The organism is Microbacterium sp. NPDC055599, assembly GCF_053618975.1.
Genome location: NZ_JBSHIM010000009.1, coordinates 110,295 through 167,052 on the forward strand (window position 1 = coordinate 110,295; position 56,758 = coordinate 167,052).

49 protein-coding genes (2 of these 49 only partly in view) are annotated in these 56,758 nt (G+C 71.1%); 29 read left to right on the forward strand and 20 right to left on the reverse strand.

Features of this window, described 5'->3' with window-relative positions:
- The 3 genes from ACWGQ1_RS10685 to ACWGQ1_RS10695 all read left to right on the forward strand — a co-directional run.
- Positions 1 to 1,088, forward strand: partial view of a benzoate/H(+) symporter BenE family transporter gene (locus tag ACWGQ1_RS10685; RefSeq protein ID WP_452312936.1) — the 3' portion only. 85 nt of this gene lie to the left of the window's left edge; 1,088 of the gene's 1,173 nt are visible here — the last part of the coding sequence; the start codon falls outside the window, past its left edge; the stop codon is at positions 1,086 to 1,088.
- A 91-nt stretch (positions 1,089 to 1,179) separates the two neighbouring features.
- The gene (locus tag ACWGQ1_RS10690) at positions 1,180 to 2,064 is read left to right on the forward strand and encodes an ABC transporter ATP-binding protein (RefSeq protein WP_136028486.1); all 885 of its coding nucleotides are present in this window, start codon (positions 1,180 to 1,182) and stop codon (positions 2,062 to 2,064) included.
- A complete protein-coding gene (locus tag ACWGQ1_RS10695; protein WP_247982337.1) occupies positions 2,061 to 3,164 on the forward strand; it encodes an ABC transporter permease in 1,104 nt (367 codons plus the stop codon). The genes ACWGQ1_RS10690 and ACWGQ1_RS10695 overlap by 4 nt, the downstream gene beginning before the upstream one ends.
- A gap of 66 nt (positions 3,165 to 3,230) precedes the next feature.
- Here the strand turns inward: ACWGQ1_RS10695 and ACWGQ1_RS10700 are convergent, their stop codons facing one another.
- Complete coding sequence (locus ACWGQ1_RS10700) at positions 3,231 to 6,692, reverse strand: proline dehydrogenase family protein (RefSeq protein ID WP_452312937.1); 3,462 nt, start codon at positions 6,690 to 6,692, stop codon at positions 3,231 to 3,233.
- A 137-nt stretch (positions 6,693 to 6,829) separates the two neighbouring features.
- Here ACWGQ1_RS10700 and ACWGQ1_RS10705 point away from each other — a divergent pair, with 137 nt between their 5' ends.
- The 5 genes from ACWGQ1_RS10705 (at position 6,830) to ACWGQ1_RS10725 (ending at position 11,616) form a co-directional block, all read left to right on the forward strand.
- Positions 6,830 to 7,738, forward strand: coding sequence for a LysR family transcriptional regulator (locus ACWGQ1_RS10705; RefSeq protein ID WP_136035157.1), 909 nt, complete (start codon positions 6,830 to 6,832; stop codon positions 7,736 to 7,738).
- A gap of 60 nt (positions 7,739 to 7,798) precedes the next feature.
- Positions 7,799 to 8,395 (forward strand): hypothetical protein, encoded by a 597-nt coding sequence (locus ACWGQ1_RS10710; protein WP_452312938.1) that lies wholly within the window; start codon positions 7,799 to 7,801, stop codon positions 8,393 to 8,395.
- 15 nt (positions 8,396 to 8,410) lie between these two features.
- Entirely contained in the window at positions 8,411 to 9,286 is an 876-nt protein-coding gene (locus ACWGQ1_RS10715; RefSeq protein ID WP_452312939.1) for a glycosyltransferase, read from the forward strand.
- Between the two features lie 106 nt (positions 9,287 to 9,392).
- Complete coding sequence (locus ACWGQ1_RS10720) at positions 9,393 to 9,980, forward strand: nitroreductase family protein (protein ID WP_247982340.1); 588 nt, start codon at positions 9,393 to 9,395, stop codon at positions 9,978 to 9,980.
- A 124-nt stretch (positions 9,981 to 10,104) separates the two neighbouring features.
- Entirely contained in the window at positions 10,105 to 11,616 is a 1,512-nt protein-coding gene (locus tag ACWGQ1_RS10725) for an APC family permease (protein ID WP_136035154.1), read from the forward strand.
- A 57-nt stretch (positions 11,617 to 11,673) separates the two neighbouring features.
- Here the strand turns inward: ACWGQ1_RS10725 and ACWGQ1_RS10730 are convergent, their stop codons facing one another.
- The gene (locus tag ACWGQ1_RS10730) at positions 11,674 to 13,890 is read right to left on the reverse strand and encodes an ATP-dependent Clp protease ATP-binding subunit (RefSeq protein ID WP_136035153.1); all 2,217 of its coding nucleotides are present in this window, start codon (positions 13,888 to 13,890) and stop codon (positions 11,674 to 11,676) included.
- A gap of 121 nt (positions 13,891 to 14,011) precedes the next feature.
- Entirely contained in the window at positions 14,012 to 15,211 is a 1,200-nt protein-coding gene (gene coaBC, locus ACWGQ1_RS10735; RefSeq protein WP_247982341.1) for a bifunctional phosphopantothenoylcysteine decarboxylase/phosphopantothenate--cysteine ligase CoaBC, read from the reverse strand.
- Positions 15,212 to 15,347: 136 nt separating this feature from the next.
- Here coaBC and ACWGQ1_RS10740 point away from each other — a divergent pair, with 136 nt between their 5' ends.
- On the forward strand, positions 15,348 to 16,046 hold the full coding sequence (locus ACWGQ1_RS10740; protein ID WP_247982342.1) for an NRDE family protein: 699 nt from the start codon (positions 15,348 to 15,350) through the stop codon (positions 16,044 to 16,046).
- Positions 16,047 to 16,165: 119 nt separating this feature from the next.
- Here ACWGQ1_RS10740 and ACWGQ1_RS10745 read toward each other — a convergent pair whose 3' ends face one another.
- Positions 16,166 to 17,137, reverse strand: coding sequence for a GlxA family transcriptional regulator (locus tag ACWGQ1_RS10745; RefSeq protein ID WP_136035150.1), 972 nt, complete (start codon positions 17,135 to 17,137; stop codon positions 16,166 to 16,168).
- 85 nt (positions 17,138 to 17,222) lie between these two features.
- Between ACWGQ1_RS10745 and ACWGQ1_RS10750 the strand changes: the two genes are divergently transcribed.
- Both ACWGQ1_RS10750 and ACWGQ1_RS10755 read left to right on the forward strand, forming a co-directional pair.
- Positions 17,223 to 17,384: a hypothetical protein gene (locus ACWGQ1_RS10750; protein WP_168387248.1), complete on the forward strand. Its 162-nt coding sequence runs from the start codon at positions 17,223 to 17,225 to the stop codon at positions 17,382 to 17,384.
- 51 nt (positions 17,385 to 17,435) lie between these two features.
- Positions 17,436 to 18,077 carry a hypothetical protein gene (locus tag ACWGQ1_RS10755; protein ID WP_452312940.1) on the forward strand — a complete coding sequence of 214 codons (642 nt, stop codon included), beginning with the start codon at positions 17,436 to 17,438 and terminating at the stop codon, positions 18,075 to 18,077.
- A gap of 19 nt (positions 18,078 to 18,096) precedes the next feature.
- Here the strand turns inward: ACWGQ1_RS10755 and ACWGQ1_RS10760 are convergent, their stop codons facing one another.
- Positions 18,097 to 19,329 (reverse strand): glycosyltransferase, encoded by a 1,233-nt coding sequence (locus ACWGQ1_RS10760; protein WP_452312941.1) that lies wholly within the window; start codon positions 19,327 to 19,329, stop codon positions 18,097 to 18,099.
- Between the two features lie 4 nt (positions 19,330 to 19,333).
- Positions 19,334 to 20,560, reverse strand: a complete 1,227-nt coding sequence (locus ACWGQ1_RS10765) for a glycosyltransferase (protein WP_136045519.1) — start codon at positions 20,558 to 20,560, stop codon at positions 19,334 to 19,336.
- 125 nt (positions 20,561 to 20,685) lie between these two features.
- Between ACWGQ1_RS10765 and ACWGQ1_RS10770 the strand changes: the two genes are divergently transcribed.
- Positions 20,686 to 21,273 (forward strand): hypothetical protein, encoded by a 588-nt coding sequence (locus ACWGQ1_RS10770; RefSeq protein WP_452312942.1) that lies wholly within the window; start codon positions 20,686 to 20,688, stop codon positions 21,271 to 21,273.
- Between the two features lie 35 nt (positions 21,274 to 21,308).
- Here ACWGQ1_RS10770 and ACWGQ1_RS10775 read toward each other — a convergent pair whose 3' ends face one another.
- Both ACWGQ1_RS10775 and ACWGQ1_RS10780 read right to left on the reverse strand, forming a co-directional pair.
- Entirely contained in the window at positions 21,309 to 21,719 is a 411-nt protein-coding gene (locus ACWGQ1_RS10775) for an MmcQ/YjbR family DNA-binding protein (RefSeq protein WP_136035145.1), read from the reverse strand.
- A gap of 55 nt (positions 21,720 to 21,774) precedes the next feature.
- Complete coding sequence (locus ACWGQ1_RS10780) at positions 21,775 to 24,768, reverse strand: glycoside hydrolase family 38 N-terminal domain-containing protein (protein WP_452312943.1); 2,994 nt, start codon at positions 24,766 to 24,768, stop codon at positions 21,775 to 21,777.
- A gap of 133 nt (positions 24,769 to 24,901) precedes the next feature.
- On the opposite strand from ACWGQ1_RS10780, the gene ACWGQ1_RS10785 reads away from it, so the two are divergent.
- Entirely contained in the window at positions 24,902 to 25,927 is a 1,026-nt protein-coding gene (locus ACWGQ1_RS10785) for a substrate-binding domain-containing protein (protein ID WP_452312944.1), read from the forward strand.
- Positions 25,928 to 25,946: 19 nt separating this feature from the next.
- Here ACWGQ1_RS10785 and ACWGQ1_RS10790 read toward each other — a convergent pair whose 3' ends face one another.
- Positions 25,947 to 27,257, reverse strand: a complete 1,311-nt coding sequence (locus ACWGQ1_RS10790; protein WP_452312945.1) for a glycoside hydrolase 5 family protein — start codon at positions 27,255 to 27,257, stop codon at positions 25,947 to 25,949.
- 233 nt (positions 27,258 to 27,490) lie between these two features.
- On the opposite strand from ACWGQ1_RS10790, the gene ACWGQ1_RS10795 reads away from it, so the two are divergent.
- The 4 genes from ACWGQ1_RS10795 to ACWGQ1_RS10810 are packed head-to-tail and all read left to right on the forward strand — an operon-like array spanning position 27,491 to position 33,859.
- Positions 27,491 to 28,774, forward strand: a complete 1,284-nt coding sequence (locus ACWGQ1_RS10795; protein ID WP_168442904.1) for an ABC transporter substrate-binding protein — start codon at positions 27,491 to 27,493, stop codon at positions 28,772 to 28,774.
- 41 nt (positions 28,775 to 28,815) lie between these two features.
- The gene (locus tag ACWGQ1_RS10800) at positions 28,816 to 29,703 is read left to right on the forward strand and encodes a carbohydrate ABC transporter permease (protein ID WP_136035139.1); all 888 of its coding nucleotides are present in this window, start codon (positions 28,816 to 28,818) and stop codon (positions 29,701 to 29,703) included.
- Positions 29,700 to 30,629 carry a carbohydrate ABC transporter permease gene (locus tag ACWGQ1_RS10805; RefSeq protein ID WP_136036573.1) on the forward strand — a complete coding sequence of 310 codons (930 nt, stop codon included), beginning with the start codon at positions 29,700 to 29,702 and terminating at the stop codon, positions 30,627 to 30,629. Before ACWGQ1_RS10800 ends, ACWGQ1_RS10805 begins: the two co-directional genes overlap by 4 nt.
- Positions 30,626 to 33,859, forward strand: a complete 3,234-nt coding sequence (locus tag ACWGQ1_RS10810; protein WP_452312946.1) for a GH92 family glycosyl hydrolase — start codon at positions 30,626 to 30,628, stop codon at positions 33,857 to 33,859. Before ACWGQ1_RS10805 ends, ACWGQ1_RS10810 begins: the two co-directional genes overlap by 4 nt.
- On the opposite strand, the gene ACWGQ1_RS10815 is transcribed toward ACWGQ1_RS10810, so the two are convergent.
- Positions 33,843 to 35,048: an endo-beta-N-acetylglucosaminidase H gene (locus tag ACWGQ1_RS10815; RefSeq protein ID WP_452312947.1), complete on the reverse strand. Its 1,206-nt coding sequence runs from the start codon at positions 35,046 to 35,048 to the stop codon at positions 33,843 to 33,845. The two genes, ACWGQ1_RS10810 and ACWGQ1_RS10815, sit on opposite strands and share 17 nt — an antisense overlap.
- A 144-nt stretch (positions 35,049 to 35,192) precedes the next feature.
- Here ACWGQ1_RS10815 and ACWGQ1_RS10820 point away from each other — a divergent pair, with 144 nt between their 5' ends.
- Complete coding sequence (locus tag ACWGQ1_RS10820; protein ID WP_452312948.1) at positions 35,193 to 37,112, forward strand: heavy metal translocating P-type ATPase; 1,920 nt, start codon at positions 35,193 to 35,195, stop codon at positions 37,110 to 37,112.
- A gap of 123 nt (positions 37,113 to 37,235) precedes the next feature.
- On the forward strand, positions 37,236 to 37,514 hold the full coding sequence (locus ACWGQ1_RS10825) for a hypothetical protein (RefSeq protein ID WP_452312949.1): 279 nt from the start codon (positions 37,236 to 37,238) through the stop codon (positions 37,512 to 37,514).
- Between the two features lie 15 nt (positions 37,515 to 37,529).
- Here ACWGQ1_RS10825 and ACWGQ1_RS10830 read toward each other — a convergent pair whose 3' ends face one another.
- The 3 genes from ACWGQ1_RS10830 to ACWGQ1_RS10840 all read right to left on the reverse strand — a co-directional run bounded on the left by ACWGQ1_RS10830 (position 37,530) and on the right by ACWGQ1_RS10840 (position 41,787).
- On the reverse strand, positions 37,530 to 39,164 hold the full coding sequence (locus ACWGQ1_RS10830; protein ID WP_136036302.1) for a fucose isomerase: 1,635 nt from the start codon (positions 39,162 to 39,164) through the stop codon (positions 37,530 to 37,532).
- Complete coding sequence (locus ACWGQ1_RS10835; protein WP_136036301.1) at positions 39,161 to 40,678, reverse strand: FGGY-family carbohydrate kinase; 1,518 nt, start codon at positions 40,676 to 40,678, stop codon at positions 39,161 to 39,163. Before ACWGQ1_RS10835 ends, ACWGQ1_RS10830 begins: the two co-directional genes overlap by 4 nt.
- Positions 40,679 to 40,800: 122 nt before the next feature.
- Positions 40,801 to 41,787: a LacI family DNA-binding transcriptional regulator gene (locus ACWGQ1_RS10840; RefSeq protein ID WP_136036300.1), complete on the reverse strand. Its 987-nt coding sequence runs from the start codon at positions 41,785 to 41,787 to the stop codon at positions 40,801 to 40,803.
- Positions 41,788 to 41,889: 102 nt separating this feature from the next.
- On the opposite strand from ACWGQ1_RS10840, the gene ACWGQ1_RS10845 reads away from it, so the two are divergent.
- Positions 41,890 to 43,023, forward strand: a complete 1,134-nt coding sequence (locus ACWGQ1_RS10845) for a glycoside hydrolase family 172 protein (RefSeq protein ID WP_136036299.1) — start codon at positions 41,890 to 41,892, stop codon at positions 43,021 to 43,023.
- Between the two features lie 51 nt (positions 43,024 to 43,074).
- On the opposite strand, the gene ACWGQ1_RS10850 is transcribed toward ACWGQ1_RS10845, so the two are convergent.
- The 6 genes from ACWGQ1_RS10850 to ACWGQ1_RS10875 all read right to left on the reverse strand — a co-directional run bounded on the left by ACWGQ1_RS10850 (position 43,075) and on the right by ACWGQ1_RS10875 (position 50,787).
- Positions 43,075 to 45,561, reverse strand: a complete 2,487-nt coding sequence (locus ACWGQ1_RS10850; RefSeq protein ID WP_136036298.1) for a GH116 family glycosyl-hydrolase — start codon at positions 45,559 to 45,561, stop codon at positions 43,075 to 43,077.
- Positions 45,558 to 46,343: a hypothetical protein gene (locus tag ACWGQ1_RS10855; RefSeq protein ID WP_452312950.1), complete on the reverse strand. Its 786-nt coding sequence runs from the start codon at positions 46,341 to 46,343 to the stop codon at positions 45,558 to 45,560. Before ACWGQ1_RS10855 ends, ACWGQ1_RS10850 begins: the two co-directional genes overlap by 4 nt.
- Positions 46,340 to 47,242: a carbohydrate ABC transporter permease gene (locus tag ACWGQ1_RS10860; protein ID WP_136028683.1), complete on the reverse strand. Its 903-nt coding sequence runs from the start codon at positions 47,240 to 47,242 to the stop codon at positions 46,340 to 46,342. The genes ACWGQ1_RS10855 and ACWGQ1_RS10860 overlap by 4 nt, the downstream gene beginning before the upstream one ends.
- On the reverse strand, positions 47,239 to 48,165 hold the full coding sequence (locus ACWGQ1_RS10865) for a carbohydrate ABC transporter permease (protein WP_205828199.1): 927 nt from the start codon (positions 48,163 to 48,165) through the stop codon (positions 47,239 to 47,241). The genes ACWGQ1_RS10860 and ACWGQ1_RS10865 overlap by 4 nt, the downstream gene beginning before the upstream one ends.
- Positions 48,158 to 49,480, reverse strand: coding sequence for an ABC transporter substrate-binding protein (locus ACWGQ1_RS10870; RefSeq protein ID WP_205812626.1), 1,323 nt, complete (start codon positions 49,478 to 49,480; stop codon positions 48,158 to 48,160). The genes ACWGQ1_RS10865 and ACWGQ1_RS10870 overlap by 8 nt, the downstream gene beginning before the upstream one ends.
- 155 nt (positions 49,481 to 49,635) lie before the next feature.
- A complete protein-coding gene (locus ACWGQ1_RS10875; protein ID WP_452312951.1) occupies positions 49,636 to 50,787 on the reverse strand; it encodes a DUF4185 domain-containing protein in 1,152 nt (383 codons plus the stop codon).
- A 347-nt stretch (positions 50,788 to 51,134) separates the two neighbouring features.
- Here ACWGQ1_RS10875 and ACWGQ1_RS10880 point away from each other — a divergent pair, with 347 nt between their 5' ends.
- The 9 genes from ACWGQ1_RS10880 to ACWGQ1_RS10920 all read left to right on the forward strand — a co-directional run bounded on the left by ACWGQ1_RS10880 (position 51,135) and on the right by ACWGQ1_RS10920 (position 55,708).
- Positions 51,135 to 51,677, forward strand: a complete 543-nt coding sequence (locus tag ACWGQ1_RS10880) for a hypothetical protein (RefSeq protein WP_452312952.1) — start codon at positions 51,135 to 51,137, stop codon at positions 51,675 to 51,677.
- Positions 51,661 to 52,224 carry a DUF2247 family protein gene (locus tag ACWGQ1_RS10885; RefSeq protein ID WP_452312953.1) on the forward strand — a complete coding sequence of 188 codons (564 nt, stop codon included), beginning with the start codon at positions 51,661 to 51,663 and terminating at the stop codon, positions 52,222 to 52,224. Before ACWGQ1_RS10880 ends, ACWGQ1_RS10885 begins: the two co-directional genes overlap by 17 nt.
- 55 nt (positions 52,225 to 52,279) lie before the next feature.
- Positions 52,280 to 52,552, forward strand: a complete 273-nt coding sequence (locus tag ACWGQ1_RS10890; RefSeq protein ID WP_136035970.1) for a hypothetical protein — start codon at positions 52,280 to 52,282, stop codon at positions 52,550 to 52,552.
- 11 nt (positions 52,553 to 52,563) lie between these two features.
- A complete protein-coding gene (locus tag ACWGQ1_RS10895; RefSeq protein ID WP_452312954.1) occupies positions 52,564 to 53,262 on the forward strand; it encodes a hypothetical protein in 699 nt (232 codons plus the stop codon).
- On the forward strand, positions 53,234 to 53,815 hold the full coding sequence (locus tag ACWGQ1_RS10900; protein WP_136035968.1) for a hypothetical protein: 582 nt from the start codon (positions 53,234 to 53,236) through the stop codon (positions 53,813 to 53,815). Before ACWGQ1_RS10895 ends, ACWGQ1_RS10900 begins: the two co-directional genes overlap by 29 nt.
- A 121-nt stretch (positions 53,816 to 53,936) precedes the next feature.
- On the forward strand, positions 53,937 to 54,338 hold the full coding sequence (locus tag ACWGQ1_RS10905; RefSeq protein ID WP_136035967.1) for a hypothetical protein: 402 nt from the start codon (positions 53,937 to 53,939) through the stop codon (positions 54,336 to 54,338).
- Positions 54,323 to 54,838, forward strand: a complete 516-nt coding sequence (locus ACWGQ1_RS10910; RefSeq protein WP_136035966.1) for a hypothetical protein — start codon at positions 54,323 to 54,325, stop codon at positions 54,836 to 54,838. Before ACWGQ1_RS10905 ends, ACWGQ1_RS10910 begins: the two co-directional genes overlap by 16 nt.
- A gap of 34 nt (positions 54,839 to 54,872) precedes the next feature.
- Positions 54,873 to 55,457 (forward strand): hypothetical protein, encoded by a 585-nt coding sequence (locus tag ACWGQ1_RS10915; RefSeq protein WP_136035965.1) that lies wholly within the window; start codon positions 54,873 to 54,875, stop codon positions 55,455 to 55,457.
- Positions 55,458 to 55,477: 20 nt separating this feature from the next.
- The gene (locus ACWGQ1_RS10920; protein WP_136035964.1) at positions 55,478 to 55,708 is read left to right on the forward strand and encodes a hypothetical protein; all 231 of its coding nucleotides are present in this window, start codon (positions 55,478 to 55,480) and stop codon (positions 55,706 to 55,708) included.
- A 60-nt stretch (positions 55,709 to 55,768) separates the two neighbouring features.
- Here the strand turns inward: ACWGQ1_RS10920 and ACWGQ1_RS10925 are convergent, their stop codons facing one another.
- Positions 55,769 to 56,758, reverse strand: the 3' portion of a protein-coding gene (locus ACWGQ1_RS10925) for a sugar ABC transporter substrate-binding protein (RefSeq protein ID WP_452312955.1). 375 nt of this gene lie beyond the right edge of the window; 990 of the gene's 1,365 nt are visible here — the last part of the coding sequence; its start codon lies off the right edge, out of view — the gene reads right to left on this strand; its stop codon occupies positions 55,769 to 55,771.

Here is a 56,758-nt window from a genome sequence, read left to right on the forward strand (position 1 = left end):
TGCTCGCGGGACTCGACGCGATGGGCGCGACCGCGGCGCAGGCGGCCAGCGGGCTGCTGGCGGTGACGGTGACCATGGGCATCGCGTGCGTGGTGCTGGCGTGGCGCTACCGGATGCCGATCACGGTCGCGTGGTCGACCCCCGGCGCCGCGCTGCTGGCCTCCACCGGGGCGATCGAGGGCGGATGGCCGGCGGCGGTCGGGGCGTTCCTGGTCACCGCGGCCCTGATCCTGCTCACGGCGCTGTGGCCCGCGCTCGGCGCCCTGATCGCCCGTATCCCTCCGTCGATCGCGCAGGCCATGCTCGCCGGGGTGCTGCTGCCGCTGTGCCTCGCACCGATCACGGGCGTCGTCGCGAACCCGTGGGGCGTGGTCCCGGTCGTGCTCACGTGGCTGGTGTTCGCGCGCCTCGCGCCGCGCTGGGCGGTGCCGTTCGCGTTCCTCGCCGCGGCCGCGGTGGTCGCGGTGACCCTGGTGGCGGAGGGCGACGCGGTCGACCCCGCGGTGCTGCTGCCCCGGGTGGAGCTGACCGCTCCGGTGTTCACGGTCGGGGCGCTCGTGGGCGTCGCGCTGCCGCTGTTCATCGTGACCATGGCCTCGCAGAACGTGCCGGGCATCGCGATCATGCGCAGCTTCGGGTACGAGGTGCCGTGGCGTCCCGCGATGCTCGTGACCGGGCTCGGCACGGCGCTCGGCGCCACCGCGGGCGGACACGCGATCAACCTCGCCGCGATCAGCGCGGCCCTCGCGGCCTCCCCCGATGCCGATCCCGATGCGCGGCGCCGCTGGGTCGCCGGGATGTCGACCGGGGTGTCGTACCTGGTGCTCGGCGGGTTCTCGGCGGCCTTCGCGACGCTCGTGGTGCTGGCCCCCCAGGCCGTGATCCCCGCCGTGGCCGGGCTGGCGCTGTTCGCCGCGTTCGGCTCGGCCGTGCAGCAGGCGATCGACGACCCCGGCGAGCGCCTGCCCGCCGTGGTCACGTTCCTCGTCGCCGCGTCGGGCATCGCGGTGCTGGGTGTGAGCGCCGCGTTCTGGGCCCTCGTCGCCGGCCTCCTGGTGCGCACCGTGCTGCACGCCTTCCACCGCTGACCCCCTCCGCCCCACGGCTGAGGAGGGAAGGTCCGCCGCACGGGGGATGCCCTGGAACACGGTGCTCCGTAGCGTGAGGGGCATGACAGGACTGCTCGAACTCTCCGGCATCACCAAGAGCTACGGCTCTCGGCGCGTGCTCGACGACGTCTCCTTTACGGTCGCCCCCGGGCGCCTGACGGGCTTCGTCGGCGGCAACGGGGCCGGCAAGACCACCACCATGCGGATCGTCCTCGGACTGCTGTCGTCGGACGGCGGCCGCGTCGACCTCGATGGCGCCCCGCTCACCACCGCGGACCGCCGCCGCTTCGGCTACATGCCCGAGGAGCGCGGCCTGTACCCGAAGATGAAGGTGCTGGAGCAGATCGTGTATCTCGCGCGGCTGCACGGCTTCGCCAAGCAGGATGCCACCGCGCGCGCGACCGCGCTGCTCACGGAGCTCGGGCTCGGGGAGCGGCTGAACGACACGATCGAGTCGCTGTCGCTCGGCAACCAGCAGCGCGCGCAGATCGCCGCCTCCCTCGTGCACGACCCCGAGGTGCTGATCCTCGACGAGCCGTTCTCCGGGCTCGACCCGCTCGCGGTCGACGTGGTCGCCGGCGTGCTGCAGTCGAGCGCCGCGAAGGGCGCCTCGATCCTGTTCTCCTCCCATCAGCTCGACGTGGTGGAACGCCTGTGCGACGACCTCGTGATCCTCGCCGGTGGCACGATCCGCGCCGCGGGCTCGCGTGACGCCCTGCGCGCCGAGCACGCCCGCGACCGCTACGAGCTGGTGTCGGCGGGTGACGCGGGCTGGCTGCGCACCGAGCCGGGTGTCACGGTGATCGACTTCGAGGGCGGCTACGCCCTGTTCGACGCCGACGGTCCGGAGACGGCGCAGCGCGTGCTGCAGTCGGCGGTCGCCCGGGGCGACGTCGCGAGCTTCGCCCCCAAGCACCCGTCCCTCGCCCAGATCTTCAAGGAGGTCATCCAGTGAGCGCCCCCACCCCCTCCCCCACGCGCACGCCCAGCGGCATCTGGCTCGTCGCGGAGCGTGAGATCGGCTCGAAGCTGCGCAGCAAGGCGTTCCTCATCTCCACCGGGATCCTGCTCGTGCTCGCCCTCGCGGGTGTCCTGTTCGGCGGTTTCGCGAGCAAGAACACCGAAACCATGCCGGTCGCGGCGACGGCCGACACCGCCTCGGTCGTCTCGGCGATCCCGAACGTCGAGGTCACCACGGTCGCCGACGAGGCCGAGGCGGAGGAACTGGTCCGCGCGGAGAAGGTCGACGCGGCCGTGCTCCCGGCGAGCGGCACCGAGGGTCACACGGGTTACTCGATCGTCGCCCTGCAGGATGCTCCCGGCTCGCTGGTGTCGGCACTGTCTCTGTCGCCCGAGGTCGTGATCCTGGAACCGGTCACCACCAACCCGCTGCTGCGGTACTTCATCGCGATCGCGTTCGGCCTGGTGTTCATGATGGCCGCGGCGACGTTCGGCGGCACGATCGCGCAGAGCGTCGTCGAGGAGAAGCAGACCCGCGTGGTGGAGGTGCTGCTGTCGGCCATTCCCGCGCGCACCCTGCTGGCCGGCAAGGTGGTCGGCAACACGGTGCTGGCGATGGGGCAGATCCTCGCGCTGGCGGCCGTGGCGACGATCGGCCTGATCGTCACGGGTCAACGCGAGGTGCTGACCACGCTCGGTGCCCCGATCCTCTGGTTCGCGGTGTTCTTCCTGTTCGGGTTCATCCTGCTCGCGGCGATGTTCGCGGCGGCGGCCTCGATGGTGTCGCGCCAGGAGGACATCGGCTCCACGACCACCCCGATCACGATGCTGATCATGGCGCCGTACATCCTGGTGATCGTGTTCAACGACAACCCGCTGGTGCTGACGATCATGTCGTACGTGCCGTTCTCCGCCCCGGTCGGCATGCCCATGCGGCTGTTCGTCGGCGAGGCGCAGTGGTGGGAGCCGCTGCTGAGCCTCGTGATCCTGCTCGCGAGCTGCGTGGCCGCGATCGTGATCGGCGCGAAGATCTACGAGAACTCGCTGCTGCGGATGGGCTCGCGCGTCAAGCTCTCCGAGGCCCTGCGCGGCTGATCCCGCACGAGGAAGCCCCCTGCACCGCGGAGGTGCAGGGGGCTTCGGCGTGTGTGCGGCGGCGGGTCAGATGACGCCGTCGGACAGCGAGGTCGGGTTGCCGAAGCGGTGGTTGGTGATCGACACGGCCTGCTCGTGCAGGAACGGCAGGATCTCCACGCGACCAGCACCCGTCACCGCGTGCGACCACACGGCCACATCGGGCGAGCCCTCGAGCGCCTGGTACAGCGCCGTGGCGTCGCCGCCCACGAGCCGCACGCGCTGCCACGACCGGGCGCCCTTCGCGTAGCGCTTGGTCCAGGCCGCGTCGGACTCCGTCTTCACGGCGACCCCGGCGCCGGAGAGGGCCTTCGTCACGCGCGACGGCAGCGCCGCGGCCGACACGGTGAACGGGCTGCCGCTGCGCAGGGCGGCCGCGAGCACACGCACACCGTCGACGAGCGTCGCGCCCTCCGCGAGGCGCACGTCGACGGCGACCGGGCGGTAGCGGAACACGTTGCGCTCGACCCCGAGGCCGGACTTGTCGCTGACCGCCCCGAACTCGTCCACCCAGGCGCGCTCGTCGGAGGCGGCCGCGCGGTGCAGCCACTCGATCGCGGCCGGGTCGAGCTCGGGCGCGGCGGCCTCGAGCAGCCCCGACACCGCGGGGGTCACGGCGGCACCGGGCGCGGCGGCGGGCAGCTCGGCCGCCCGCCACTCGCCGAGACCGAACAGGTAGTTCGGGCCGCCCGCCTTGGCGCCGGCGCCCACGGCCGAGCGCTTCCACCCGCCGAACGGCTGCCGCTGCACGATCGCGCCGGTGATGCCGCGGTTCACGTACAGGTTGCCCGCCTCGACCCGGTCGAGCCAGGTGGCGACCTCGGCGGAGTCGAGCGAGTGCAGGCCGGCGGTGAGGCCGTAGTCCACGGCGTTCTGCAGGCGGATGGCCTCGTCGAGGTCTTTCGCGTGCATGATGCCGAGCACGGGGCCGAAGAACTCCGTGAGGTGGAAGTACGAGCCCTCGCGCACACCGGTCTTCACGCCGGGGGTCCACTGCTTCCCCTCGTCGTCGAGCTTGCGGGGCTCGACCAGCCAGCGCTCGCCCTTGTCGAGCGTGGTGAGCGCCGTGAGCAGCTTGCCGTTCGCGGGTTCGATGATCGGGCCCATCTGCGTGGCGGGGTCGTCGGGGAGCCCCACGCGCATCGAGGTCACGGCGTCGACGAGCTGCCGCTCGAACCGCTTCGAGTCCGCGACCGAGCCCACGAGGATCGCGAGGGAGGCGGCGGAGCACTTCTGTCCCGCGTGGCCGAAGGCGCTGCGGGCGACGTCGGCGGCGGCCAAGTCGAGGTCGGCGGAGGGCGTGACGATGATCGCGTTCTTGCCGCTGGTCTCGGCGAGCAGCGGCAGGTCGGCCCGGAACGAGCGGAACAGCCGCGCGGTCTCGTAGGCGCCGGTGAGGATGACCCGGTCGACCTGCGGGCTGGCGACCAGGCGGGTGCCGAGGTCGCGCGAGGCCAGGTCGACGAGGGCGAGGAGGTCGCGCGGCACACCAGCGGCCCACAGCGCCTCCACCATCACGGCACCGCAGCGCTGCGTGAGCTTGGCGGGCTTGATGATCGCACCGGAGCCCGACGCGAGGCCGGCCAGCACACCGCCCGCGGGGATCGCGACGGGGAAGTTCCAGGGCGGGGTGACCACGGTGACCTTCGACGGCACGAACTCCGCGCCCGTCACGGCCTCCAGGTCCTTCGCGCGCTCGGCGTAGTAGTGCGCGAAGTCGATGGCCTCGCTCACCTCGGGGTCGGCCTCCGCGATGGTCTTGCCCGCCTCGTTGGCCATGATCTCGATGAGCTGTCCCCGGCGCGCGGCGAGCTCGTCGCCCGCGCGGTGCAGCACGGCGGCACGCTCGGCGGCAGGCAGCGCCGCCCACCGCTCGGCGGCGGCGGTCGCGGCGCTGAAGACCGCGTCGAGCTCGGCCTCGGTCTCGATGCGGGCGGCGGCGATCGCGTCACGCCCCAGCGTCGTGGAGACGGAGCGGCGCAGGATGTCGCGACCCCAGGCGCGGTTCGCGGCGAGCGCGGGGTCGCTGTCCGGCTGGTTCGCGAAGCCCTCGGTCACGCCGGCGGGGCGCTCGTCCGCCCGGTTCTGCGTGCGGTGCGGTGCCGGAACCCGCTGCGACTCCGGCAGCCCGGCGTCGGCGGCGAGGGCGGCGAGGGAGCGCTCGAACCGCTCGCGCTCGCGCGTGAGCAGGGTCGGGTTCGACGCGAGTTCGAACACGGCCGACATGAAGTTCTCCGGGCTCGCGTTCTCCTCCAGGCGGCGCACGAGGTAGGCGATCGCGACGTCGAACTCGGCGGGGTTCACGACCGGCGTGTAGAGCAGCAGGCGGCCGACGTCCTTGCGCACGGCCTCGGCCTGACCGGTCGCCATGCCCAGCAGCATCTCGTACTCGACCGCGTCGGTCACGCCACGCGCCTTCGCGAGGAGCCAGGTGTAGGCGATGTCGAACAGGTTGTGTCCGGCGACGCCGATGCGCACCGCGTCGAGGCGCTCGGGGGTCATGGCCCAGTCGAGCACCCGCTTGTAGTTCGTGTCGGAGTCCTGCTTGGTGCCGTAGGTCGCGAGCGGCCACCCGTGCACGGTCGCGTCGACCTCTTCCATCGCGAGGTTGGCGCCCTTGACGACGCGGACCTTGATGGGCGCCCCGCCCTTGGCCCGGCGGGCGGTGGCCCACTCCTGCAGGCGCTGCATGGCACCGAGCGCGTCGGGCAGGTAGGCCTGCAGCACGATGCCGGCCTCGAGGTCTTCCAGCCCGGGCTGGTCGAGGATGCTCGTGAAGGCCGCGATCGTCAGGTCGAGGTCGCGGTACTCCTCCATGTCGAGGTTGATGAACTTGGCCTTGCCCGCAGCCTCCGCCTTCGCGGCGAGCCGGTAGAGCGGCGTGAGCTTCTCGACCACGTCGGCGACGGCCTCGTCGAACGACCACATCGACAGCTGGCTGACGACGCTCGACACCTTGATCGACACGTAGTCGACGTCGGGGCGGGCGAGGAAGTCGTACGTGCCCTGCAGGCGGCGGCCGGCCTCGCGCTCGCCCAGCACGGCCTCGCCGAGCAGGTTGAGGTTCAGGCGGTTGCCGGTCTTGCGCAGCTTCGCGATCGCGGGCCCGAGCTTCGACGGGGTGGCGTCGAGCACGAGGTGGCCCACCATCGCCCGCAGCACGCGACGCGAGATGGGGACGACGACGCCGGGGAGCTTGGGCGCCCAGAAGCCGCCGGCCTTGATCGCGGCACGCAGGTAGCCGGGCAGCAGCGTGGGGGTGATGTCGCTGAGCTCGGCGAGCTTGCGGCCGGCGACGCGGAGGTCTTCCGGACGCATGACGCCGTCGACGAAGCCGACCGTGAAGTCGAGACCGTTCGGGTCTTTGAGCACCTCGGAGAGGCGCTGAGCGGCGGGCTCGACGGGGTGGGTCTCGCTCTCGGCGAGCCAGCGCTGCACGAGTGCGGCGACCTCTTCCGTGCGGGGCGTGGTGTCGTCGATGACGGTCATGGGCGGGGTTACCTTCCTCGGCAGCGCACACCCGGGTGACGTGTGCGGCTGGATCATTGTCCAGCCGCTCGGTAGGCTCCGTCTATCAACCGATTCGAGTGGATTCTGTTCACTCAGACTTAACAGACGCGAGGCCCGTGCTCGACATCACCCGCCTGCGCATGCTCGTGGAGCTGTCGCGTCGTGGCACGCTCTCCGCGGTCGCCGACGCACTGTCCTACAGCAAGGCCTCGGTGTCGCAGCAGCTCGCGGCCCTCGAGCGCGACGTGGGCGTCCCCCTGCTGCGCCGGGTGGGGCGCGGCGTGCAGCTCACCCCGCAGGGCACCGTGCTGGTGACCGAGGCGATCGGCATCCTCGACCAGCTCGAGCACGCCAGGGTCGCGGTCGCGGAATCGCTCACCGAGGTGACGGGGACCGTGCGTCTGGCCGTGTTCCAGTCCACCGCCCACTCGCTCCTGCCCCGCGCCCTCGCCGCGCTCGCGGAACGTCACCCCGCCCTCCGGGTCGAGGTGACCGAGCGCGACCCGGAGTCCGCCCTCGACGCGGTCTCCGGCCGGGAGGACGACCTCATCCTCGCCGAGCAGTATCCGGGGCACAGCCGTCCGATCCACGCCGATCTCGACCGGGTCGCGCTCGCGCACGACGCGATCGCGCTCGCCCGGCGCCCCGGTTCCCCCGCGCACGGCGACCCCGCGACGACACTCCGGTCGACCAGCACGGCCCCCTGGGTGCTGGAGCCGGCGGGCACCGCCTCGCGCGCGTGGGCCGAGCAGCTGTGCCGCACCGCGGGGTTCGAACCGGACGTGCGCTTCGAGCTCGCCGACCTCACGGCGCACATCCGCCTGATCCACGCCGGGCTGGCGGTCGGGCTGCTCCCCGAGCTGGTGTGGGCGGGCGACACCCCGACCGTCGACCTCTCCCCGCTGCCGCGCTCCCCGCGCCGCGAGATCTTCTCCTCCGCGCGACGGGTGTCGGCCGCCGCCCCGTCGATCCGCGCCGTGCGGGCGGCCCTCGCCGACGCCGCCTCGCACAACCTCCTCGACTGATCCGCCCGGTCATCCGCGAGGAGGACGCGCCCCGGAGGGCCCCGGGCTATCCTCGGCAAGATGTCGCTCTTCCCTCCCCGCCTCCCGGCCGCCCGGCACTTCGCCCTCACCTGGGGCATCACGGAGCAGTACGGGGGGATGACGAGCGCGATGCTGCGCCGGTCCCGCTCGTTCCGCCGGATCGGGGGCGTCGACGTCGACCTGCTGACCCTCGACGACGGCCCCGACTACCCCGAGCTCTCGGAGCGGCTGCGGGCGAAGGGCGAGCTGATCGACGGGCTGCGCATCCGCAACCTGTGGGACGAGCTGCGCGCCACCCCGCCCGCACCCCGGGGCGTCATCCCGACGCTGCCGCCGCTGCTGGCCCCGGAAGACGACGACACCGTGCGCGAGCACGACGGCGTGGTGCTCAGCCGCGCACGCCGAGACGGGGACGGACACCTGTCGGTCGACCGGTTCCGCCGCGACGGCTCCCTCCTGGCGACCGAGCGCGAGGGGGCGGAGCGGCGCGTGGTCGTCTACGGCGTCGACGGGACCCCGCTGCGCTCCTGGCGCACCAGCTGGGGGCTGTACCGCTGGTGGTTCGACCGCCTGACGGCGGGGCGCGCGAGCTTCCTGCTGGTCGACTCGAAGACCGCCGCGCGAAAGGGCGCGTGATACCGCCGTGACCACGTGACGACCCTGCACGTCGTGCACGCCTCGCACCGGGTGGCCGGACGCCCGCGGACGCTCCGCGCCTCCCGGGAGGGCGTCCTGCGACGCGCGGGAGACTTCGACGAGATCGTGGTGCTGACCGAGCGGCAGCGCAGCGACCTCGTGGAAGACCTGGCCGCCCTGGGCGTGCAGGCCCGCGTGCGCACGATCCCGAACGAGGTGACGCTGCCGCCCGCGGTCTCCGCACCCCGTCCGGCCACCCGCGGCGTGGTGGTCGCGTCGCTGGACAAGCGCAAGCGCCTGGGCCACGCGATCGAGGCGCTCGCGAAGGCCCACACCGCGGACGCCCGGATCGAGGCCGACGTCATCGGCGAGGGCCCGGACGAGCCGAAGCTGGCCGCGCGCATCCGCGATCTCGGCGCCGAGGAGTGGATCCGGTTGCGCGGCTTCGACCCGCACGCACGGGAGGAGTTCGCGACCGCCGGGTTCAGCCTGCTCACGTCGACGTCGGAGGGGCTGCCCCTCGTGCTCGTGGAGAGCATGGCGGCCGGGTGCATCCCGCTCGCCTACGACATCCGCTACGGCCCGGCCGACATGATCCGCGACGGGGTGAACGGCTTCCTGCTCCCCGAGGGCGACGTGGACGGGCTCGCCCGGCGGATCGCGGAGCTCGCCGCGATGCCGCCCGGGCGGGTCGAGGGCATGCGGAGGAAGGCGCGGGCCAGGGCGGCCGAGTTCTCCGACCGGGCGATCACCCGACGGTGGGCGCGCGAACTCCGGGCCGCGTACGACGCGAAGCTGCTGACGGCCGCACGGGAGCAGCCGATGGGCGTGCGGGCGCGGCGACTCGCGGGCGTGGTGCGGCGCCGGGCCCGGTGGGCGCTCGGCCGCTGAGCATCCGCCGCTGACGCGCGGGAATATGCATGCGCATGTATGAGTTGGGTGGGGAGTAGCCCGGACGACGGCGTCCGATCCATCCCACCGTCCGAAAGGCACTTCCGTGAGCACTCCCGTCATCGACCGCACCGCCCCGACCGAGCACCCCGTCCTCGACGTCCTCGCCGGTCGCTGGAGCCCCCGCGCCTACGACGCGCAGAACGCGATCGACGAGGACAAGCTCGCCACCGCCCTGGAGGCCGCCCGCTGGAGCCCCTCCGCCAACAACACCCAGCCCTGGCGCTTCCTGGTCGCCCGTCGCGGCACCGCGCTCCACGCGCAGATCGTCGACGCGCTGATGGGCTTCAACCAGGCGTGGGCCGGCAACGCCGCGGCGCTGATCGTCGCGATCGCCGAGACCGAGACCGCCGACGGCACGCCGCTCACCCACGCCCTGTACGACCTCGGCCAGGCCGTCGCCCACCTCTCCGTGCAGGCGCACCATGACGGCCTCGTCGTGCACCAGATGAGCGGCTTCGACTCGGAGGTCGTGCGCGAGTTCGCCGACCTGGAGCCGCGCTTCACCCCCACCACCGTCATCGCGCTCGGCGAGCTGGGCGACATCGCCGCGCTGCCCGAGCCGCTGCAGGAGCGCGAGGTCGCGCCGCGCGTGCGTCGCCCGATCGCGGAGACCGTGCTCCTCAGCGCCTGAGTTGAGCGCTCACCGGCGGCTCCGCCGCGACGAGGCCCGGTCCCCGCACGGGGCCGGGCCTCGCCGTATCGGGCGGACTTTTGTGAGGGGTGCGGCACGACCCCCCGCACCTACAATCGTCGGCATGGCATTCCAGCGCAGGGTCAAGTCCGTCGAGCAGTCGATCGCCGAGACCCACGACGAGCAGAGATCGCTGAAGCGATCCCTCGGCGTGTGGGATCTCGCCGTCATGGGTGTCGCGGTCGCGGTCGGCGCCGGCATCTTCTCCGTCGGCGCCGAGGCTTCCGCGCGACACGCGGGCCCGGCCGTCATCATCTCGTTCATCATCGCGGCGGCCGTCTGCGGTCTCGCGATCCTCTGCTACGCGGAGTTCGCCTCCTCCATCCCGGTGGCCGGGTCCGCATACACGTTCACGTACTCGACGCTGGGCGAGTTCCTGGCCTGGATCATCGGCTGGGATCTCATCCTCGAGATGCTGATGGCCTCCGCGGTGATCGCCAAGTACTGGGGCGTCTACCTGGGCGACGCCGTGTCGCTGTTCGACCTGCAGATCCCGATGACGCTGCAGCTCGGCCCGCTCAGCTTCGACTGGGGTCCCGTCGTGATCGTGGCGATCTTCACCGTGCTGCTCGCGCTCGGCACGCGGCTGTCCAGCCGCGTCAACAGCGTGTTCACGGTCATCAAGGTCGCGATCGTGCTGTTCGTCATCGTCGTGGGGCTGTTCTTCATCAACGGCGCCAACTACACCCCGTTCGTGCCGCCGGCGCAGGAGGGCGTCGCCTCGGAGAGCGCCTGGACGCAGTCGCTGTTCTCCTTCATGACCGGCGCCGACCCGTCGATCTACGGCGTGTTCGGGATCCTCAGCGGCGCGGCCCTGGTGTTCTTCGCGTTCATCGGGTTCGACGTCGTCGCCACCAGCGCCGAGGAGACGAAGGACCCCAAGCGCACCGTGCCGCGTGGCATCATCCTCGGGCTCGTGATCGTGACCGTGCTCTACGTGCTGGTCGCAATCGTCATCACCGGGATGGTGTCGTACACCGAGCTGGCCAAGCTCGACGAGCCGTCGCTGTCCAGTGCGTTCGAGCTGGTCGGGGCGACGTGGGCGGCGCAGGTGATCGCGATCGGCAGCCTCGTGGGGCTCACCACGGTGGTCATGGTGCTGCTCATGGGTCTGGCGCGCGTGGTCTTCGCGATGAGCCGTGACGGCCTGCTGCCCCGCTCGCTCAGCGTGACAGACGCCAAGCGCGGCACGCCCATCCGCATCCAGCTGATCGTCGGGGTGGTGATCGCGATCATCGCCGGATTCACCGACGTGCAGGTGCTGGGCGACATGATCAACATCGGCACCCTCTCGGCGTTCGTGCTCGTGAGCATCGGGGTGCCGATCCTGCGCAAGAGCCGCCCCGACCTGGAGCGGCCGTTCACGGTGCCGCTGTCGCCCTGGCTCCCGTGGATCTCCGCGATCGCCTGCTTCTGGCTGATGCTGAATCTCAGCACCGAGACCTGGGTGCGGTTCGCGATCTGGCTCGCGCTGGGCCTGGTGATCTACTTCGCCTATTCCCGCCGGCACTCGCTGATCGGCCGGGAGCTGGAGCGCGACGCCCTCGGCGGCCTCCGCAGCCGCCCGTCGGACTGACGGCGAAGAGCCCCGCCCCGGGTTTCCGGGACGGGGCTCTCGTGTGGTGACGGAGTCTCAGTCGTCGAGCAGCTCGGCCTCGATCACGTCGTCGTCGTCCTCCGCGGGCTCGGGCTCAGGGGTCGTCGACGTGAGCACGAGTCCCGAGCCGTCGGCCGCCACGTCCACGCGGACGGTGTCGCCGTCGCGCACGCCACCGGAGAGCAGCGCCGTGGCCAGCTTGTTCTGCACCTCGGTCTGGATGAGCCGGCGCAGCGGCCGCGCACCGAACATCGGGTCGTAGCCGCGTTCGGCGAGCCACGCCCGGGCGTCCGGGGTGACGGCGAGCGTGAGCCGGCGGTCCTTGAGCCGGTCGTGCAGCTGGTCGACCGACAGCTCCACGATCTGCGCGAGGTCGTCCTCGCTCAGCGCGCTGAACATCACGATGTCGTCGAGCCGGTTGAGGAACTCCGGGCGGAACGCCTGCCGCACCAGCGCCATCACCTGCTCGCGCTTCTCGTCGGGCGAGAGCACGGGGTCGATGAGGATCGGCGAGCCGAGGTTCGAGGTGAGGATCAGGATCACGTTCGAGAAGTCGACCGTGCGACCCTGGCCGTCGGTGAGGCGGCCGTCGTCGAGCACCTGCAGCAGCACGTCGAACACCTCGGGGTGCGCCTTCTCCACCTCGTCGAGCAGCACCACGCTGTACGGACGACGCCGCACGGCCTCGGTGAGCTGGCCGCCCTGCTCGTAGCCGACATACCCGGGAGGGGCGCCGACGAGCCGGGAGACCGAGTGCTTCTCGCCGTACTCCGACATGTCGATGCGCACCATGGCGTGCTCGTCGTCGAAGAGGAACGCGGCGAGCGCCTTGGCCAGCTCAGTCTTTCCGACACCGGTCGGACCGAGGAACAGGAACGATCCGGTCGGACGGCCGGGGTCGCTGATGCCCGCACGGGAGCGGCGCACCGCGTCGGACACGGCCTTCACGGCATCCTTCTGGCCGATCAGGCGCTTGCCGAGCTCGTTCTCCAGGTGCAGCAGCTTCTCGCTCTCGCCCTGGAGCAGACGCCCGACGGGGATGCCCGTCCAGGCGGCGATCACCGCGGCGATGTCCTCCTCGGTCACCTGCTCGTTCACCATGCGCGGCTCGGTCGAGGTGGTCGCCTCCGCCTGCTCCGCTTCGGCGATCTCGCGCTCCAGCCGCTTGATGGTCTCGTACTCGAGCTTGGACGCCTTCGTGTAGTCGGCGTTGCGCATCGCGAGGTCGCGCTGGGTGACGGCGTCGTCGAGCTGCTTCTTCAGCTCGCCGACGCGGTTGAGCCCCTGACGCTCGCGCGCCCAGCGGGCCTCGAGGCCGGCGAGCTCCTTCTCCAGCTCGACCAGGTGCTCGCGCAGCGCGCCGAGGCGCTCCTTCGAGGCGGCATCCTTCTCACGCTTGAGGGCCAGCTCCTCCAGCTTGAGCCGGTCGACCTGACGCTTGAGCTGGTCGATCTCGACCGGGGAGGAGTCGATCTCCATCTTGAGCCGCGACATCGACTCGTCGATCAGGTCGATGGCCTTGTCCGGGAGCTGCCGAGCGGGCAGGTACCGGTTGGACAGGGCGGCCGCCGCCACGAGGGCGCTGTCGGAGATCGTCACCCCGTGGTGCGCCTCGTAGCGCCCCTTGAGGCCGCGGAGGATCGCGATCGTGTCCTCGACCGATGGCTCGCCGACATACACCTGCTGGAACCGGCGCTCCAGGGCCGCGTCCTTCTCGATGAACTCGCGGTACTCGTTGAGCGTGGTCGCGCCGATGAGCCGCAGCTCGCCGCGGGCCAGCATCGGCTTGAGCATGTTGGAGGCCGCGACGGAGCCCTCCCCGCCGCCCGCGCCCATGAGCACGTGCAGCTCGTCGATGAAGGTGATGACGCGCCCGTCCGATTCGGTGATCTCCTTGAGCACCTGCTTCAGCCGCTCCTCGAACTGCCCGCGGTACATGGCACCGGCCACGAGGGCGGAGATGTCGAGCGTGACGAGCTCCTTGTCCTTCAGCGACTCGGCCACGTCGCCCGCGACGATGCGCTGCGCGAGCCCTTCGACGACGGCCGTCTTGCCGACGCCGGGCTCGCCGATCAGCACCGGGTTGTTCTTGGTGCGACGCGTGAGGACCTGGCTGACGCGTCGGATCTCGCTGTCCCGTCCGATGACGGGGTCGAGCTTGCCCTCGCGGGCGCGGTCGGTCAGGTTGATGCCGAACTGCTCGAGGGCGGACTGCTGTTCCTGGTTCGGGGATCCGGTCTGCGGGGTGGTCATGCGCTCCTCCTGGAGGTACTCCTTCTGGTCGGCCCCGCCGCCGAAGTCCGGGGACGGGATAAAAAGTTGAGCCGTGTTGACTCAAGTTTACCATTCCGGGGGTCGTGCCTCCAGCCCGTCGTCACCTCTCCCGGACGATGGCATCCCAGACCGCGGCGGCGACCTCGCGCTTCGACCCCGATGCGGTGCCGGCCGCGGTACCGCCAGGACCGAGGATGTGCACGGTGTTCTCCGCGCGCTCGAAGCCGCGGTCCCAGCCGACCTCGTTCACCACCAGCAGGTCGACCCCCTTGCGCTGCTGCTTCGCGCGGGCGCGGTCGAGCATCTCGGCCTCGTCCTCCGGCGTCTCCGCGGCGAACGCGATCACGAGCTGTCCCGCGCGCCGAGCGGCCGCGAGCCCGGCGACGATGTCCTCGTTCTCCACGAGCTCGATCGGCGGCACGCCCCCGGTGTCCTTCGTGAGCTTGCGCGCCGACACCTCGACCGGGCGATAGTCGGCCACCGCCGCCGCCATGACCACGACCTGGGCGTCCGCGCCCGCCTCGGCCATCGCGGCGGACAGCTCCGCGGCCGTGCCGACCGTGACCACCCGGATGCCCGGATGCCGCGCGGCCTCGCGCACGTCGCCCGACACGTTCGCCGCCACCAGGGTCACCTCGGCTCCGCGGGCGGCGGCTTCGGCGGCCAGGGCGACCCCCTGCCGCCCGCTGGAACGGTTGCCGAGGAAGCGCACCGGATCGATCGGCTCGCGCGTGCCACCCGCCGACACCACCACGCGGACGCCGGCGAGGTCGCCGGGCGTGAGGAGGGCCTGCGCCGCCGCGAACACCTCCTCCGGCTCCGCCATCCGCCCCGGACCGCTGTCGCCACCCGCCAGCTCGCCGTCGGCCGGACCGACCACGTGCACGCCGCGCTCACGGAGCGTGCCCATGTTCGCCTGCGTGGCGGGGTGCCGCCACATCTCCGCGTGCATCGCCGGGGCCACCAGCACCGGCGCCTCGGTCGCGAGCAGGGTGGTGCCCAGGAGGTCGTCGGCCAGCCCTGCGGCCATCTTCGCGAGCGTGTTGGCGGTCGCGGGCGCCACCACCACGAGCTCCGCGGCCTGCCCGAGCGCGACGTGGCGCACCTTCGCCACATCGTCGTGCACGCTCGTGGTGACCGGGTGCCTGCTGATCGCCTCCCACGTCGGCAGCCCCACGAAACGCAGGGCGTCCGCCGTGGGCACCACTGTCACGTCGTGACCCGCCTTCGTCAGCAGGCGCACCAGGTGCACCGTCTTGTAGGCGGCGATGCCGCCCGTGACCCCCACCACGATGTTCACGTCTCGATTCTGCCCCAGCCCGCCCCCGCCCGGGCCTGCAGGATCGCAGAGGGGCCGGGCACGCCCGGTCCCGCGCACGTCGTCGACGCCGCGCCGGGAGGGCCCCGGCGCGCGCGGGCGACCTAGACTCGGGAGGGTGTGCACGGTCGTGATCGATGTCGAGACTGCCGGTTCGGCACGGCTCCTGGCCGTGCGAGACGAGGATCCTCACCGCGAGTGGGACGCGCTCGGCCCGTGGTGGCCGGAGCAGTATCCGGGGGTGATCGGCATCCGCGACCGCCGGGCGGGCGGGGCCTGGCTCGCGGTGAACCCGCAGGAGCGCCGCCTCGCGGTGCTGCTCAACCGTGCCGACGTGAACGACCTCCCCGGCCCCGCGGCATCGCGCGGATCGCTGCCGCTCGAATCGGTGTCGGGCCGTTCGCCGCAGGGCCTCCCCCGCATGCACGGGTTCAACCTGCTCGAGGTGGGGCCCGACGGCGCGCGGGTGGTGTCGTGGGACGGCGCGGCGCTGCGCGAGACCCCGGTGACGCCCGGAACCCACATGATCGCGCACGACGACCTGGACGACGAGCAGACGCCGCGCATCACCGCGTGGCTGCCGGAGTTCCGCGCCCTCGGGCCCGCCGCGGCGAGCGCCGACTGGGTCGCGGAGTGGACGGCGCTGCTCGGGGCCTCCGCGGAGCTGTCACCCGAGGACGACCGCGCGATCATCCGCGACAACCGTCCGCACGGGTATCCGACGCAGTCGCTGCTGTACGCCGTGGCCGCGGTCACCCCCGCGGGGGTCGAGGTGCGCGACGTCACCCTCCCGTCCCCCGCGCACTGGACCGCCTGACCCGCGGCACCCTGACCCACGGCACCCTGGCCTTCCGGATCGAAACCGCGCCTCCCCGCGCCTCCCCCGGCCCGTTATCCACCCCGCACCGCCCGGCACCGACCCGGCGCGCCCGCGACTCAGGCCGCGGGCACCGCGTCGTCCGCGCACGAGAACCGCGCTCGATAGGCCGTGGGCGTCACGCCGAGCACCCTGGCGAAGTTCTGCCGCAGCACGGCCGCCGAGCCGAAGCCGCACTCGCCGGCGATGTGCTCGAGCGGCAGGTCGGTGCGCTCCAGCAGACGCTGCGCGTGGATGATGCGCTGCCGGGCGAGCCACGCGGCGGGTGTCGCACCGTACTCGGCCTTGAAGCGCCGCGCGAACGTGCGGGGCGACATGAGCGCCCGGCCGGCGAGGTGGTCGACGCTGAGCTCCTCGCGCAGGTTCTCCACGGCCCAGTCGGCGACCGCGGCGAGGGAGTCCGACGGCGCCACCGGGATGGGGCGGTCGATGAACTGCGCCTGACCGCCGTCGCGCTGCGGCGGCACGACCATGCGGCGGGCGATGCGGTTGGTGATCTCGGCCCCGAGCTCCTGGCGCAGCAGGTGCAGGCACGCGTCGATGCCCGCGGCGGTCCCGGCGCTGGTGATGATGCGGTCGTCCTGCACGAACAGCACGTCGGGGTCGATGTCGATCCGCGGGTACATCTCGGCCATGGTGTGCGCGTACATCCAGTGGGTCGTGGCACGGCGCCCGTCGAGCACCCCGGCCGCCGCGAGGATGAACGATCCGCTGCACACGCTCATGACCCAGGCGCCCCGGTCGACCGCGGCGCGGGCGAGATCGGTCAGGCGCTCGTCGATACGACCCCAGGTCGAGCGGGGCACGGGGCAGAACACCACGAGGTCGGCTTCGTCGGCGAAGGTCAGGTCGTGCTCGACGTTGACGGAGAAGCCGATCTTGGAGCGCACGACCCCGGGCTCCGGCGCGACGATGCGGAAGTCGAAGTTCGGCACGCCGTCGTCCGAGCGGTCGAGGCCGAACGCCTCGCACGCGACACCGAACTCGAAGGGGGCGAATCCGTCCTGGATGACGCAGGCGACCGTCTTCATGCACTCTCCCGGTTGGCAGTTTTCTGTCGTAGAGGGTCGTTTCTGCCACTCGTGGCCGTAACCCGCTGCGCGTAGCTTTTCTGCCATGATACTCATCATCGCGCTTCTCGCCATCGCCGGGTGGGCGGTCGTCGCCACGATCGTCGAACTGCGCCGCGACGGCTACCGCCCCACCCCCACCGACTGGAGCCGTGTCTCCGGTCGCGACGTGCACCAGCAGGCCGAGCCGGGTCACGGCTACCGCTGACCGTCGCACAACCCCCTCGTCGCGCCACGGCGGCGCGGCTACGCTCGGGGCATGAGCGACCCCCAGCAGCCCGCCGAGTCCGCACCCGTGCCACCGCCGCCCGCCCCTCCCCTCACGGCCGAGCCGCGCTACCCCGCCGCGCCGCCCCCGGGGTACCCGAGCTCCGCGCCCTCCTTCCCCCACCCCGCCGCATCGCCGGCCGCCCCCGCCTCGACGACCGCGGCTCCCGGTGCGACCGGCCCGACCGCGAACCCGTACGCCACCGCCCCGTCCGCGGCACCGGACGGCACCCCCTACCCGCCCGCGTACCCCACGGCCGTCACGCCGGGAGGCCCCGGGTACCCGCAGTTCCCGGTCGGCGCCCCGCCCCGCACCGCCGCCGACCGTGTCAGCTCGCTCGGCCGGGTGGCGTTCATCGTCGCGGTCGTGGTGTTCGCCCTCGACCTGCTCCTGATCCTCGGGCGCCCGTTCCTCTACATGGGCGACCGCGGCTACTCGCTGATCGGATTCGTCGAGGGCGCGTCGTCCGTCGTCGGCTTCCTGGGCTACGCGGTCGCGCTCGTGCTGGGCATCGTCGCCGCGCGCCGCCCCGGCTCCCGGCTGTTCGCGGGGATCGCGATCGGCATCTCCGGCGCCGGACTGCTCGGGATCGTCACCGTCTGGCTGGCCTCGATGTTCTACCGCTTCGTCTGATCGACGACGAGGGTCCCGCTCACCGGCCGTCCCGCACGCGCTCGTACACCGCGACCATGGCGGCGGTGCGCGACGACTGGCGGAACGCCTCGGCGACCGCCGGAACGGGGGACGGAGCGGCGCCCGCGGCGATGTCGGCGGCGGCACGACGCAGCGTCTCCGCGAGGGCGGCGGTCCGGTGCGCCTCGCGCTCGCGCTCCGACGCGGTGGGGTCCGCCTCCGGTACGGCCCACAGCCCGCCCTCGAGCTCGGCCGCGATGTCGGGGTCGCACACCACCGAGGGCGTGCCGAGCGTCGCGGCCTCGAACGGGGTCATGCCCTGCGTCTCGAAGCCGATGGAGGTCTGGACGAGCGCGTCGGCGTCGGCGATGCGCGCGAGCGTCTGCGCGTAGGTGAGGCGCCCCGCGAAGGTCACGCCGTCGCGACCGGCGACGATCCGTTCCGCGGCCGCGCGCTGCGCGCCGCCCCCGATGACCTCCAGGTCGGCGTCGACGCCCGAGGCCACGAACGCCTCCAGGAACGGCAGCAGGCGCTTCTCCGGGCTCATCCGTCCGAGCCACACGAAGCGCGGACGCCCCGGGCGGCGCTCGGCGGGCGCCGCGGCGAGGGTGCTCGCCCGCACGTCGTCGTCGATGCCGTTCCAGATCACGTCGACGTGCGGGAACACGCCGTTCTGCTCCAGACGCCGGGCGAAGTGACCGGAGGGCGCGGTGACCGCCGAGGCCCCGGCCGCGAGCCCGCGCAGGTACGACCAGCCGTCACTGCCCCCCACGCGGATCCCGATGCCCCGCAGGGCACGGCGGCGCCACGCGTTGAGCACCGCGAGCACGGGACGATGCAGCGGGGTGACCGCCGCGAGGCCCACATCGACGCGGTTGTGCATGGTGTGCACCACGGGGAGCCCGTGCCACTGGGCGTAGCGGTGTCCGATGAACGCCCCCCAGAAGTCGGCCTGCACGTGCACGAGGTCGACGGGAGGGCGCTGCGTCATGGCGCGGTCGAGGGCGCGGTCGGTGGCGCGGCCCGGCCAGCTCATCGCGTACTCGCGGTCGAGTGTGATCGGGACGGACGGGAGGTCGACGTAGGCACCGGCCGGCACGTCGCCCTCGGGAACGCGGTGCGCGTGCATGCGGGGCGCGACCACCGTCACGGTGTGCCCCGCCCTCTCCAGAAAGGTCCGCTGCAGCCGCATCGACACCTGCGCGCCACCGAGGGAGTCCAGGTGCTGATCGCCGAAGAAGACGATGTGCATGCGGTTACTCCGGCAGCGGCTCGTCGCGGTACAGCGCCTCGAAGGTGTCGAGCGTGCGGTTGATGTCGTGGATCGCGACGCCGTCGAGCGAGGCGTGCTGCATCCGCTCGTACTCGCCCGGCGAGGCGGTGAGGACATCGGTCAGTCGCGCGGCGAGCTCGTCGACGTTGCCCGGCTCGAACAGGTGGCCGTTCTCGCCGTCGTGCACCAGGTGCGGCAGGGCCACCGCGTCCGCGGCGACGATCGGCAGCGCCGACGCCATGGCCTCCATGGTCGCGATCGACTGCAGCTCGGCGATCGACGCGATCACGAACAGGCTCGCGCGCGACAGCAGGGCGCGCAGCTCCTCGTCGGTCGTGCGGCCGTGGAACGTGACCCGGTCGGCGAGACCGAGCTGCGCGGTGAGGCTCTCGAGCTGCTTGCGCTGATCTCCGCCGCCGACGATGTCGAACGTCGTGTTCAACGCGGGGTCGAGCTTCGTCATCGCCTTGAGGATGACCTCGACCTGCTTCTCGGCCGTGAGGCGCCCGACGAACACCAGGCGGTTCTCCTCGCGCGGCGCGATCACCGGCGTGTACTGCGAGCGGTCGATGCCGCAGCTCACCGGGATGACGTTGCGTACCTCGACCGTCTTCTCGAGGAAGTCGGCGGCACGGCGGGTCGGGGTCGTGATGGCGCGGGTGAGGTCGAACGTGCGCTTCGCGTCGGCCCAGGCGAACTTCAGCACCAGGTCGTCGATGAACTTCGGCATGGTCGTGTGATCGAGGATGTTCTCGGCCATCACGTGGTTGGTCGCGATGACCGGGATGCCGCGCTGCTTCGCGATGCGCGCGAGGCCGCGTCCGATCACGATGTGCGACTGGATGTGCACGACGTCGGGCTGCACGCGGTCGAGCACCTTCCGCGCGTAGTGCTTGGAGCGCCACGGCCACACGAAACGCAGCCAGTCGTGCGGGGCCCAGCGCACGGACGGCAGCCGGTGCAGCGTCATCGGCTCGCCCTCGATCACCTCGGTGTGAGGCGCCGAGCGGCGGTACGCCTGGTTGGGGGCGACCACGTGCACGTCGTGTCCGCGCTGGACGAGGCCGGCCGCGAGACGCTCGGCGAAGCGGGCGGCACCGTTGATGTCGGGCGCGAAGGTGTCGCAGCCGATCAGGATCTTCAGCGGGCGGGGGGCTTCGGCGGCGTCGGGGGACGCCTCGGTCGGATCGTCGGAGGGGGTCACAGACATGCTGCCTTACGATGGGGCGGCCAAGGGAAAGCCCTGGTCGGGCGCACGCAACTCTACCCGAGGGCCCTGCCCGGGCCGCCGAGGCATACCGGCATCCGCCCAGCCGGAGCCGTTAGCGTTGGCGCATGCGACTGACTGCCGACGCCGACCCCCAGCTGTGGATCCCCGTCACCGACTCCCTCGGTTGGAAGGGGCGCCGGCACCGGAAGGCCGCGATCCGCATGCTGCTGGGACAGGTGAACGCGGCGGTGGGGGCGACCGAGCGCCCTGGATCGCGCTTCGGCGCGTGGGCCATGAGCCAGGCCGCCCCGATGCTCATGAAGAAGGCCGACGGCCGTGTGCTGGTGTGGACGTGGAAGGCCGAGCCCGAGCTGGTGGTGGCGATGGCGACCGCCCAGGTGCTGACGCCCGATGTGCGCATCGCCCGAGCGTCGATGCCCATGGAGTACGACGACACCACCTCGTTCCCGACGCGGCTCGGGACCGGCGAGAAGCTGGTGGTCGCGATGCCGCCCTCGCCCGCGACGCCCCCGTTCACGACGTACACGTGGGACACCGGCACGCACCTGATCACGCTGACGGCGGTGTGCGCCGACCGGGAGCGCTTCGGCACGCTCGGCACCGCGCTCGACGACCTCGCCCGGAGCATCCGCATCGCCGACGACCTCACCGGCGGCGAGTCGCCCGACGTGCTGCGGCTGCCTCCGGCCTGACACCCTCGACGTCCACCGCCGGGTGCGGGAAGGACTCACGCGAGGCCGTGCGCAGCGAGCCAGTCCTTCGCGACAGTGGCCGGAACACGCACGAGCCAGGCGTCGGTGACGAGCTCCGCCAGCCGCTCCGCGTCCACCACGTCCAGGCGTACGAGCAGCGCCGGGTAGCCGTCGAAGTGCGGGATCGAGAACAGCGCCTCCGGCTCCGCGGCCAGCAGCGCCTCCTTCTCGCCCTGATCCGCCACGCGCACCGACAGCACCTCGCCGTCGGGCCACTGCCGACCGAGCTCGGCCAGCTGGCGCAGATCGGCGCCGGTCGGGCCGCGCAGCCCCGCGAACTGCCCCTGCGTCACGCGCCACCCGGGCAGACCCGTGTGACCGTTGACGGCCTCGGTGACCCCGGGCAGCGCGAGCGCGATCCGCCGCACGTCGTCGATCGTCGCCATCCCGTCATGCTCCCGCACGCCCCGCCCGCGCACAACGCCCGGGCCCGCGCGGGGGTCAGCGCGCGATGCGGAGGGTGCGCACCTCGAACGGACGCAGGTGCAGCGCTCCACCCGTCCGCGCGTCGTCGAGGTCGTCCTCGATCAGGCTCACCTCGCGCACCTCGCGATGCTCGAAGCCGACCGCCAGCTCGCCCGTGGTCCGACGCCCGAGGGCTTCGTACACGCGCACGATCACGTCGCCCGAGCCGTCGTCGGCGAGCTTGACCGCCGACACCACGATGCCCTCGCCCGACACGCTCACCAGGGGCTCGACCTCGCGGGCACCGCGCACGACGGTGGGCAGCGCGTTGAACCGGATTCCCTCGGCCGTGGCGATCGCGGCGTCCGCGCCGATCACGAAGCCGACCTCGATGGCGTGGTGCCCGTGGTCGGTGTCGGGGTCGGGGAACCGCGGCGCGCGCAGCAGCGAGAGCCGCACGGTCGTGGTCACCCCGTCGTCACCGACCTCGCGCGAGGTGTCGTAGCCGTAGATCGAGTCGTTGACGAGCGCGGCGCCGAAGTCCTGCTCGCGCACCAGCACGAAGCGGTGCATCGAGGTCTCGAACTTCGCGGCCTCCCAGCTCGTGTTCGTGTGGGTGACGCGGGCCTGGTAGCCGAACTGGGTCTCGGCCTCGGTGTGCGACGCCTGGATGTCGAGCGGGAAGGCGAGCTTGAGCAGCTTCTCGGTCTCGTGCCAGTCGACCTCGTTGCGGAGTACCACGGTGCGCGAGTCGGGCGCGAGGAGGATCGTCTGCGTGATCGTCGACTCCGAGAACCTGCGCTCGACCACGATCGTCGCGACACCGTTCACCACCGAGGCATCGATCGACGACACCGCGGTGAGGTCCTCGACGCTGTTGCGGTAGTAGCGGTCGATGTCCCACGCGTCCCACATGTTGGGGAAGTCCTGGTGCAGCTGGAACAGGTTCGCGGCCCTGCCCGGCGCAACCGTCTCGCGGCCCGACGCCCTGTCGACCGCCGACACGATGAGGCCCTCCGGCGACACCACGACCGACACGAGCTCGTTGTCCAGGCGCCAGCCGCCGTCCGTTTCGGTGAGCGTCACCGGGCTCGCGGTCGGCTCCCCGACGAACGCCGCCCCGAGCGCCCGTCCGCCCGCGACCGAGGTCGGCTCGAACCGCAGCTCACGGTCGCCCTCCCCCGCGAGCGACCGGCGTGCGCGCTGCGCGATGTCGCGCGCCTCCGACAGCACGTCGGAGAGCACGGCGACGGCCTCACGGTGCACCCACGCGATCGAGGTGCCGGGGAGGATGTCGTGGAACTCGTGCAGCAGCACGGCCTGCCAGAGCCGGTCGAGCTCCGCCTGCGGATACGCGGCCCCCGTGCGCACGGCGTCGGTCGCGGCCCACAGCTCCGCCTCGACCAGCGCGTGCTCGGCCCAGCGGTGCATCGCCTTCGTGGCGTGCTGGCTGGTGAGAGTGCCGCGGTGCAGCTCGAGGTACAGCTCGCCCACCCACACGGCGGGGTGCGGCAGCTCGGCCTTCGCGGCGTCGAAGAAGTCGTCCGGGTGCTCCCAGACGACCTGCGCGCTGCCCTCGAGGTCGCGCAGGCGCGCGGCCTTGCCCGTCATCTCCCGGGTCGTGCCGCCACCGCCATCACCCCAGCCGACCGGGGCGATCGACCGCGACGTGACACGGTTCTCCTTGAACTGCCGCGCGGCCTTGGCGACCTCCATGCCGCTGAGCTGCGAGTTGTAGGTGTCCATCGACGGGAAGTGCGTGAACACCTGCGAGCCGTCGATGCCCTCCCACAGGAACGAGTGGTGCGGGAAGACGTTCTGCTGGTTCCACGAGATCTTCTGCGTGAAGAACCACTCGAACCCGGCGCGGCGCATGAGCTGCGGCAGCGCGGGCGAGTAGCCGAAGCTGTCGGGCAGCCACACGCCCTTCGACCGGATGCCGAACTCGCGCTCGAAGAAGCGCTGGCCGTGCGAGAACTGCCGCACGAGCGACTCGCCGGTGGGCATGACGGTGTCGGACTCGACCCACATGCCGCCCAGGGGCAGGAAGCGCCCCGCGGCGACCGCGGCTCTGACCCGCTCCCACACCTCGGGGCGGTGCTCCTTGATCCAGGCGTACTGCTGCGCGCTGGACATGCCGTACTGGAACTCGGGCTGCTCGTCGATGAGCGTGGTCATGGACGAGGTGGTGCGGGCGACCTTGCGGATGGTCTCGCGCACGGGCCACAGCCATGCGGAGTCGATGTGCGCGTGGCCGACCGCCGAGATGCGGTGCGCGCTCGCCTCGGCCGGGGCCGCGAGCACGTCGGCGAGTCGGGCGCGGGCGTCGGCGGCCGTCTCGACGAGGCGCTGGAGGTCGAGCACGTCGAGGGCGTCGTCGAGCGCCTGGAGGATGCGCATGCGCCGCGGCGAGGTCGCCGGCAGCTCGGCCTGCAGCTCGAACAGCACCTCGATGTCGAGGGACAGGTCGAACACCTCGGGCTCGAACACCGCGAGGTCCATGCGGCGCAGGCGGTACAGCGGCTCCTTCGACGAGGTGAGGATGTCGCCCTCCTGCGTCGGAAGGAAGGGGTGGTAGTCGAGCAGCACCGGGTTCGACGCTCCCTCGAGGTACAGCTCGACGGGCTCGTCGCCGTGGGCGTTCTCGGCGATCGGCACCCACTGGTTGCGCGGGTTGATGCTCTTGATCGGCGTGCCGTCGGGGCGGTACGCGAGGGCCTCGCACTGGAAGCCGGTCATGTTCACGTCGAAGCCGAGGTCGATCAGCGCCTCGACACGGCGCCCCTTCCAGTCGGCCGGCACGCGCCCCGTGAGCTTGAACCACGTGGTGCCCCAGGCCGGGCCCCACAGCGACCCGACCGCGCCCGGCGCGTAGTCGAGCGCCAGCCCCTCGGCCGGCGGGATCGGCTCCCCGGGCAGTTCGTGCAGCTCGACGGTCAGCGGCACGGAGGCCGAGTGGATCGCGGGACGGATGCGCTCTTCCAGCACGCGCTTGACGCGGCCGACGGTGAGCGAGGTGTCGTCATGCATGGCTGTTCTCCGGGCTCGACGGTGAGGGGGCATTCTGATGCTATCCGATTTACTAAAACGATCTAGCGATTCGAGTCTACGGCACACCCACGACGCTCCCGCGAGGCTAAACCGATCAAGTAGGGTGATGCCTATGGCCTCGGGGAAACGCGTCACGATCGCGGACATCGCGCGACTGGCCGGCGTCTCCCCCGGTGCCGTCTCCTTCGCCCTGAACGGTCGCCCCGGCGTGAGCGAGGAGACCAGGCAGCGCATCCTCGCGATCATCGAGGAGCACCACTGGCAGCCCAGTTCCGCGGCACGCGCCCTGGTCGGCGCCCGTGCCAACGCGGTCGGCTTCGCACTCGCCCGCCCCGCCCGCTCGCTGGGCTCCGAGGCCTTCTTCACCGATCTGATCGCCGGCATCGAATCGCGGCTGTCGGAGAGCAAGGTCAGCCTGCAGCTGCGCCTGGTCGCCGACATCGACGAGGAGATGGAGGTGCACCGCCAGTGGCGGTCGTCGAACCAGGTCGACGGCATCATCTACATCGATCCGCGCGACGACGACCCGCGCGCGGCGAACATCGCGTCGCTGGACGCCCGCGCCGTGATGATCGGGTCCGAGCCGTCCGCGGAGGGCGACGTGCCGAGCGTGTGGATCGGCGACGAGGAGGTGGCCGAGACGCTGTTCTCCTACCTCGCGGCCCTCGGGCACACCCGCATCGCCTACGTCGCCGGACCCGCCGAGCTCGAGCACACGCGCCTGCGCGCCGAGGTGCTGGAGCTCCTCGCGGCGGACGGCATCGCGGGCGAGGTCATCGCGACCGACTTCTCCCCCGCACGCGCCTCGGCGGTCACGCGCACTCTGCTCTCCGGCAAGCAGCGCCCGACCGCGATCGTCTACGACAACGACGTGATGGCGGTCGCCGGACTCCGCGTCGCCCAGGAGATGGGGCGCACCGTGCCGCGCGACGTCTCCCTCGCCTCCTTCGACGACTCGGTGATCGCCGGGCTCATCAACCCGTCCATCACCGCCATGACGCGCGACACGTTCGAGCTCGGCGAGCAGGCGGCCACCCTCCTGCTGCAGCAGATCGAGGCGGGCGCGACCCTGCCCAGCGTCGCCGGTCCCACGCCCACCCTCACGGCGCGCGAGAGCACGGCGCCGCCCGCGTCCTGACGCGCGCCGACGGATGGTGTCAGGCGTCGACGACGGTGTTGACCGAGCCGTAGCGGCCGACCGCGTCGCCCGCGAGGTCGGGGCGGATCAGCTCACGGATGCCCCGAGCCTCCAGCGCCGCGGGGTCTGCCGCGTCGGCCGAGGTGACCAGGGCCGGGTCGAGTCCGGCTGTGCACGCATCGACCCACGCCTGGAACACCGCCCCTCCCGGGCTCAGCGCGGCCCGGCTCACCGGCACGTCGCGCTCGTCCACCTCGACCACGATCCCGGTCGGCCGCGCCGGGGCAGCCGTGCGCGCGCGCAGCTCGGGGATCAGCTCCGCGAACCGCCGGCCGATCGGCTTGGCCGCGCCGGACTGGTCGACCAGGCCGAGCGAATACTCCAGGTCGGGGAAGTCGCCCAGGTCGCGGCTCACGTCGTGGGAGCACCACCACGTGACGCCCCAGAGGTTCTCGGTCCGCGCCGAGGAGCGCAGCGTCGCCTCCAGGAACCCGGGCATCTCGTCGGGTTCCAGACAGTTCGACGGCGCTCCGACCTCCTGCAGCCACACCGGGCGCTGCGGGTCGGTCGCGAACGCCCGCGACAGCTCGATCAGATACTCGGCGTGCCGGTCGGCGGCGACGGAGCGACCGCCGTAGCGCTGCGCCGTGCCGTTGAAGATCCACGAGTGGATCGTGGTCATGGCGCCCAGGCGCGAGGCGTGCGCCGGGGTGAACCCGTGCTCGTCCATGTACCAGACCGCGTCGTACTCGCTGTGCACGTGAGGAAGTCCGGGAGCGGCCTCCCCCGCGGCCGCGAGCAGGGTCTCGATCCACGCCCCGGCCTCGTCGACCGTGACCGGCCACGGCGCCGGGTGCGTGTGCGCCGAGAACTGGTTGACCTCGTTGCCGAGCGTGAGGCCGAGGAAGTTCGGGGCATCGCGCAGCGCCTCCGCGAGCCGCTGCACCAGGGCGACCTGCCCGTCGAGCGCCCTCGGATCGGTGAACATGTTGCGGTCGTGCCAGGTGTACAGCCAGGCGGGCACGAAGTCGAAGCTCGACAGGTGGCCCTGGATCACGTCGACGCCCGCGTCGAGCTCGAACTCGGCGGCGATGTCGACCATCGCCCGCACGTCGTCGAGAGCCTTCGGGCGGATGAGGGTGCGGTTCGGCTGCAGCACGGTCCACAGCGGGAACACGCGCACGTGGTCGAGGCCCAGTTCGGCGAGGGCGGCGAAGTCGCGGCGCACGTCGTCGGGCGTGAAGTCGAGCCAGGAGTGCATCCAGTCCTTCGACGGCGTGTAGTTCGCCCCGAACCTCAGGGGAGCGTCGAGAGCGCCACGCTGCGTCATGTGTTCGCACCTTTCGGACAGAGCCCCCCGACGAGGGCGGATCGCACCACTATAACGCTTGAGCAGCGAGACCGCGGCACGAGATTCCGCTCGCCGCCTGCGCTCCGCGCGCCCTCTCTTGACACCGATGGATTCGGATGGTTTCATCAGCTAAAGCGCTGTAGTCCCGTCCTGTCGGACCCGCGCCGAATCGCCCGCCTCGAGGAAGAAGCACGATGAGAGTTCCCGCACGCATGGCTGCACTGGCAACCTTCACGATCGGCGCCCTCGCGCTCGCCGGCTGCACCGGCGGTGGCGCCGGCGCCGGAGACGCCGGGCCGATCGACACCTCCGGCGACCTGAGCGGCACGATCCAGTTCCAGACCTGGTCGCTCAAGAACGAGAAGTTCACGCCGTACTTCGAAGACCTGATCGACGCGTTCGAGAAGGAGCACCCCGACGTGAAGGTCGAGTGGCTCGACCAGCCCGGCGACGGCTACCAGGAGAAGATCCTCAGCCAGGCCAACGCCGACACCCTGCCCGACGTGCTCAACCTGCCACCCGACATCGCCTACCCGCTGGTCGCCGCGGGCAAGCTGGTCGACCTCGACACGGCCGACCCCGACCTGAAGTCGGCGTACAACACGGGCGCGTGGGAGGCCTACAGCCAGTACCCGGGCGTCGACGGCACCTATGGTCTGCCGTGGTACCTGTCGAGCGATGCGTCGTGGTGGAACCTGGCCCAGCTCGCCCCGTACGGCGTCACGGAGCAGAACCTGCCGACCACGGTCGACGAGCTGCTCACGCTCGCCACCGACGTGGCCACCGAGTCGGGCGGCAAGGTGCAGCTGCTCTCCTCGATCCCCGCGCTCGACACCTTCACGGCCGCGGGCATGGAGGTCATCAACGACAAGGGCGAGTTCGACTTCAACACCGACGAGGCCGCCGCGATCATCCAGAAGTACGCCGACGCGTACGCCGCGGGTGCCATGCCCGCCGAGGCCCTCACCGGTGACTACGGCGGCAACGCGGAGGCCTACATCCAGGAGAAGGTCGCCTTCACGACCGGCGGCACCGGCTTCACGACCGATCTGCAGAAGGACGCCCCGTCGCTGCTGGCGAACACCGTCGCCACCCCGCGCCTCGGCATCGCGCCGCTCTACGTGCAGGGCCTGAACGTCTCCGCCGACTCCGACAACAAGGAAGCCGCGCTCGCGTTCGCCGAGTTCGCGACGAATCAGGAGAACCAGGTGGCGTTCTCGTCGCTCGCGGTCGGGACCGCGCCCGGAACGGCCGAGGGCGGCGACCAGGTCGTCGAGAACATCGCCTCCTCCGTCACCGACGAGAAGCAGCTCGCCGCGATCGACACGGTGTTCGGCGCGATGAAGGACGCCAAGGCCCTGCCGTTCCAGTGGACGTCGGACATGGCGACCTACATGACGCAGCAGATCGCGCTCGCGGTCAACGGCGAGGCCGACCCGAAGGCCCAGCTCGACAAGATCGTCGAGTACGCCAACGCGAACCGCGTGGACCAGTGACCATGAGCGCGAGCACCGGCACCCGGCAGCGAAGGACGACGATGAGGTCCCACCGGTGGTTCACCCCGTGGCTGCTCCTCGCCCCCGCCGTGATCTGGGTGCTGGTGTTCGCGCTGTGGCCGTTCCTCAACACCGTCGTCCTCAGCTTCACGAACGCCCGCCCGCTGCGCACCCCCGAGTTCGTGGGCGGCGCGAACTACGAGCGCATGTTCGGCGACGAGATGTTCTGGAACGCGCTGACGACGTGCCTCATCTATGTGGTCGTGTGCGTGCCGCTGCTCACGATCCTGCCGCTGCTGCTCGCCCTGCTGGTGCAGAAGAAGCTGCCGGGCATCTCGTTCTTCCGCACCACCTTCTACTTCCCCGTGATCGCCTCGGTCGTGGTGGTCGCCCTCATCTGGACCTGGCTGTTCGACAGTCGCGGCATCATCAACCAGACCCTGGAGTTCCTCGGTCTGATCGACAAGCCGATGGCGTTCCTCGTCGACCGCTGGCTGCTGCTGGGCTGCGCCATCCTGCTCACGGTCTGGAAGGGCCTGGGCTACTACATGGTCGTGTACCTCGCGGCGCTGGGGAACGTGGGCAAGGAGCTCCACGAGGCCGCGATGCTCGACGGTGCCGGCTCGTTCCGTCGCTTCCTCTCGGTGACGATCCCGTCCGTGCGCGGCGCCATGCTCCTCATCTCGGTGCTGATCGCGGTGTCGGCCATGCGCGTGTTCGCCGAGCTCGACGTGCTCTCCAAGAGCACCGGCGGCCCCGGCGGCTACGACATGTCGCTCGTGATGCTGATCCGCCAGGTGGGCTCCGGACTCAACGGCAACATCGGCTACGCCTCCGCGATCAGCGTGGCCCTGTTCCTCCTGACGCTCGTGCCCCTGGCCGCGATCGCGTTCATGAACCGCGAGAAGAAGGCGAAGGTCTCCGCATGACCACGCTCACCCCGCCGCGCGCCGACGACCGCGCCGACGACGCCCCGGTCCGCCCCGCGCGCGAGCGCATCTTCCGGCACCGCGGCTCCGGCGACTTCAGCAAGCCGACCCTCGGCGGGCTGATCGGCCGCTACGCGCTGCTGCTCCTGGTGCTCTTCCTGGTGATCGGGCCGTTCGTGTGGCAGCTGTCCACGTCGTTCAAGGGTCCGCAGGAGAACATCTACTCGTTCCCGCCGGAGCTGATCCCGCGCGACCCCACCCTGCAGAACTACACGCGCGTCGCCGACATCGTGCCGGTGTACCTGTACGCGTGGCACTCCCTGCTCGTCTCGCTCGGCACGGTGCTGAGCAACGTGATCCTGGCGACCTTCGCGGGCTACGCGCTGGGCTGCATGCGGTTCCGCGGCAAGTGGATCGTGATGGGCATCCTGCTCTCCACCCTGCTGTTCCCCGGCGAGGTGACCGTGACCAGCAACTTCCTCACCATCCGCGCCCTCGGGCTCGCGGACACGCTGTGGGGCGTGTTCCTGCCCGGAGCGATCAGCGCCATGAACGTGCTGCTCGTGGCCACCGCGTGCCGCATGATCCCGAAGGACGTGCTCGACGCGGCGACCGTCGACGGCGCGACCACGTGGCAGCGCATCCGGCACATCGTGTGGCCCAACATCCGCGGCATGGTGTCGGTCGTCGCGATCTTCGCGTTCATCGGCGCGTGGGACGACTACCTGTGGCCGCTGATCGTGCTCTCCGACCCCGCGAAGTACACGCTCACGGTCGGCATGGCGTACCTGAACAGCAGCTTCTCGGTCGACCCGCGCCTGATCGCCGCGGGCACCATGATCGCCCTCGTGCCGATCATCATCATGTTCTCCTTCACGCAGCGGTTCTTCTTCAAGGGCGTGCAGGAGGGTGCGCTGAAGGGGTGACCGCGGCACCGTTGACCCCGGCCGCCGGTCCGGCCGATCCCCCGTCGTCGCGCCCGCACGCCGGGGTGCTGCCCGGCGACGTGTTCGCGTTCGCTTTCGATCCCGCCCTGGGGCCGCAGCGGCTGGACGTGCCGGGGCTCTCCGACCTCACCGTCACCCCCGAGACCGTGCTGCACTGGGCGTTCTACGCCGACGGGGCGGACGCGACCCTGGCTCCGCACGCGGCGCTCGCGGTGACGGTGGACGTGCGAACGGCGGACGGGACGCGGCTGAGCGACCACGCCGCCGTCCGCGACCGCTACGACGTGCCGCTCACGCCCGAGGCGCAGTTCGCCGCCCGCTGGAGCCTCCCGGAGCAGTGGAACGCCGATACGGTCGCGCTCGCCCCTCTGTCGACCGGAGGCGCGGTGCGGGCCACGGTCGAGCTGGTGCTGGGCGCGCCGTCGCTCACGGGCGCGGAGGGTCTGCCCGCCCGCGCGACCGGATTCGTGCAGGTCCGTGTGGAGGAACGCCGACCGGCGGACCCCGACCTGCCGCCGGTCGAACGCGTCGACACCCGCCGCGGCACGCACTCCGGACCGCGGTTCTCGCGCGGCAACACGATCCCGGCGGTGGCGATGCCGCACGGCTTCACGTTCGTCACGCCGGCGACCGACGCCGCGGACGCCCGCTGGCCGTACCGCCCGTTCGTGCACGACGATCCGCAGGGCCGCCGCCTGGAGGCCCTGCAGTTCTCGCACCAGCCGAGCCCGTGGATCGGTGATCGCTCGGTGCTGCAGCTCATGCCGTTCCTCGGCCGCGCCCGCTCGGAGCGCGCGGCACGGCGACGGTGGATCGTGCCGGGCAGCGAACGGTCGCGCCCCCACGAGTACGCCGCCGACCTCGGCGACGGACTGCACGTGGCGATGACCGCGACCTCGCACGCGGCGGGGTTCCGGGTGGCCGCCGACGACCCCACGGCCACCGTCGGCTTCGTGATCGATCAGCTCACCGACGACGGCCGCCTGACCTGGACGGACGACGGCGAGTTCGAGGGCTGGATCCCGGAGGGCGCGGAGGACTGGGGCAACGCGCCCCGCTGCTACTTCGCCGGGGCGACGGTCGGCGCGACCGAGGCGCGCGGCCGGCTCGACGACGACGGGCGCGGGCGCGTCGCCGGGCACCTCGACGGGCGCGGCAGCCTGGAGGTCCGCATCGCGGTGTCGTTCCTGTCGATCGCGCAGGCCCGGCGCAGCCTCGCCCAGGAGGCTCCGCCGTCCCGGTCCTTCGAGGAGCTGCGCGCCGCCGCAGCCGCCGCATGGGACCGCCTGCTCGGCCGCGTGACCCTCCCTCCGCTCGACCCGCGGCAGCGGCCGTACCGCGGTCTCGCCGACGAGGAGCATCGCGCCCGGATCGCGGCGGCCCTGCACCGCATGCACCTGTACCCGAACACGGCGAGCGAGAACGCGGGCACCACCACCGCGCCCGACCACCGCTTCGCCGACGTGTTCGCGCCGCGCGCGCCGTTCGGGGAGACCGAGACCAGTGCGCCCGTGCCCGGGGGCGAGCTCGTGGTGAACAACGGCTACTGGGACACCTACCGCACGGAGTGGCCCGCGCTGGCGCTGCTCGACCCCGCCCTGACCGGGCAGCTGCTGGACGGCCAGCTCGCCCAGTTCCGGCGGGGCGGGTGGATGGCGCGGTGGAGCGCCCCGGGGTACGTCGACAGCATGGTGGGCACGTCGAGCGACCAGATCTTCGCCGACGCCGCGCGCTGGGGTGTGGCGTTCGACCGGGAGGCCGCGTTCGAGAGCGGCTGGCGCCACGCGTGCGAGCCGGGGCCGGACGCCCGTCGCGGCCGCAAGGGCATCGGTCGCGGGCGCTTCACCGGGTACATCTCCTCCGACGTGCCGGAGGGCATGAGCTGGAGCATCGAGAACGCCGTGAGCGACGCGGCCCTCGGGCGGTTCGCGCGGCAGCTCGCCGATGACGCCGCCACCGCCACGGACGCCGCCCGCTACCGCGCGTTCGCCCGCTACCTCGCCAACCGCGCCCGGTCGTACCGCACCCTGTTCGATCCCGACTCGGGCTTCTTCCGCGGCCGCGACGCGCACGGGTCGTTCGCGCCCGGCTTCGACCCCCGGGTGTGGGGTGGCGACAACGTGGAGACCAACGCGTGGGGGATGTCGGTCGGCGCGGTGCACGATGGCCCGGCGCTCGCGACGCTGTACGGCGGCCCCGCCGGTCTCGGCCGCCACCTCGACGCGCTGTTCGCCGAGCCGGAGACCGCCGACGAACGCTTCGGCGGCGCCTACGGCACGGTCATCCACGAGCAGCGGGAGGCCCGCGCGCTGCGCTCCGGCATGTGCGCGATCTCGAACCAGCCCGCCCACCACATCCCCTTCCTGTATGCGTTCACCGACCGCCCGTGGGCGGGCGCTGCGATCGTGCACGACCTCGCGGGGCGTCTGTTCGCCGGCGCGCACATCGGGCAGGGCTTCCCCGGCGACGAGGACAACGGCGAGATGAGCGCCTGGTGGCTGTGGGCGGCGCTGGGCCTGTATCCGCTCGAGCTCGCCTCCGGGCGGCTGCGCATCGGCTCCCCGCTGTTCGACGACGTCCGCGTCGATCGCGGTGACGGGTCGACGCTGCGGATCCGCGTGCAGCGGAGCGAGCCGGGCGCCCACGTGCTCCGGTCGGCGCTGCTCGACGGCGACCCCCTCCCCACGGCCGACCTGCCCGTGGAACGACTGACCGGCGATGCGGTGCTCGACCTGACCTTCACGCTCGACCCCGCGGAGGCGCTGGAGGCCGCGGCGCCCGACGACGCCGTCGAGCCGTGGCACCCGGACCTGACCTCGGAGGCGGGCGAGGCGATCGCCTCCCGGGGCCTCGACCACGCGGCGCGACTGTTCGACGACGGCGACCCCGCGGGGGCCGACGGCGTGAGCCTGCGGCCGGGCGAGTGGGTGGGGTGGCGCTTCCCCGCGGCGCGCGACATCACCGACGTGAGCGTGACCGCGGTCACCGCGACGCCCGCGTCCGGGTGGCACTGGGAGGTCGAGCGGGCGGACGGCGGGTGGGAGCGGGTGGCCGCGACCCATGCCGAGGCGCTGCGGCCGGATCGCACGACCCCGTTCACCCTGGCCGCACGGACCGTGACCCCGGCGATCCGCCTGTGCGCGGACGCCGAGGTCACGATCCGTCAGCTCGAGCTGTTCGCCCTCGCGCCGGTCACTTCGTCAGCGTGAACGTCACCTCGGTGCTGTTGCCGGCGACGTCGACCACCTGCAGCGTGTTGACCCCGAGGACGGCACCGAGCACGCCGGGCTTCAGCACGTCGAGGTCGCGGGACTCCCCGTTCTCCAGGTCGGTCGGCACGCCGTTCAGCACGATCCGGTCGATGAGCCCCTCGTCGTGCAGCCGGAAGCTCACCCGCTTGTAGCCGTCGTCCGTCTGCTTGGTGAACTGCGCGCCGCTCTTGAACGTCACGGTGGGCGCGGTCGTGTCGGCCGGAGGCGCCTGGAAGACCGTGGCCTCTCCCTTCAACGCCTGCGTGATCCCGGACAGGTAGGCGGACTGGTCGGTCGCCGTGAGGTTGTAGGCGACGTAGACGCCGTACCCGTCGGCGACCGTGCGCTGCGCGAAGTCTGCCGCGGTGGCGGCGCTCGTATTCGACAGGTCGATCGCCGCGGCGCCGAGCCGCGCGCGATCGTCCAGGCCCGGCACGGTCGGGGCGTCATACGTCGGGTAGTACGGGTTCCAGGCGTGGTCGAGCACCCCGTCGACGTCGAACTGCGTGAAGTCGGTGGTGGTGTACGACGGGCCGATCGCGTAGAGCGTGATGAGCTTGTCGGGGCCGAGCCGCTCGCGCAGCGCGGTCGCCAGCCACCCGAACGACTGGGTATTGGGCTGCGGTGTGCCGTTGGCGCCGTACTCCGTCCACTCGTCGTCGAAGTCGATGCCGTCGAGGCCGTACGTGGTCACCGCGTCCGCGAGCTGCGCGGCGAAGGCGTCGGCGGCGGCGAACGAGGTGAAGTTCGCGAACCCGGCCCCCTGGTGGTTGCCGAGCACGGAGAGCAGCACCTTCGTGCCCTGCGCCTGCAGCGGCCGGATCTGGTTCTCCGCATCCTGCAGGGTCTCGGTCACCCGCTCGTTCAAGTGCAGGTACGCCTGCTGGCCGTCGTAGTTGATGTTCGCGGCGAAGATCATCGCGAGATCCACGGCGGGGCGACCCGAATCGGCCAGGGTGTAGTCGGCGACGTTCGCTAAATCGTTCGAGTTGACCTCGACGTAGACCGCCAGCTTCGCCTCGTCGACGGTGGCGTCCGCAGCGGCCGGGCCCGTCGCGGCGACCGCGGTGAGCGCCACCGCAGCGGCGGAGAGGGCGGCCGTGAAGGCGCGCCGATGGCGGTGACTTCTGGATGAGGACGGATACATGGGGGTTCGTCTCCTTCGGCATCGTTGTCGAGCGCGAGCCGCATCGGGGCGACTCGCGGCCGACTATATCGCTTAAGTTCTGCGGGTGAAAGAGTGGACGATCCGCCCTTGGCCTCCGCCGCCGTTCCGCGGGATGCTGGGGGCATGCGTTCGCTCGGCCTGCTGTGGCGGTATCCGGTCATCACCCTCACCGTGCTGGCGTTCGCCCTGGTGGGCGTGCTGCACGCGGTCGATCAGCAGCAGGTCGGGCGCTGGATCGCGACGGTGTACGTCGCCGCGGTCGTGGTGTGGACCCTGATCGGGATGGTGCGCGACGTGCTCCGCGGCCACGTCGGCCTCGACATCCTCGCGGTCGTGGCGATGGTCGCGACGCTCGCCGTCGGCGAGTACATCGCGGCGCTCATCATCGTGCTGATGCTGTCGGGCGGGGAGGCGCTGGAGGACTTCGCCGGCCGCCGCGCCCGCCGCGACCTGTCGGCCCTGCTCGACCGGTCGCCGCGCATCGCCCACGTGCTGCACGACCCCGGCGACGCGCAGTCGGACGAGGCGCACGACGTTCCGGTCGACGAGGTCGCGGTCGGTGATGTGCTGCTGGTGCGTCCGGCGGAGATCGTGCCGGTCGACGGCACGCTGCTGACGGCCGAGGGCGAGTTCGACGAGTCCTCGCTCACCGGTGAGAGCCTGCCGGTCTCGCGGCACGCGGGCGAGGAGGTGCTGTCCGGCGCGATCAACGGCAGCCGGGCGATCCGCCTCCGCGCCCTGCGCACCGGAGCCGACAGCCAGTACCAGCAGATCGTCGCCCTCGTGCATCAGGCCGAGTCCTCGCACGCGCCCATCGTCCGTCTCGCCGACCGGTTCGCGATCCCCTTCACGGCCGTCGCGCTCGTCCTGGCCGGCACCGCGTGGGCGCTGTCGGGCGATGCGACGCGCTTCGCGGAGGTGCTCGTGCTCGCCACCCCGTGCCCGCTGCTGATCGCGGCACCCGTGGCGTTCCTCGGCGGCCTGTCCCGGGCCGCGAAGTCGGGCGTGATCATGAAGAGCGGGGCCGTGGTCGAGCAGATCGCGCGCGTCCGGTCGGCCGCGTTCGACAAGACCGGCACGCTCACGCAGGGCCGCCCGGAGCTGGTCGAGGTGCGACCGGCTTCCGGCTTCGACGCGGACGAGGTGCTGCAGCTCGCCGCCTCGGCCGAGCAGTACTCGTCGCACGTGCTGGCCGCGGGCATCCGCACCGCCGCCGAGGCGCGGGGGCTGCCCCTCGAGGCGGCCGCGGAGGCGAGCGAGACCGCGACCAACGGCGTCTCCGCGACGATCCGGGGCCGCACGGTCGTGGTCGGCAAGCCCGCCTACGTCGCGTCGCTGGCGCCCGACACCGTGCGCGCCGAGCTGGGCACGGGCGAGGCGGCCGCCTACGTCGCGGTGGACGGTCGCTTCGCCGGAGCGCTCCTGCTCGCCGATGCGGCGCGGCCGGAGGCCGCCGCGGTCGTCTCGTGGCTGCGGCTGCACGAGGTGGAACGGGTTGCGATGCTCACCGGCGACGTGCGGTCGACGGCGGAGTCGGTGGCGCACCAGCTGGGCATCGAGGAGGTCCACGCCGAACTGCTCCCGCCGGAGAAGGTGCGGCTCGCGGCCGAGCTCGAACCCCGGCCCGTGCTGATGGTCGGCGACGGCGTCAACGACGCCCCGGTGCTCGCGGCGGCCGACATCGGCATCGCGATGGGCGCCAAGGGGGCGACCGCGGCGGGCGACGCGGCCGACGTGGTGATCCTCGTCGACTCGCTCGCGAAGGTCGTCGACGCGGTCGCCATCGGCCGGCACACCCTGCGCGTCGCGCTCACGGCGATCTGGATCGGCATCGGGTTGAGCGTCGGGCTCATGGTCGTGGCGATGACGGGCCTGATCCCCGCGGTCGCCGGGGCGCTCGTGCAGGAGCTCGTCGACCTCGCCACGATCCTCTACGCCCTCCGCGCGCTGAGCGGTCCGCCGAGCGGACTGCGCCCCGGTGCCGACGGCACGGGTGCGGACGCGGTCCCTGCGGTCGCCGCGACGCCCGCGCCCGGCCGCTGACCGGCGCGCTCACCCCTCCTCCACGACGCCGTCCGGCGACGGTCACCGCACCGATGGGGTCTTCGCGCGCGGGCGCCTGCGGAATACCGTGACACCGTGGACGTCCTGGCAGACACTGGAGGCATGCCCGTGAACGACCCGCAGATCTGGACGCTGCTCGGCGTCTTCGCCGCCGTGATGCTCGGCGGGATGACCCTCATGACGACGCAGCTCAGTCGTGTCATCCGCTCCGAGGTCGGTCGCGTCGAAGGCACCCTCTCCGCCCGCATCGACCGCGTCGAAGGCACCCTCTCGGCCCGCGTCGAAGGGATCGACGCCCGCCTCGGTCGGATCGAGTCGAAGGTGGAAGACCTCGACAAGGAGCTCACGAACCTCGCGCTGCGGTTCTGGCGCTCGCAGTGACGCCCCGCGCCCGGCTCAGACGCGCACGTCCCCCACGAGGTTCACCCGGATCCCCATCCCGTCGAACATGGCGGCCTTCGCGATGAGGGCCCGGTCCGCGGTCTCGGCGTCGGGCGCATAGACGAGCTGCGCGTGGTTGGCCTTGTGCCGCGCCATGAACTGGTCGCGCGAGATGCCGTGCAGCACCACGTGGGCGATCGGCCACTCCGGGTTGGTGGCGTCCTTGCGGCGCTGCGTCTCCTCCTCCGGCAGCTCGACGACCGAGGCGCGGAAGATGTCGGCCTGCAGCACACCGTCCGCGATGAACACGCGCGACAGCACGACCTCGCCGGGCTTCGAGACGCCGTTGATGGTGGCGCCGCCCGCGGGGAAGAACACATGGCCCTGGCGCCAGCCCTCCGCGTGCTCCCAGCCGCCGAGGTGCGAGGCGGGCACGGAGCCGGAGATCTCGTACACCCACACGAACTGCCCGTCGAAGTCCTCGCCCCAGCGCACGTCGTGCAGCGTGTTGTCTGGCACGAGGCCCATCGCCCGCCAGACCCGGTCGGTCACGAGTGCGTCGACCGCGACGCCCTCGTCGGCCTCGTTGAAGTGCGGGAACGCGCGGCCCTCGTGCAGCACGCGGGAGCCGTCGCGCGACGTGACCGGCGGGCGCTCCGTGGTGTTGAGGATGCCCTCGGCGAGGTCGGACGCGGGCACCAGGTCTTTGAGACCCTGCTGGTACTGGATGCCGACGGCGTCGAGCCCGAAGTCGTCGGCGATGCGCAGCGCGGCGATGTACATCTTGAGCTGCCACTGCACCTGCTCGCGCGTGAGCTCGGTCGCGGCGTCGTCGCCGTAGCGGAAGGTCATGCCGTGGTCGATTAGCCAGTCGTACGCGGCGTCGGCCTCGTCCTCCGTCACGGTCAGCATTTCGGCGTACAGCGCCGACTGCGACAGCCGCTCCTTGTAGATGCCGGTGTGGTTGAGCAGTTCGTCGTCGAAGATCGCGTTGTACATGCCCATGCAGCCCTCGTCGAACACGCCGATGATGGCCTTGTCGGCGCGCAGCTGCGCGGCCAGGGCCTCACCGAGCTGCTTCTCCGGGCTGTCCGGCAACGCGGGCAGCGGACGCACGTGCGACTGGTCGTGCGTGATCGCGCCGGTCTCGGTCCACTCGCGGATGCCGTCGATGAACCAGTCGTCGGTGTAGTCGACCGACCAGGTGGTGGCGTAGGGCTTGCCCATCTTCGTGAGCCCGGCGTTCAGGCCGAGCAGACCGACCAGCCCCGGCCAGTCACCGGCGAAGTTGGCGACCGTGAGGATCGGGCCCTCGTGCGTGCGCAGCCCGGCGAGCACGTGGTGCGAGTACTGCCAGTTGGCGATCGCGACCACCAGCGGGGCATCGGTCGGGATGTCGCGGAACACCTCGAGGCCCATGCGCTGGCTGGAGATGAAGCCGTGACCGGTCTCGGGGTCGACGCCGAACGGCCGGATCACCTCCCAGCCGAGGTCGTTCAGCACGCCCGTCACACCCGCTTCGAGCTCCACCTGGGTCGGCCACCCGGCGACGTTCGCCGACTCGCGCAGATCGCCCGAGGTGATGAGGTACGCGGTCTTCGGTGCCGCGGTCGGGCGCGCGGCGGGCGCGGGCAGGGTGTACGTGGTCATGGTGCCTCCGGGGTCGGGGTGGTCGAGGTCGCGCCGCGCTGGTCCGCGGCGAGGTCGTGGACGACGGATGTGGTCCCCTCGTAGAGCCGCACGTAGCGGTCGAACAGGGCGTCGTAGAAGGGGCGCAGCGCCGTGTCGGGCCGCACGGTCTCGGCGATCGGGTTCCAGTCGTCGATGGCGGGAGCGGCACCCGGGGCCGCGGTGGCTCCGGCGGCGAGGAAGGCGGCGCCGTAGCTCGCGCCGATGGTCGTCTCGGGCACCTCCTGCACGAGTCCCGTGACGTCGGACACGATCTGGAGCCACAGGCGCCCCTGGGTGCCGCCGCCGACCGCCACGATGCGGCGGATGTCGGCGCCGGCGGCCCGCATGGTCTCGACGTTGTGGCGCACGCCGAGTGCCGTGGCCTCGAGCGCCGCGCGGTACAGGTCGCCGCGGGTGTGCTCCAGCGTGAGGCCGGCGATCACGCCCCGCGCATCCGGGTCCTGGATGGGCGTGCGCTCGCCCGCGAAGTACGGCAGCATCAGGAGCCCGCGGGCGCCGGGGCCGGACGTGGCGGCCTCGCCGAGCAGCTCCGGGTAGTCCGCGCCGGTGAGGTCCTTCAGCCAGGCGGTGAGCGCGCCGGAGGTCGAGAGCCCGCCGGCGAGGTTGCGCGTGCCGGCGAAGGCACCGGCGGTCGTCCACATCGAGGGCGTGCGCAGGGTCTCGGCGCCGGTCGCGACGAGGAACATCGTGGTGCCGTACATCAGCATCAGGTCGCCGAGCTCGTGCGCGCCCACGCTGACGGCCTCGGTCCAGGCGTCGATGGTGCCGGTGACCACGGGGGTGCCTGCGGGGATGCCGGTGGCGGCGGCGGCCGCGTCGGTCACGGTGCCCGCGACGTCGCCCGCCCACCGCAGCTCCGGGGCCTCGATCGTGCCCGCATAGCGCTGCCACCACGGCTCGTGCCAGCGCTCGTGCTCGATGTCGTACAGGGGCGACACCTGACTGGCGGACTGGTGGTCGAGCACGTAGGCGCCGGTCAGCCTGCGGGCGAGCCAGGACGCGGGCATGTAGAGGCGGCGGGCGCGCGACCACGCCTCGGGTTCCTCGTCGGCGACCCAGGCGATCTTGGGGCCGCCGGCCTGCGACGTGAGCGTCGAGCCGCCCACGCGGGTGATGTCTTCGTCGCCCAGCTCCGCGGTCATCCGTGCGATCTGCGCGGTGGAGCGGGTGTCGACGCCGTAGAGGATGGCGGGACGGACGGGGTGGTCGTGCTCGTCGGCGAGCAGGATGCAGGGACCCATGCCGCTGACGCCGACCCCGGCCACCTCGGCCTCCGGCACTGCGGCCAGGAGCTCACGGGCCAGGCCGACGAACTCGTCCCACCAGACGTCGCCGTCCATCTCGACCCAGCCGGTGCGGGGGCGGCTCACCTCGTGCGCGCGCGTCGCGGTCGCGAGGATCGTCCCCGCCTCGTCGACGAGCACGCCCTTGCTGCTGGACGTGCCGATGTCGACACCGATGGTGCAGCGCATGGTCCTCCTCGACGCAGGGCGGCCGGTGATCCGACCTTTCGCCATGGTAAGCGAAATCGATTTCAAGCCGCAAGCCGATGCGTGGGCGTTTCCCCGGCAGAGCCCGCCCGTCCGCAGGGGCGTCAGGCGCGGGGCGTGCTCGCGGACTGCACCTCGTTGCGCAGCACCACCGTGCGCGCGGGCTGGGTGTCGCCCTTGATCCGCTCCAGCAGCATGCGCGCCGCCGTGACCCCCATGTGCCGCGCCGGGAGCCGGACGACGGTGACCGCCGTGGGCGAGAGCGTGGTGAAGGGCAGCGATCCGATCACCGCGACCCCGACCGCGGGCGGCGTGAGCCCCCGCTCGGTGAGCACCTGCAGGGCGCCGACGCCGATGAGGTTGTTGCCCGCGACCACCGCATCGGGCGGCTCGGGCAGCGCCAGCAGCTCCTCCATGGCCGCGCGGCCGCCGTCGACCCGGAACGTCGCGAAGCGCACGAGCTCGTCCAGGTCGAGGTCGGGCTCTGCGGCGGAGAGCGCGGAGCGCCAGCCGGCCGCGCGCTCGGCCGCGGTGTCGATGTGCTCGGGCCCGCCGATGTAGGCGATGCGGCGATAGCCCGCGGCGATGAGGTCTTGCGTGGCGGAGGTGCCGGCGGCCCGGTTGGCCATCACCACGCCATCGATGTCGTACGTGGTGCTGCGGTCGACCGCGACGACGGGGCGCCCGGTGGCGAGGATGCCGCTCAGATCGCTGTGCTCGTCGGCGGTCGCGATGATGACGCCCGACATGTGCTCGGCGATCGCGATGCGGAGGTACGTGGCCTCCTTCTCCAGCTGGGCGTCGGAGTTGCACAGCACCACCGAGTACCCGGCCTCGGATGCGACGTCTTCCACGCCGCGCGCCATCTCGGTGAAGTACGGGTTCTCGATGTCGGGGATGACGAGCGCGATGACCTCGGAGCTCTGGGTGCGCAGGGTGCGGGCCGCGCGGTTCGGCGTGAAGTGCAGCTGGGCGGCGGCCTCGCGCACCGCGGCCACCTTCTCCTCCGAGACGCTCGTGCCGTTGAACACGCGGGAGACCGTCGCGGGCGAGACGCCCGCGAGCTCCGCGACGTCGTAGATCGTGGCCATGCACCCTCACTGCCTGTCCGGTGACCCCGGACGTGAAGCAACAGTATCGCGCGCTCGCGAGGTCTCTGGTGCATCGATCTGAAATCGATTACATTGGCGGCCATGACGCCTGCCCCCTCCTCTCTGTCCACGCTCGCAGCGCTGCGCACCGTGCAGACCCGGTCCATCTCCCCCGAGAACTTCGACGGCTCGCCGGGCGGCGGCGGCCGCGCCACCGAGGGCACCGGTGCGGCGAGCGCGCGCGACCTCGGCCCCGGCTGGAAGATCTCCCCCAGCGTCGATATCCCGGCCGGAGAGACCTTCGAACTCGCCGCGATCGACGGTCCGGGCAAGATCACCCACATCTGGATCACCACCCACACCGACAACTGGCGCACCCTGCTGCTGCGCGCGTACTGGGACGGCGCCGCGGAACCCGCGGTCGAGGTGCCCTACGGCGACTTCTTCTGCAACGGATGGGGCGTGTTCGCCCAGGTGAACTCGCAGACCATCGCCGCGAACCCGCACGGCGGCTTCAACTCCTACTGGCCGATGCCGTTCCGCGACGGCGCCCGGCTCACGCTCGAGAACACGTCGACCGTCGACGTGCGCGTCTACTACCAGGTGACCTACGAGGTCGGGGGCGATCACTCCGACGACGCCTACTTCCACGCGCAGTGGCGGCGCTCGAATCCGCTGGAGGACCGCACCCCGCACGTCCTGCTGGAGGGCATCGAGGGGCAGGGGCAGTACGTCGGCACCTACATCGCGTGGGGCGTGAACTCCAACGGCTGGTGGGGTGAGGGCGAGATCAAGTTCTACCTCGACGACGACACCGACCACCCCACGATCTGCGGCACCGGCACCGAAGACTACTTCGGCGGCGCGTGGAACTTCGACATCCCCGGCCAGGGCTACACCGCCTTCTCCACCCCGTATCTGGGGATGCCGCAGGTGATCCGGCCCGACGGCCTCTACGTGTCACAGCAGCGCTTCGGCATGTACCGCTGGCACGTGCTCGACCCGATCCACTTCGCCACCGGCATCCCGCGGGTCGACATCCAGGCGCTCGGCTGGCGCAGCGGATGGCGATACCTGCCGCTGCGGGACGACATCGCCTCCACCGCGCTGTTCTACCTCGACCGGCCGACCGCGCGCCGACCGCGCACACCGAGCGCCGACGACCTGGAGGTGCACCTGGGCAGCGCAGCCGTGCCCGACATCGGCGCCTCCCCGTCGCGCCCGCCGCAGGGCTGACACCGAGCACGACGAAGGGCGCCCGCTTCCCGCGGGCGCTCTTCGGTGCGTTCACTCCGCGCGCACCACGGTGAACGGGCAGTCGCCCTCCACCACGTCGACCTCCACCTGCTCCCCCACGGTGACGGTGCCGTAGCCCGCCGCGCTCACCCACGGCCAGCGGCCCTCGGCGCCGACGTGCAGCTCGCCCGCCGCCTCGTCCACGCGCACGCCGGAGCGCGCCTGCAGCAGCGTCCACCCCGCCATGGCCCTGGCGTAGTGATCGCCGCACTCGATCTCGTTGTAGGGGTTGCGGCGGCGGCCGTCGTGCCGGTCCCACAGTCCTTCGAGCACCGCGCGACCCTCCTCCTCCAGCCCCTCGAAGAAGCAGTGCGCCGCGACCTGCCACTCGATGCCCGTCCACACCTCGTCGGCGTAGCGCGTGGGCACCTCGGGTCGTCCGCCCTCGGGCCACGTGCACATCAGCAGCCCGACGTCGTCGGCCGTGTCGGCATAGACGCGGTACGGGTGCGCGAAGTCCGCGAAGCCGTGCCGCAGATTCGAGGCGACCACGTGCCGGAGGGCGCTGCGCACGTGCTCGGGCGGCAGGATCGGCCCGAGCCCGAGCTGATGCGCCCACCACTGCCCGATCACCTGATCGGACAGCACACCCGTGCGCCACTGGAAGTCCTCCGGGTCGCCCTCGTCGAGCACCTGGATGTAGTGGGTGCCGTCGAACAGCAGCTCGTCGTACCCCGCCGAGCCGGAGCGGAACCTCTCGGCCGCCTCCGCCGCGGCCTCGGTGTCGCCCACCCGCCGCGCGAGCTCCTCGTACGCCCGCAGCGCCGCGAGCCACAGCGTGCCCATGAACGGGTTGACCCCGGCGAGGTCGATGTCGTGCGTGCTGGGCTGGATGCCGCGCAGCACGCCATCACCGTCCGCGTCCCACTTCTCGCGGATGTGCGTGTACAACCGCACGAGCTGCGGCCAGCGGCGTTCGAGCCACTCCGATCCCGCCCCGCGCTGCACGTCGCGCAGCGACTTGAGGATCGTGGCGAGCATGCCGTCGAGCGCGGGCTCCTCCGGTCCGCCGATGAACTCGTCCGTCATCTGGTGCAGATACGTGGGCACGCGCAAGCGGTGCGGGATCGACCCGTCGGCCGCCTGCATCACGTCGAACTCGGTCTCGCGCATGTTCCGCTCCAGGCTCGGCCACAGCCCGGCGAGCGCGGCCTCGTACTGCCACACGTGCGTGCAGTTGAGCGGGCAGGAGCCGCCGAAGACGCCCGACCACATCCAGGTCGAGTCGCCGAGCGAGCCCTCGTAGCCGTAGAACCGGCCGTCGGCGCCGATGAAGCACGTGGGGCTGCGCACGTACGCGGCCTGGGCGGCCAGGTGCTCGACCTCCTGCGCGTCGAGGCTCGACCCTGCGAGGGTGCCGGTCCACTCGAGCGTGCGCTCGACGAGCTCGTCCCACCGGCGCTCGACCGTGGCCTGCACGTCGAGCGCGTCGAGGTAGCGCCGGCCGTACGCGTTGCCGAGGTAGAAGGTGGACGCTCCCCACTCCGGGTGCGGCGCCCCGAACTGCTCGATGTCGACGAACCGGTTGGGCAGGTGCCATGACATCGAGAAACGGATCGTGCGCGAGGCGCCGGGGGCGAGGGCGAAGGGCACGCCGACCACCCCGAGCCACGACCGTCCTCGCGGGCTGGGGCCGGACCCGCCCTGCGGGGCGTTGAGCTGCGGGTCGCCGATGGTGGGGGCGAGCGCGAGCCGGGAGCGTCCGTCGTTCCCGCCGCGGGAGCGGAGGAACGCGTCGAGGTGCTCCAGACCGCTGCACCGCGTGAGCACGGCCGCGGTCTCGTCGTCGGCGGCGAGCACGAGCTGCCCGGCCAGGCGGTCGCTCTCGTCCAGGCTCGGGTTGTCCATGACCACGCGCGACCAGCCCCTGCCGCGGCGCAGGCGGTTGACGTTGCCGCCCAGCCCCGGGGTGCTGTCGGCGATGGGCGTGATGCCGTCCCACCCGATCGCGTTGAGCAGCGACCCCGCAAGCGTGCCGTGCACCCCGATCGGGCCCGTGTTGGTGAGCGTGAACTCGAACATCCCGGTCGGGATCGAGCTGAGCTCGACGTCGCGCGGGGCCATCGGGTTGAGCACGCGCATGCGCACCTCGACCGGATGGCGCGGATCGGTCAGCTCGACCTCGGCCACCGGGTAGGTGCCCCGGAACGCGGCGCTCTCGAAGGTGCTGAAGCTCTCGGCCGCCGCGGTCATCCACTCGGGCACGAAGCCGTCGGTCGTGAGCGATGCCTGCGGATCCGGGACCGGGGTGCCCTGCACCATCGAGATGACGTTGAGCGGCGGCTCGACCTGCGTGACCCGCAGCCAGAAGCCCGTGCCGGGGAGAGCGCCCAGGTGGTTCGGCATGCCCTGCAGCTGCCACTGGCGCAGCGACCCGTCGGCGTTCACCGCGAAGCCGCCGGTGCCGATGCCACCCACGGGCATCGCGAGCGCGGGGGCCTCGGTGTGCGGACGGGACGGGGACAGGCGGTCGGTCATGATTCTCCTCGTGCGGGTCGACGGCCGGGGACGAGCGGCGGCAGCGCCACTCCGGATGCCGCGGCGACCGGCCAGGCCGCGGCGACGGACAGCAGCACGAGCAGCGGTGCGGCGAGCAGCAGCAGCCCACCGAACCAGGTGAGCCCGAGCCACGCGACCGCGGCCGACGCGGCGAGCGCGGCCAGCGGTCCGAGCGGGCGACGCACCGCCGCGACGGCGCAGACGACCGCGACCGTGCGCAGCCCCACGTCGTCGCGGAGGGCGGCGACGGGCACCGCGACCACCGCGACGAGGGCGACCGCGGCGGACAGCAGCAGCGCCGCGAACCCGAGCACGGTGAACAGGGGCACCGCGGCGGAGGCGGCGATCGCGCTCGTGACCTGCGACCACGCCAGCAGCACCGCGGGCGCACCGGCACCGACCGCGACCGCGAGCACGCGGCGGCGGAGGCGCACGGCCGCGTGGTCGAAGACCCGGTCGTGCAGCGCGCCGAGGGCCCACGCGGCCGGAACCGCGCACGCGGCGACCACGAGCAGCGGCACCAGCGGCGACGCCGGCCCGAGCAGCGCCGCCCCGAACGCCCAGGCCGCGAGCGCCGCGGCTCCGGTCACCCCGAGCGGCGCGAGGGCCCGCCACGCCGCGGCCGGAAGGCGCAGCAGCACCGGGTCGACCGCAGCGGGAGCGGAACCGGCGGCACGCGCGGCCGCCGTCGCGCCGGCAACGCCCGCGGAGCCCGCAGCACCAGACCCCGCCGTGCGAGTACGCGCGTGCACCCTGCTCATCCCTTCAGCCCCGTCGATGCGACGCTCTCCACGATCTGCCGCTGGAACGCCAGGAACACCACGAGCAGCGGCACCACGACCATGGTGATGGCGGCGAACACGATCACCGCGGGTGCGGCGCCGAAGCCGTTCTGCAGCGTGACGAGCCCGAGGGGCAGGGTCATGTTCTCCGGGCTGGACAGGAAGATGAGCGGCCCGAAGTACCCGTTCCACGAGGCCTCGAACCCGAGGATCGCGAGGGCCGCGACCGCGGGGGCCGAGAGCGGGATGAGCATCCGGAACAGGATCCACAGGTGTCCGGCACCGTCGAGCCGCGCGGCCTCGTCGAGCTCGCGCGGGATCGTCTTGAAGTACTGCGACAGGAAGAAGATCTGGAACACGTTGATCAGCGCGGGCAGCCACAGCGACGCGAGGGTGTCGACGAGTCCGAGCTGCCGCATCATGATGAAGATCGGGATGATGACGAGCTGTCCCGGCACCATGAGCGCCGACAGCATCACGACCAGCAGCACGCGGCTGCCGCGGAAGTCGATGCGCGCGAACGCGTAGGCGGCGAGCACCGAGAAGAACAGCGCTCCGACGGTGGAGATGAGCGCGAGCGCGAGCGAGTTGCCGAACTGCTGGAAGAACGGCATGTACTCGAACACGTCGGCGAAGTTCTGCGTGGTGAACGGGATCGGCAGCCAGCGCGGCGGGTCGGCGAACGCGAACTCCGGCTCGGTGAAGCTCTGCACGATCAGCCAGAACAGCGGCGACAGCATCAGGATGCCGAACACCACGAGCACCACGTCGACGATCACGCCGCCGACGGTGGGGCGGTGACGGCGGCGGCGGCGCTGTCGTTCGACGCGGGTGAGCACGTCGGTCCGCGGCTCCACGGTGGGGGGAAGAACGGTCATGATTCGTGCACCCACTTCCGTCGGCCGAGGAACTGCAGCACGGTGACGCCCATGATGATGACGAACACGAGCAGGGCGACCGCGGCCGCGTATCCCATGTCGAAGGCCTGGAAGCCCTTCTCGTAGAGGTACATGATGATCGTCGTGGTGGAGTTCTGCGGTCCGCCCTTGGTGATGATCTGGATCGGGTCGAAGATCTGGAACGCACCGATGAAGGTGATGATCGTGGCGAAGAACATGGTGGGCGACATGAGCGGCAGCGTCACGTTCCAGAAGATCTGCCACGAGGTCGCGCCGTCGGTGCGGGCGGCCTCGACGAGCTCGGTGGGCACGGTCTGGAGCCCGGCGAGCATGATGATGAACGTGAAGCCGACCGTGTGCCACAGGTCGATGAAGATGATCGCGGGCATGGCCCAGGCGGGGTCGGCGAAGAAGTTGGGCAGCTCGATGCCGAACGTCGCCGCGTACTGCGCCACGTAGCCGAACGTCGGGTCGAGCACGTACTTCCACAGCAGGGCGACCGCGGCCCAGGAGATCAGGAACGGGAAGAAGATCGCGACGCGGGCGAAGTAGCCGAGCACGCGGCTCGCGACCCGGTTGACCGCGAGGGCGAGCAGCAGCCCGAACACCAGGTGGGTGACGATCGAGGCGAACGCGAACACGAACGTGTTCAGCAGCACCTGCGGCAGGATCGGGTCGGAGAACAGGCGCACGAAGTTATCGGCGCCGACGAACTCCGGGGTGGTCAGCATGTCCCACTTCAGGAACGCCAGGGCGATCGCGAACACGAACGGCCCGGCGACGAAGACGAGGAACAGCAGCAGCGCGGGACTGACGAACATCCAGCCCGCGGTCGCGGTGCGACGCCGCAGGAGCTCTGCTCCCGGGCGCCGCACCGTGGGGGCGGCGGCGATGCTACTCACCGACCAGCTGCTCCAGCTCCGCCTGCGCCGCGTCGAGGGTCTTCTGCGCCTCGCCCTGACCGGCGATGATCGTGCCCCACGCCTCCTCGATGACCTTCTGCGCCTCGGCGCCCTGGTCGATCGAGGGGATCGGGGTGGCGAAGTCCATCGCCTCGCTCAGCCGGATGGTGCCCTCGGGGGCGTTGTCGGTGAAGGCGGGCGAGTTCGCGACCGACTCCCGCGCCGGCACGATGGTGCCGCCGATCTCGGCGAAGTAGCTGCCGGCCTCCTCCGACATGAGGAACTTGATGAAGGTCCACGCGGCCTGCTTGTTGTCGCTGTTCTTGGCGATGTTCCAGGCGTCCCAGCCGACCGGCGAGCCGTTGCCGGTCTTGGTGGGCCAGTTCACGACCACGGTCTTGTCGACCATGTCGAGCTCGCGCACACCGAGCACGGGCCAGCGTCCGCCGCTGAGGATCGCGAGCTTGCCCTGCTTGAACGCGGTGTTGCCGTCGAACTGGCCGCCGGGCTTCGGGGCCAGGCCCATCTCGACGAGGCTGCGGGCGAACTCGGCCGACTCGACCGCCTCCGGGGAGTTGTAGGTGGGCTCGCTCCAGTCGGCGTTGAACGTGCTGCCGCCGTTGGTGGTGAGCCACGGCATCACGTCGACGAAGTAGCCGGAGCCGGCGCCGACGAGGTAGGCGCCGGTCTTCTCCTTGATCTGCTTCCCGGCCGCGACGAACTCGTCCCACGTCCAGTTGCCGTCTTCGGGGATGGCGACTCCGGCCTTCTCGAACACGTCCTTGTTGAGGTACATGGCCATGGTGTTGAACCCGCCGGGGATGAACACGGTCTCGCCGTCGGGGCCCGCCGCGAACTCCTCGTTGAACTTCTGCAGGTTGGGGCTGATGTCGTCCCAGTAGTCGTCGACGACGTCTTGGTCCTGCTCGATGTAGGGCGCGAGGTCGGCGAGGATGCCCTTCGAGGCGAACAGCCGCTGCCCCTCGGTGGCGACCTGGATGATGTCGATCTTCTGTCCGCCGGCGAGACGCGTCGCGACCGTGGTGGAGAACGTGGCCCAGTTGCCGCTGGGGATGCCGACGGCCTTGAGCTTGATGTCGGGGTACTGCTTGTTGAACTCGGCGAACAGCGCGTTGAACGCCTTCTGCTGGTCGGCGTCTCCCATGTAGACGAAGTTGAGCTCGCCGCTGTCCGGCTCCCCCTCGGCTCCGGCGCCTCCGCCCCCGCCGCCGCCCCCGGAGCATCCGCTGAGGGCGATGCCCGCCACCACCACGGATGCTGCGACCTTCCACATGCGACTGCGTGTCTTGCGCATTGGTCCTCCTCAGGACGTCACTCGTCTTCGAGTCATGCTGTGTCCCGGCTGCCGCCGGGTGGGGGTGCCGACCAGCTCGCGTCGATCCACTCTGATCGGGTATGCGCCAGGTTAGGCGAAATCGATTTCATGCGCAATAGTCGGCGACGGGCTGCTCATCCGTCGGCGCGGTCGAGGTCAGCGGCGAACCAGAACACGTTGTACGGATCCCAGAGCGAGAGCGTGAAGTAGATGCGCCGACCGTCGTCCGAGACGTACCGCGGGTCGAGGTAGGGGCCGTAGAGCCCCGGGTACTCGTCGCCGGGCACGAGCTCGATCGGCTCGCCCCAGGGGCCCCACGGGGTGATGCCCTCGCGGATGTAGGCGTTGCCGGCGTCGGAGTAGGTCATGATCCAGCGCTCCAGGTACGTCGACCACATCACCGACAGCTCGCCGATCGTGCCCTCGACCACGACCTGCGCGTCGTCCAGGTCGTCCGACCACACCGGTTCGTCGCCGTCGAGGCCCGCGAAGTAGGAGTAGGAGCCCTGGTCCTCCACAGCCTCCTCGGTGGCCGGCACCCGCATCAGCCGCACCTCCCCGAACCGCCCGGAGGGGATCGCCCACAGGTAGATCCAGTCCTCGCCGTCGGCGGTGACAGGGGCCGTCGCGAACTGCACGAAGCCGGAGTCCCCTGGCCACTCGATGCCCTCGACGGGAGCCCAGGTCTGCCCGTCATCCCCCGAGACGACGAGGGCGGAGCGGTTCGCATCCCACGCGCCGGGGTCACCCCAGTAGCTCACCGACATGTAGGAGACGTAGATCGTGTCGCCGATCGCGAAGCCCGCGGTGGGGATCTTGGTGACCTCGCCGGAGCCGTCGTTGGGGTCGTGGTCGCCCTCGATCAGCGGGGCCGCGAGCCCGATCCCGTCGGCCACCCAGCCGTCGAAGAAGATGCCGTCGGTCGGGTCGTCGTCGGTCGTCCAGGCGGCCACGTTGGAGCGCCACTGCCCGCCCTGACCGCCGGTCGTGCCCGGTGCGCGCTCGCCGAACGTGTCACCGAAGAAGAACCAGGTGCGGTCGCCCACGGTGGTCATCGAGCCCAGATCGGTGCCCGCCACGCCGACCGCCTCGGTGTCGTTGATGCCCGCCGGTCCGGTCAGCTGCGCGACCTCGGTGAGCCCGGAGATCCCCGTCAGCACGAACGGCTTGTCGGGGTCGGGATCGAGCTCCACGGGCGCCCCTCCCCCGGCGCACGCGGCGAGGCTCACCGCCAGGGCGGCGGCGGCGAGCAGGGCGGTCGAGCGACGGGCACGGGTGCGGGACATGCGGCTCCTCGGCGAGCGACAGGGGGCGTGGAGGCCGACGATACCGAAATCGATTTCAGTGCACCAGGGCTTCTGTTCGGGGATGGATCGCATGGAGCATGGTGGACGGCTTCGCGGTCGTCGAAGGCTCCGTCAGCCCCGGAAGGGACATGACATAATCTCCCCGTCCGGGTTCGCCGATCCTGGATCCGAGCTTTGCCTCAGTCCGAACCTGGCCGCCGACGACGACGTGGCGGCGTCCTCACCCGAAGGGCTATGCATTCGATGATCAGACACGGGCAGGCGGTCGCGGCCTTCTCAGCGCACGTGGCACCGCACTCACGTCCCGTCACACCGATCGCTTCCGCGTGATCACGCTCGGTGAGCTGCTTTCCGCGGAGACTGCAGGGGCCGCCGAGCACGAGAGCCCGCACGTTCGCGATGAGGATGCGTTTCTCGAAGCCCAGGTCAACGCCGTGCTCTTCGACGCCATCACCGCCACTCTGGGCATCCTGTGCGATCTGCGGACCGCTCTACAGCTCGACGAAACGAACACGGGGCTTCTCGTTCTGAGAGGCGTGGGTCTGCTGGAGTGGTCCGGTGTCACCGACCGTCACAGGACGTCGTGGAAAGTGGTGGGCTCTTCGGCCCGGTCACTCGACGCGGGACTGGAACTTCATCTCGCATTGACTCCGGGGGCAGATCTTCGGGTCCGTGGGAGGAGCGCTGTCTTCCACTCGCTCGACGTGGCGGCGCTCGGAGAGATTCCCGACTTCGGCTCGCATACGGATCAGGAGGTGCGCAGCATGTCCCCGCGGTGGGACTCCGCGGCCCGCGTCGTCCGTACGACGCCGCTGGCGCCCTGTTGGCCCTGGGGTTGTTTCGAGTGCTGGCATGACCGCAGAGATTGATTGGAGTGCCATGAGCGAGGACCTCCTCAGCATCGATCTGGATGGCGATGACATCACACGCCGGTCACGGATGACGCTGCCCGAATTGGATCTCGGCTTGCGCAGGGGGTGGGTCGGCCCTTCCGAGGGGATACGGGTCGTGGATCAGGCGATTCGCGAAGGTCAGCGGATGCGACCCGAGGTTTTCGAGTTGACAGCGGCCGACGAGTGGAACTTCGCGGAGAAGGTGAGCCGACTCGTCCCCACGCCCACGGAGGAAAGCGACCGAAGTGCCCTGGGTATCTGGACCTACCTTTTCATGGCGTGGCTCTACCACAATCGAGACAGATTCGCCGACGTGCTCGGCATCGTCGAACTTCTGGCTGCAGACCTGGAGTTTCCGCCCGAGATCTCCGGAATGGTGAGGTGGATGCCGCCACCGGAAGGAGAGGAAGTGGGGATCGATGCTCTGATGCGCCACTGGGAACGGTATGTGGCGTCACGCCGCGAGGTGTATTCCGCACCGGAGCGGATGTTGGATGCTCCCCATCGGACCTTTCCCGCATGAGCGGATTCATGCCACAGTGTCGGAAGAAACTCCACCATCGACAGGAGCGGTGAGAATGCCCGACATCAGTGTCGATACCGTCGTTCCGAATCTGCTGGTCGGGGTGCTGGTGATCGTGTTGGGCATTGTGGTGATTCGTCACCGCACCCGTCTCAACGGGTTCATGTTCTCCGCGCAGAAGTCGATGCTCGGCGAGCGGTATGCGCGGGCGTCGGCGGGTCGGCAGACGCCGTGGATGATGGGCACGGTCGGGGTCGGCATCACCTGTATCGGACTGGCGATGACGGCAGCCGGAGTTGCCGGGGCGATCCAGAACATCCTCCTGTGACACGTCGACGGATGTACGGAGCACAGGGATTCGGCGAGCGCGGCTTCCTGTCTTTCCTTCACGACAACGCGCGCCCTTCCGGTGACGTCGATCGTGAGCTTCTCCGGGCACCGATTCCGGACCTCAGTATCGATCACCTTCCCGAACGGATCGACCCCAACGCGGATGGTCTCTTTCACCTGGCAGCGATCGTCTGGGATGTCGATGAACGTCTGGCGCTGTCGATGTTCCGTGAGGCCGCGAGCGCCGGGTCGTGGGATGCCCTCGCTGCTCTCGGCGAGGGCGAGAACTGGCTGGGTGATCACGACCAGGCGGTGGTGCACCTTCGAGCCGCACTCGATCTTCGCCCGGACGGTCACGCACGGCTGGAGGGTCTACTCGGGGAGAGCCTGGTCCTCACTACGGAACCCGGCGATCCACGAGAGATCGAGCGCCTCCTCACGGCGGGCCTCCAGGAGTCTCCGGAGTTCGCGCTTCCGTTGGCGCGGCTCCTGCTGAGTGAGGGGCTGGTCGAGGAGGGGCGGGCATGGACGGAGTGGGCCGGCGAGGCCGAGGTATACGGAGCGGCGCTCCTCCTCGGCAACCTCCTGAGCGAAACGCCGGACAGCACCGACGCGGCCGAAGCGGCGTACTGGCTCGGGATCGCCACCGGTGACGCGCACAGCGGCCCACAATCTCGCGGTGCTGTTGCAGCAGCGGGGCAACGATGAACGCTCCAGAGAACTCCATCGACTCGCCCGTTCGATGGGCGACCGTCGCCCTTGGACTGACGGGCGGGCCGTCATGATGATCGCGTCGTTCTCGTCCGCGCCCGCGGAGGCGGCTGATGCACAGAGCGCATCGACCGGAGCACGGATCGGGGCACTTCTGTGGGGAGCAACGGCGACCGGACTGTTCGTGCTACTGGGGCACGAGAGCAGCATGTGGTGGATCGGGCTTCCCGTCTACGCATTCGTCGCCGCCGCGCTCGTGCGTTCCGCCTGGCTCGGCGTCTGGGTCTCGCCTGGAGCGGTGAAGGTGGTCTCCTGGTTCCGTACGCAGCGCTTCAGGGCCGGCGAGGTGTCGGCTGTGGAGCTGGTCCCCTACTTCGGCATGGGCGGTGCCTCCGTCGGATGGCTGCCTGTCGTCGGGTCCGTCCGGATGATCGAGGTCGAGATGACGAGCGGTCGGCGCGTGTGGCTACCCTCGACCATCGGCAGGCGGAACGGCGTCCTCCGGCTCGCGAGGACGATGCGCGCGGCGCTGGGCCTGAGTATCCATTGACCTCAGCGGTGTGCCGGCGACGAACACCCCGGCGCGGGAAGGAATGCGTGCTTCTCCCTCCCGGAAGCCCGCAGGCCGTTGCCACTGGTTGACCGACCTCACGGTCGGGAATGATGGGGTCGTGGAGACAATCACCCTCGACGACGTCGACGAGCCCGTCCTCGACCTTCATGCGGCGCGCGTCAACGCCGGCGTCTTCGAGGTGGCGGGCTGCGCGGATCTTCAGGGCGGACGACTTCTCTACGAAGCGAGGAAGACCGGCGGACGCAAATTCCCCTCGTTTCGGAGGGCGAGCTGGGAGCGATTTCCCTTCACCGTGACGATCACCGGCGCCAGCCACTTCCACGTCCACGATCCGGAGGGACTCGGCACGATCGTGCTGGACCGCGTGACGCAGCATCCGGGCTCCGTCATCCTGCGCGGTGTGATTCCGGGCGAGATTCACATCGCGAAGACGGAATCCTCGGCGCCGGTGCTCACCATCGATCGAATGATCAGGCCGGACGAATGTCCGCACTCCTGACGGTTGCCTTCCTGACAATGAGTGCGCTTCTGGTGACCTCCGCTACCGTCGTCGCCGTTCATCGTGAACGCGTGGGGCGCAATGTGAAAGCCGCGGGCATGACGGGGCGGCTCACACTGCCTGCATCCACCGTCGGTCTGGGCGTGAGCCTGATTCAGTTCCTCGTGGCGATCGGTTGCTTCGTTCTCGCCGTCTCTCTGCCTCGACGGCTGGGCGATGGCCGAGGTGAGGCATCACTCGTGCGTCTCGGGGAGATAGGGCCGCCGTGGGGTGAGGTACTGACCGTCGGCGTGGTCGCCGTCGGTCTCGCCACCTGCATCACTGGTGCACTCCTGTTGAGCCGATGCTGGTCGCACCGTGCGACGTGGCACACCGATCGCGGCCTGTCAGGGCTTCCGCATCTCGACCGCCGCCTGCTCTACGGCGGGAGTGGCCTTCTCCTGGTCGGCGTGGTGGTCTTCGTGGGCGGCGTGCTCTTTCTCTTCTCGGCCATCACATGACCGACTGCCTCGCCGTCGTGAAAGGAAGGGAACCATGCTGACCCTCGACTACCGGATACATCGGGACGCGAGCGCAGACGACGTGGCGTGGGATCGGATCGACGACGTGTCGCTGGGCTACTGGCGTTTCCTCGGTGACATCGTGCTCATGACGGACGACGCAGACCACAGCATGCGGTGGGGCTGGTTGCCGATACTCGGCTTCGCGCTCCAGATGACGAACGCGGCCCACGTGATCCAGCGCGGTGAACCGCACACGCTGGAGATCCTCGGATCGGAGCGGTGCCTCCACTTCGCCCCGCGAGGCACTCGGATCGAGATCGTCGCCGACGACAGCGAACGGCCGGCCTTCGTCTCGGCACAGGAACTGGTCGAGGCATCGGATCAGATGCTCTCTCGACTACGCGCGGAAGTGGAGGGACGGCACCCGGGCCTCCTCACCAACCGCCGCTACCGCGACCTGCTCTCGTTCGACCCGGAGTATCCGACGCGAGCGACAGAGGCGAACCACCGCGCCGCCGGCGGAGATGATGGCGTGCGTGGAGAATCACCCTCGACGAGGTCTCAGACCTGGCCCTCGGCAGGGACGGTGACATCGACCGATGGAAAGGCGATCTAGGTGAAAGGACTCACCGTCGAATGATCCTCGGCGTTGTTATCGGGCTCGTGATCGTGACGGTCGGAGTCGCACTTCTTCTCGCCAGGCACGCGTTCTTGCGGTTCGCCCTGCGGTGGTTCCGACGGTTCTACGGTCAGCCCGTGGCCGACACGTTCGAGCATCGCGGAGAGAAGGGGATCCTCGTCGGCGGCGCCGGATTCATCGTGTTCGGGATCGTGCAGATCGTCGTCACCGTTGTCGGGCACTCCTAGCGATCACCATCACAACCGTGGGTGGGGGCGAAGCCGCCCCCACCCACGCCCCTCCGGGGTTCAGCCCGCCGTGGCGTTCTCGTAGGCGCGCATCGCGGCGTCCTGCGCATCCTTCAACGCGTCCTCGGGCGACTTGTCGCCGAGCAGCGCCGCGGTGATGGCGTTGTTCAGCTCGTTCTGGATCTCCTGCCCCGCGGGCGACGAGCCGAACGACTTCCCGTAGTCGACCACGTCGTAGTACGTGGAGATCACCTGGTCGAAGCCGGCGTTGCCGCTCTCGGTCACGAACTTCTCGCGGATGGCCTGGTCGGCCGAGGGCGAGCCGGTGAACAGCCCGGTGTTGATGCCGCCCTCCTCCTCGATGGTCTTCGCCCGCGCGTCGCCCGCCGCCATCCACGCGTCGTCCGAGGTGAGGTTCACCATCCACGCGCACGCTGCCGCGGGATTCTTCGCCCCGACGGGGATCACGAACGCCGTGCCGGACGCGACCGAGAACGGCTCCCCGTCGCTATTGAGGAACGGCACCGCCTCCAACTGGATCTGGTCGGCGTAGGGGCTGAGCACGTTGGGATACCACTGGGCGTTCACCTGCGAGCCGACCTGCTTCGCCACGAACTGGTTCTGGTCGCCGAACGCGTCGAACGAGTCAGTGAAGCTCTTCACCGCCGCGAAGCCGCCCTGCGCGTCGGTGATCTGCTTGAGCATCTCGATGCCCGCGACGTTGCTCGGGTCGTCCAGGGTGGGAGCGCCGTCGGCGTCGTTGAGCTGACCGCCCATGCCGAGGATCCACAGCCCCGCCTGTCCGGTGGCGACCGGGTCGAAGCCGAGCCGCGACGGCACGCCGCCCGACTCCTGGTACATCTTCGCGATCGCGCCGAGCAGCACGTCGGGCTGCGAGGTGTCGATCTCCTCCGCGGTCACCCCGGCCTCGTCGAGCACGGCCTTGTTCAGCAGGATCGCCGGCGGCTGGTAGAACTGCGGCACGGCCCACACCGCATCCTCGTAGGTCACGTCGTCCACCACGAACGGGTACCAGTGGTCGCGCGGCGT

Coding starts and splice junctions, on each gene's coding strand:
- ACWGQ1_RS10755 (WP_452312940.1), top strand. CDS start 17,436: ATGAGCGACCCCCAGCAGCCCGCCGAGTCCGCACCCGTGCCACCGCCG.
- ACWGQ1_RS10870 (WP_205812626.1), bottom strand. CDS start 49,480: ATGCGCAAGACACGCAGTCGCATGTGGAAGGTCGCAGCATCCGTGGTG.
- ACWGQ1_RS10850 (WP_136036298.1), bottom strand. CDS start 45,561: ATGACCGACCGCCTGTCCCCGTCCCGTCCGCACACCGAGGCCCCCGCG.
- ACWGQ1_RS10860 (WP_136028683.1), bottom strand. CDS start 47,242: ATGACCGTTCTTCCCCCCACCGTGGAGCCGCGGACCGACGTGCTCACC.
- ACWGQ1_RS10770 (WP_452312942.1), top strand. CDS start 20,686: ATGCGACTGACTGCCGACGCCGACCCCCAGCTGTGGATCCCCGTCACC.
- ACWGQ1_RS10710 (WP_452312938.1), top strand. CDS start 7,799: ATGTCGCTCTTCCCTCCCCGCCTCCCGGCCGCCCGGCACTTCGCCCTC.
- ACWGQ1_RS10910 (WP_136035966.1), top strand. CDS start 54,323: ATGTCCGCACTCCTGACGGTTGCCTTCCTGACAATGAGTGCGCTTCTG.
- ACWGQ1_RS10785 (WP_452312944.1), top strand. CDS start 24,902: ATGGCCTCGGGGAAACGCGTCACGATCGCGGACATCGCGCGACTGGCC.
- ACWGQ1_RS10790 (WP_452312945.1), bottom strand. CDS start 27,257: ATGACGCAGCGTGGCGCTCTCGACGCTCCCCTGAGGTTCGGGGCGAAC.
- ACWGQ1_RS10815 (WP_452312947.1), bottom strand. CDS start 35,048: ATGTATCCGTCCTCATCCAGAAGTCACCGCCATCGGCGCGCCTTCACG.
- ACWGQ1_RS10745 (WP_136035150.1), bottom strand. CDS start 17,137: ATGAAGACGGTCGCCTGCGTCATCCAGGACGGATTCGCCCCCTTCGAG.
- ACWGQ1_RS10750 (WP_168387248.1), top strand. CDS start 17,223: ATGATACTCATCATCGCGCTTCTCGCCATCGCCGGGTGGGCGGTCGTC.
- ACWGQ1_RS10805 (WP_136036573.1), top strand. CDS start 29,700: ATGACCACGCTCACCCCGCCGCGCGCCGACGACCGCGCCGACGACGCC.
- ACWGQ1_RS10840 (WP_136036300.1), bottom strand. CDS start 41,787: ATGGCCACGATCTACGACGTCGCGGAGCTCGCGGGCGTCTCGCCCGCG.
- ACWGQ1_RS10780 (WP_452312943.1), bottom strand. CDS start 24,768: ATGCATGACGACACCTCGCTCACCGTCGGCCGCGTCAAGCGCGTGCTG.
- ACWGQ1_RS10885 (WP_452312953.1), top strand. CDS start 51,661: ATGACCGCAGAGATTGATTGGAGTGCCATGAGCGAGGACCTCCTCAGC.
- ACWGQ1_RS10825 (WP_452312949.1), top strand. CDS start 37,236: ATGCCCGTGAACGACCCGCAGATCTGGACGCTGCTCGGCGTCTTCGCC.
- ACWGQ1_RS10765 (WP_136045519.1), bottom strand. CDS start 20,560: ATGTCTGTGACCCCCTCCGACGATCCGACCGAGGCGTCCCCCGACGCC.
- ACWGQ1_RS10855 (WP_452312950.1), bottom strand. CDS start 46,343: ATGAGCAGGGTGCACGCGCGTACTCGCACGGCGGGGTCTGGTGCTGCG.
- ACWGQ1_RS10800 (WP_136035139.1), top strand. CDS start 28,816: ATGAGGTCCCACCGGTGGTTCACCCCGTGGCTGCTCCTCGCCCCCGCC.
- ACWGQ1_RS10835 (WP_136036301.1), bottom strand. CDS start 40,678: ATGCGCTGCACCATCGGTGTCGACATCGGCACGTCCAGCAGCAAGGGC.
- ACWGQ1_RS10830 (WP_136036302.1), bottom strand. CDS start 39,164: ATGACCACGTACACCCTGCCCGCGCCCGCCGCGCGCCCGACCGCGGCA.
- ACWGQ1_RS10845 (WP_136036299.1), top strand. CDS start 41,890: ATGACGCCTGCCCCCTCCTCTCTGTCCACGCTCGCAGCGCTGCGCACC.
- ACWGQ1_RS10775 (WP_136035145.1), bottom strand. CDS start 21,719: ATGGCGACGATCGACGACGTGCGGCGGATCGCGCTCGCGCTGCCCGGG.
- ACWGQ1_RS10875 (WP_452312951.1), bottom strand. CDS start 50,787: ATGTCCCGCACCCGTGCCCGTCGCTCGACCGCCCTGCTCGCCGCCGCC.
- ACWGQ1_RS10725 (WP_136035154.1), top strand. CDS start 10,105: ATGGCATTCCAGCGCAGGGTCAAGTCCGTCGAGCAGTCGATCGCCGAG.
- ACWGQ1_RS10730 (WP_136035153.1), bottom strand. CDS start 13,890: ATGACCACCCCGCAGACCGGATCCCCGAACCAGGAACAGCAGTCCGCC.
- ACWGQ1_RS10920 (WP_136035964.1), top strand. CDS start 55,478: ATGATCCTCGGCGTTGTTATCGGGCTCGTGATCGTGACGGTCGGAGTC.
- ACWGQ1_RS10795 (WP_168442904.1), top strand. CDS start 27,491: ATGGCTGCACTGGCAACCTTCACGATCGGCGCCCTCGCGCTCGCCGGC.
- ACWGQ1_RS10915 (WP_136035965.1), top strand. CDS start 54,873: ATGCTGACCCTCGACTACCGGATACATCGGGACGCGAGCGCAGACGAC.
- ACWGQ1_RS10895 (WP_452312954.1), top strand. CDS start 52,564: ATGTACGGAGCACAGGGATTCGGCGAGCGCGGCTTCCTGTCTTTCCTT.
- ACWGQ1_RS10760 (WP_452312941.1), bottom strand. CDS start 19,329: ATGCACATCGTCTTCTTCGGCGATCAGCACCTGGACTCCCTCGGTGGC.
- ACWGQ1_RS10890 (WP_136035970.1), top strand. CDS start 52,280: ATGCCCGACATCAGTGTCGATACCGTCGTTCCGAATCTGCTGGTCGGG.
- ACWGQ1_RS10700 (WP_452312937.1), bottom strand. CDS start 6,692: ATGACCGTCATCGACGACACCACGCCCCGCACGGAAGAGGTCGCCGCA.
- ACWGQ1_RS10820 (WP_452312948.1), top strand. CDS start 35,193: ATGCGTTCGCTCGGCCTGCTGTGGCGGTATCCGGTCATCACCCTCACC.